Origin of the sequence: Pseudomonas sp. PAMC 25886 (assembly GCF_000242655.1) — a bacterium.
Classification (GTDB): domain Bacteria; phylum Pseudomonadota; class Gammaproteobacteria; order Pseudomonadales; family Pseudomonadaceae; genus Aquipseudomonas.
In genome coordinates this window covers 113059-168488 of the sequence record NZ_AHHC01000007.1, presented here as the reverse complement: position 1 = coordinate 168488, position 55430 = coordinate 113059, and the positions used below count along the sequence as shown (strand labels likewise).

The 55430-nt window shown below is 60.9% G+C and carries 57 protein-coding genes and 1 tRNA gene (2 of these 58 only partly in view); 22 read left to right on the top strand and 36 right to left on the bottom strand.

The window, feature by feature from the left end:
- The 7 genes from flgK to MUM_RS0101045 all read right to left on the bottom strand — a co-directional run.
- On the bottom strand, nt 1-333 hold the beginning of the coding sequence (gene flgK, locus MUM_RS0101075) for a flagellar hook-associated protein FlgK (RefSeq protein ID WP_010166031.1). Its footprint begins 1704 nt before the window's first position; only the first 333 of its 2037 coding nucleotides appear in the window; the start codon lies at nt 331-333; its stop codon lies off the left edge, out of view.
- 10 nt (nt 334-343) lie between these two features.
- A complete protein-coding gene (flgJ, locus tag MUM_RS0101070) occupies nt 344-1603 on the bottom strand; it encodes a flagellar assembly peptidoglycan hydrolase FlgJ (RefSeq protein WP_010166030.1) in 1260 nt (419 codons plus the stop codon).
- A gap of 4 nt (nt 1604-1607) precedes the next feature.
- The gene (locus MUM_RS0101065; RefSeq protein WP_169389231.1) at nt 1608-2696 is read right to left on the bottom strand and encodes a flagellar basal body P-ring protein FlgI; all 1089 of its coding nucleotides are present in this window, start codon (nt 2694-2696) and stop codon (nt 1608-1610) included.
- Nucleotides 2697-2723: 27 nt separating this feature from the next.
- Nucleotides 2724-3419 carry a flagellar basal body L-ring protein FlgH gene (flgH, locus tag MUM_RS0101060; protein WP_010166028.1) on the bottom strand — a complete coding sequence of 232 codons (696 nt, stop codon included), beginning with the start codon at nt 3417-3419 and terminating at the stop codon, nt 2724-2726.
- Between the two features lie 53 nt (nt 3420-3472).
- Nucleotides 3473-4258: a flagellar basal-body rod protein FlgG gene (gene flgG / locus MUM_RS0101055; protein ID WP_003214609.1), complete on the bottom strand. Its 786-nt coding sequence runs from the start codon at nt 4256-4258 to the stop codon at nt 3473-3475.
- A 61-nt stretch (nt 4259-4319) separates the two neighbouring features.
- Nucleotides 4320-5060, bottom strand: a complete 741-nt coding sequence (locus MUM_RS0101050) for a flagellar basal body rod protein FlgF (protein WP_003214611.1) — start codon at nt 5058-5060, stop codon at nt 4320-4322.
- A gap of 306 nt (nt 5061-5366) precedes the next feature.
- Nucleotides 5367-6932 carry a sigma-54-dependent phenylalanine hydroxylase transcriptional regulator PhhR gene (locus MUM_RS0101045; RefSeq protein ID WP_010166027.1) on the bottom strand — a complete coding sequence of 522 codons (1566 nt, stop codon included), beginning with the start codon at nt 6930-6932 and terminating at the stop codon, nt 5367-5369.
- 266 nt (nt 6933-7198) lie between these two features.
- On the opposite strand from MUM_RS0101045, the gene phhA reads away from it, so the two are divergent.
- The 3 genes from phhA (at nt 7199) to MUM_RS0101030 (ending at nt 9648) form a co-directional block, all read left to right on the top strand.
- Nucleotides 7199-7990, top strand: a complete 792-nt coding sequence (gene phhA, locus MUM_RS0101040; RefSeq protein WP_010166024.1) for a phenylalanine 4-monooxygenase — start codon at nt 7199-7201, stop codon at nt 7988-7990.
- Nucleotides 7991-8095: 105 nt separating this feature from the next.
- The gene (locus MUM_RS0101035; RefSeq protein ID WP_010166022.1) at nt 8096-8452 is read left to right on the top strand and encodes a 4a-hydroxytetrahydrobiopterin dehydratase; all 357 of its coding nucleotides are present in this window, start codon (nt 8096-8098) and stop codon (nt 8450-8452) included.
- Nucleotides 8452-9648 (top strand): amino acid aminotransferase, encoded by a 1197-nt coding sequence (locus MUM_RS0101030; protein ID WP_010166020.1) that lies wholly within the window; start codon nt 8452-8454, stop codon nt 9646-9648. Before MUM_RS0101035 ends, MUM_RS0101030 begins: the two co-directional genes overlap by 1 nt.
- A 125-nt stretch (nt 9649-9773) precedes the next feature.
- Here MUM_RS0101030 and MUM_RS0101025 read toward each other — a convergent pair whose 3' ends face one another.
- Nucleotides 9774-10583 (bottom strand): UDP-2,3-diacylglucosamine diphosphatase, encoded by an 810-nt coding sequence (locus tag MUM_RS0101025; protein WP_003214618.1) that lies wholly within the window; start codon nt 10581-10583, stop codon nt 9774-9776.
- A gap of 133 nt (nt 10584-10716) precedes the next feature.
- Here MUM_RS0101025 and MUM_RS0101020 point away from each other — a divergent pair, with 133 nt between their 5' ends.
- The 3 genes from MUM_RS0101020 to MUM_RS0101010 all read left to right on the top strand — a co-directional run bounded on the left by MUM_RS0101020 (nt 10717) and on the right by MUM_RS0101010 (nt 12967).
- Entirely contained in the window at nt 10717-11514 is a 798-nt protein-coding gene (locus MUM_RS0101020; protein ID WP_010166016.1) for a helix-turn-helix transcriptional regulator, read from the top strand.
- Between the two features lie 158 nt (nt 11515-11672).
- Nucleotides 11673-12554, top strand: coding sequence for a DMT family transporter (locus MUM_RS0101015; protein ID WP_010166014.1), 882 nt, complete (start codon nt 11673-11675; stop codon nt 12552-12554).
- Between the two features lie 131 nt (nt 12555-12685).
- Nucleotides 12686-12967, top strand: a complete 282-nt coding sequence (locus tag MUM_RS0101010; protein ID WP_010166012.1) for a hypothetical protein — start codon at nt 12686-12688, stop codon at nt 12965-12967.
- Between the two features lie 35 nt (nt 12968-13002).
- Here MUM_RS0101010 and MUM_RS0101005 read toward each other — a convergent pair whose 3' ends face one another.
- Nucleotides 13003-13290 (bottom strand): SelT/SelW/SelH family protein, encoded by a 288-nt coding sequence (locus tag MUM_RS0101005; RefSeq protein WP_010166010.1) that lies wholly within the window; start codon nt 13288-13290, stop codon nt 13003-13005.
- 83 nt (nt 13291-13373) lie between these two features.
- Between MUM_RS0101005 and MUM_RS0101000 the strand changes: the two genes are divergently transcribed.
- Nucleotides 13374-15563: a patatin-like phospholipase family protein gene (locus tag MUM_RS0101000; RefSeq protein ID WP_010166008.1), complete on the top strand. Its 2190-nt coding sequence runs from the start codon at nt 13374-13376 to the stop codon at nt 15561-15563.
- 166 nt (nt 15564-15729) lie between these two features.
- On the opposite strand, the gene MUM_RS0100995 is transcribed toward MUM_RS0101000, so the two are convergent.
- Both MUM_RS0100995 and recQ read right to left on the bottom strand, forming a co-directional pair.
- Nucleotides 15730-16164: a MarR family transcriptional regulator gene (locus MUM_RS0100995; protein ID WP_010166006.1), complete on the bottom strand. Its 435-nt coding sequence runs from the start codon at nt 16162-16164 to the stop codon at nt 15730-15732.
- 121 nt (nt 16165-16285) lie between these two features.
- Complete coding sequence (recQ, locus tag MUM_RS0100990) at nt 16286-18412, bottom strand: DNA helicase RecQ (protein WP_010166005.1); 2127 nt, start codon at nt 18410-18412, stop codon at nt 16286-16288.
- A 276-nt stretch (nt 18413-18688) separates the two neighbouring features.
- Here recQ and MUM_RS0100985 point away from each other — a divergent pair, with 276 nt between their 5' ends.
- Together MUM_RS0100985 and MUM_RS0100980 are read left to right on the top strand one after the other, a co-directional pair.
- Entirely contained in the window at nt 18689-19276 is a 588-nt protein-coding gene (locus MUM_RS0100985) for a UPF0149 family protein (protein ID WP_010166002.1), read from the top strand.
- 20 nt (nt 19277-19296) lie between these two features.
- On the top strand, nt 19297-19680 hold the full coding sequence (locus MUM_RS0100980; protein ID WP_010165999.1) for a YbaN family protein: 384 nt from the start codon (nt 19297-19299) through the stop codon (nt 19678-19680).
- Nucleotides 19681-19828: 148 nt separating this feature from the next.
- Here MUM_RS0100980 and MUM_RS0100975 read toward each other — a convergent pair whose 3' ends face one another.
- Both MUM_RS0100975 and MUM_RS0100970 read right to left on the bottom strand, forming a co-directional pair.
- Nucleotides 19829-20515: an HAD-IA family hydrolase gene (locus MUM_RS0100975; protein ID WP_004371166.1), complete on the bottom strand. Its 687-nt coding sequence runs from the start codon at nt 20513-20515 to the stop codon at nt 19829-19831.
- 103 nt (nt 20516-20618) lie between these two features.
- Nucleotides 20619-21467 carry an oxidoreductase gene (locus MUM_RS0100970; RefSeq protein ID WP_010165996.1) on the bottom strand — a complete coding sequence of 283 codons (849 nt, stop codon included), beginning with the start codon at nt 21465-21467 and terminating at the stop codon, nt 20619-20621.
- Between the two features lie 97 nt (nt 21468-21564).
- Between MUM_RS0100970 and MUM_RS0100965 the strand changes: the two genes are divergently transcribed.
- Complete coding sequence (locus MUM_RS0100965) at nt 21565-22461, top strand: LysR family transcriptional regulator (RefSeq protein ID WP_010165995.1); 897 nt, start codon at nt 21565-21567, stop codon at nt 22459-22461.
- A 24-nt stretch (nt 22462-22485) separates the two neighbouring features.
- Entirely contained in the window at nt 22486-22842 is a 357-nt protein-coding gene (locus MUM_RS0100960; protein ID WP_010165993.1) for a DUF2784 domain-containing protein, read from the top strand.
- Here the strand turns inward: MUM_RS0100960 and MUM_RS0100955 are convergent.
- A complete protein-coding gene (locus tag MUM_RS0100955; RefSeq protein ID WP_010165991.1) occupies nt 22829-23797 on the bottom strand; it encodes an SDR family oxidoreductase in 969 nt (322 codons plus the stop codon). The two genes, MUM_RS0100960 and MUM_RS0100955, sit on opposite strands and share 14 nt — an antisense overlap.
- Nucleotides 23798-23893: 96 nt before the next feature.
- Here MUM_RS0100955 and MUM_RS0100950 point away from each other — a divergent pair, with 96 nt between their 5' ends.
- The 5 genes from MUM_RS0100950 (at nt 23894) to MUM_RS0100930 (ending at nt 27112) form a co-directional block, all read left to right on the top strand.
- On the top strand, nt 23894-24778 hold the full coding sequence (locus MUM_RS0100950; protein ID WP_029615723.1) for a LysR family transcriptional regulator: 885 nt from the start codon (nt 23894-23896) through the stop codon (nt 24776-24778).
- Between the two features lie 54 nt (nt 24779-24832).
- Nucleotides 24833-25411, top strand: a complete 579-nt coding sequence (locus MUM_RS0100945) for a DUF4337 domain-containing protein (RefSeq protein ID WP_010165986.1) — start codon at nt 24833-24835, stop codon at nt 25409-25411.
- 68 nt (nt 25412-25479) lie between these two features.
- On the top strand, nt 25480-26142 hold the full coding sequence (locus MUM_RS0100940) for a M24 family metallopeptidase (protein ID WP_010165984.1): 663 nt from the start codon (nt 25480-25482) through the stop codon (nt 26140-26142).
- Between the two features lie 17 nt (nt 26143-26159).
- Entirely contained in the window at nt 26160-26513 is a 354-nt protein-coding gene (locus MUM_RS0100935) for a gamma-glutamylcyclotransferase family protein (RefSeq protein WP_010165982.1), read from the top strand.
- Nucleotides 26514-26842: 329 nt separating this feature from the next.
- Entirely contained in the window at nt 26843-27112 is a 270-nt protein-coding gene (locus MUM_RS0100930; RefSeq protein ID WP_004371186.1) for a hypothetical protein, read from the top strand.
- A gap of 103 nt (nt 27113-27215) precedes the next feature.
- Here MUM_RS0100930 and MUM_RS0100925 read toward each other — a convergent pair.
- Nucleotides 27216-27305 (bottom strand) — tRNA-Ser (locus MUM_RS0100925).
- Nucleotides 27306-27638: 333 nt separating this feature from the next.
- Between MUM_RS0100925 and MUM_RS0100920 the strand changes: the two genes are divergently transcribed.
- The 3 genes from MUM_RS0100920 to MUM_RS0100910 all read left to right on the top strand — a co-directional run bounded on the left by MUM_RS0100920 (nt 27639) and on the right by MUM_RS0100910 (nt 30343).
- Nucleotides 27639-28328: a crotonase/enoyl-CoA hydratase family protein gene (locus MUM_RS0100920; RefSeq protein WP_010165978.1), complete on the top strand. Its 690-nt coding sequence runs from the start codon at nt 27639-27641 to the stop codon at nt 28326-28328.
- A 215-nt stretch (nt 28329-28543) separates the two neighbouring features.
- Nucleotides 28544-29299: a lysophospholipid acyltransferase family protein gene (locus tag MUM_RS0100915; protein WP_010165976.1), complete on the top strand. Its 756-nt coding sequence runs from the start codon at nt 28544-28546 to the stop codon at nt 29297-29299.
- A gap of 72 nt (nt 29300-29371) precedes the next feature.
- Nucleotides 29372-30343: a magnesium and cobalt transport protein CorA gene (locus tag MUM_RS0100910; protein ID WP_010165974.1), complete on the top strand. Its 972-nt coding sequence runs from the start codon at nt 29372-29374 to the stop codon at nt 30341-30343.
- A 126-nt stretch (nt 30344-30469) separates the two neighbouring features.
- On the opposite strand, the gene MUM_RS0100905 is transcribed toward MUM_RS0100910, so the two are convergent.
- The 3 genes from MUM_RS0100905 to MUM_RS0100895 all read right to left on the bottom strand — a co-directional run bounded on the left by MUM_RS0100905 (nt 30470) and on the right by MUM_RS0100895 (nt 34660).
- Nucleotides 30470-31198, bottom strand: coding sequence for an amidotransferase (locus MUM_RS0100905; protein WP_010165973.1), 729 nt, complete (start codon nt 31196-31198; stop codon nt 30470-30472).
- A gap of 95 nt (nt 31199-31293) precedes the next feature.
- On the bottom strand, nt 31294-33438 hold the full coding sequence (locus tag MUM_RS0100900; RefSeq protein WP_010165971.1) for a 3-hydroxyacyl-CoA dehydrogenase NAD-binding domain-containing protein: 2145 nt from the start codon (nt 33436-33438) through the stop codon (nt 31294-31296).
- 16 nt (nt 33439-33454) lie between these two features.
- Nucleotides 33455-34660, bottom strand: coding sequence for an acetyl-CoA C-acetyltransferase (locus MUM_RS0100895; RefSeq protein ID WP_010165970.1), 1206 nt, complete (start codon nt 34658-34660; stop codon nt 33455-33457).
- A 681-nt stretch (nt 34661-35341) separates the two neighbouring features.
- Between MUM_RS0100895 and MUM_RS0100885 the strand changes: the two genes are divergently transcribed.
- On the top strand, nt 35342-36145 hold the full coding sequence (locus tag MUM_RS0100885; RefSeq protein ID WP_010165968.1) for a c-type cytochrome: 804 nt from the start codon (nt 35342-35344) through the stop codon (nt 36143-36145).
- Between the two features lie 208 nt (nt 36146-36353).
- On the opposite strand, the gene MUM_RS0100880 is transcribed toward MUM_RS0100885, so the two are convergent.
- The 14 genes from MUM_RS0100880 to MUM_RS0100815 all read right to left on the bottom strand — a co-directional run bounded on the left by MUM_RS0100880 (nt 36354) and on the right by MUM_RS0100815 (nt 47901).
- Nucleotides 36354-37157 (bottom strand): transglutaminase family protein, encoded by an 804-nt coding sequence (locus MUM_RS0100880; RefSeq protein WP_010165966.1) that lies wholly within the window; start codon nt 37155-37157, stop codon nt 36354-36356.
- Nucleotides 37154-38104 carry an alpha-E domain-containing protein gene (locus tag MUM_RS0100875; RefSeq protein ID WP_010165965.1) on the bottom strand — a complete coding sequence of 317 codons (951 nt, stop codon included), beginning with the start codon at nt 38102-38104 and terminating at the stop codon, nt 37154-37156. The genes MUM_RS0100880 and MUM_RS0100875 overlap by 4 nt, the downstream gene beginning before the upstream one ends.
- Before the next feature lie 3 nt (nt 38105-38107).
- Complete coding sequence (locus MUM_RS0100870; RefSeq protein ID WP_010165963.1) at nt 38108-39517, bottom strand: circularly permuted type 2 ATP-grasp protein; 1410 nt, start codon at nt 39515-39517, stop codon at nt 38108-38110.
- Between the two features lie 425 nt (nt 39518-39942).
- Nucleotides 39943-40284: a ribonuclease E inhibitor RraB gene (locus tag MUM_RS0100865; protein ID WP_003193463.1), complete on the bottom strand. Its 342-nt coding sequence runs from the start codon at nt 40282-40284 to the stop codon at nt 39943-39945.
- Nucleotides 40285-40497: 213 nt separating this feature from the next.
- Nucleotides 40498-40734, bottom strand: coding sequence for a hypothetical protein (locus tag MUM_RS0100860; protein ID WP_029615722.1), 237 nt, complete (start codon nt 40732-40734; stop codon nt 40498-40500).
- A 103-nt stretch (nt 40735-40837) separates the two neighbouring features.
- Nucleotides 40838-41443, bottom strand: coding sequence for an START domain-containing protein (locus tag MUM_RS0100855; protein ID WP_010165952.1), 606 nt, complete (start codon nt 41441-41443; stop codon nt 40838-40840).
- Between the two features lie 44 nt (nt 41444-41487).
- Nucleotides 41488-41742 (bottom strand): YkgJ family cysteine cluster protein, encoded by a 255-nt coding sequence (locus MUM_RS0100850; RefSeq protein WP_010165950.1) that lies wholly within the window; start codon nt 41740-41742, stop codon nt 41488-41490.
- 162 nt (nt 41743-41904) lie between these two features.
- A complete protein-coding gene (locus tag MUM_RS0100845) occupies nt 41905-42405 on the bottom strand; it encodes a hypothetical protein (protein ID WP_010165948.1) in 501 nt (166 codons plus the stop codon).
- A 104-nt stretch (nt 42406-42509) separates the two neighbouring features.
- Entirely contained in the window at nt 42510-43949 is a 1440-nt protein-coding gene (locus MUM_RS0100840) for an aminotransferase-like domain-containing protein (RefSeq protein WP_008434911.1), read from the bottom strand.
- A gap of 191 nt (nt 43950-44140) precedes the next feature.
- The gene (locus MUM_RS0100835; RefSeq protein ID WP_010165945.1) at nt 44141-44953 is read right to left on the bottom strand and encodes an OmpA family protein; all 813 of its coding nucleotides are present in this window, start codon (nt 44951-44953) and stop codon (nt 44141-44143) included.
- Nucleotides 44950-45312 carry a DUF4398 domain-containing protein gene (locus MUM_RS0100830; RefSeq protein ID WP_010165943.1) on the bottom strand — a complete coding sequence of 121 codons (363 nt, stop codon included), beginning with the start codon at nt 45310-45312 and terminating at the stop codon, nt 44950-44952. The genes MUM_RS0100835 and MUM_RS0100830 overlap by 4 nt, the downstream gene beginning before the upstream one ends.
- Before the next feature lie 9 nt (nt 45313-45321).
- Nucleotides 45322-46137, bottom strand: a complete 816-nt coding sequence (locus MUM_RS0100825) for a substrate-binding periplasmic protein (protein ID WP_010165941.1) — start codon at nt 46135-46137, stop codon at nt 45322-45324.
- A gap of 82 nt (nt 46138-46219) precedes the next feature.
- Entirely contained in the window at nt 46220-47149 is a 930-nt protein-coding gene (locus tag MUM_RS0100820) for an electron transfer flavoprotein subunit alpha/FixB family protein (protein ID WP_010165940.1), read from the bottom strand.
- 2 nt (nt 47150-47151) lie between these two features.
- Nucleotides 47152-47901 carry an electron transfer flavoprotein subunit beta/FixA family protein gene (locus tag MUM_RS0100815; RefSeq protein WP_004371224.1) on the bottom strand — a complete coding sequence of 250 codons (750 nt, stop codon included), beginning with the start codon at nt 47899-47901 and terminating at the stop codon, nt 47152-47154.
- A gap of 532 nt (nt 47902-48433) precedes the next feature.
- On the opposite strand from MUM_RS0100815, the gene MUM_RS0100810 reads away from it, so the two are divergent.
- A complete protein-coding gene (locus MUM_RS0100810) occupies nt 48434-50098 on the top strand; it encodes an electron transfer flavoprotein-ubiquinone oxidoreductase (protein WP_008434918.1) in 1665 nt (554 codons plus the stop codon).
- Between the two features lie 191 nt (nt 50099-50289).
- Here the strand turns inward: MUM_RS0100810 and MUM_RS0100805 are convergent, their stop codons facing one another.
- Entirely contained in the window at nt 50290-51180 is an 891-nt protein-coding gene (locus MUM_RS0100805) for an AraC family transcriptional regulator (protein ID WP_010165933.1), read from the bottom strand.
- A 181-nt stretch (nt 51181-51361) separates the two neighbouring features.
- On the opposite strand from MUM_RS0100805, the gene MUM_RS0100800 reads away from it, so the two are divergent.
- On the top strand, nt 51362-52414 hold the full coding sequence (locus MUM_RS0100800; RefSeq protein WP_010165931.1) for an NAD(P)-dependent alcohol dehydrogenase: 1053 nt from the start codon (nt 51362-51364) through the stop codon (nt 52412-52414).
- On the opposite strand, the gene MUM_RS0100795 is transcribed toward MUM_RS0100800, so the two are convergent.
- The 3 genes from MUM_RS0100795 to araG form a co-directional block, all read right to left on the bottom strand.
- Nucleotides 52415-53218, bottom strand: a complete 804-nt coding sequence (locus MUM_RS0100795) for an IclR family transcriptional regulator (protein WP_010165930.1) — start codon at nt 53216-53218, stop codon at nt 52415-52417.
- A gap of 257 nt (nt 53219-53475) precedes the next feature.
- Nucleotides 53476-54441, bottom strand: a complete 966-nt coding sequence (gene araH / locus MUM_RS0100790; RefSeq protein ID WP_010165927.1) for an L-arabinose ABC transporter permease AraH — start codon at nt 54439-54441, stop codon at nt 53476-53478.
- A gap of 19 nt (nt 54442-54460) precedes the next feature.
- Nucleotides 54461-55430 carry the 3' portion of an L-arabinose ABC transporter ATP-binding protein AraG gene (gene araG / locus MUM_RS0100785; protein ID WP_010165925.1) on the bottom strand. The gene runs 539 nt beyond the window's last position, so only the last 970 of its 1509 coding nucleotides appear in the window; its start codon lies beyond the right edge, outside the window; it ends in the stop codon at nt 54461-54463.

Genomic DNA, 55430 nt, shown 5'->3' with positions numbered 1-55430 from the left:
AGCACTGAGCACCGAGGACATGCCGGTGTTTGAATCCGACATGGTCTTGTCGATGGCACTGGCTTGGTCCAGGTAGGCATTGGCGTCACTGTCGAGCGCCGTGCTGTTCTGGTAAGCCGACGTGAGGAACTGGTTGTAAACCCTGCGCACGTCCGCCAGGGTCGTTCCGGTACCGATAAATACGCCGCCGTAGGCGTTCGACGCATTCGCGGTCTGAGCGCTCTGCTGACGCGAGTATCCCGGGGTGTTGACGTTGGCGATGTTGTTACTTAAGACCGACAACGATCCCTGGGCGGCATTGAGCCCCGACATCCCGATATTGAGCAAACTCATGATTCAGACCTTATAAATGAGTGGAAGCGCCCGCGGCAGCGTAGTTCTGATAGCTGTTCATCGTTTTTGCAATCTGCGAAATCTTGCTGGCGTAATCCGGGTCGGTTGCATAACCGGCTTTTTGCAACTCGCGCACAAACTGTTCCGGGTTGTCGGCTGATTTCACAACTTCTTTATAGCGATCATTGCTTTGCAGCAACGTCACCAGGTCATGGAAGCTGTCCTGGTAAGAATTGTAGGAACGGAACTGCGCCGTCTCCTTGACCATCGCACCATCACGAAACTCGCTGGTGATCGCACGGGCCTGTTCACCCTGCCAACTCTGGCCGGCCTTGATGCCGAACAGGTTGTGGCTGCTGGTGCCATCCTCGGCACGCATCACCGACTTGCCCCAACCGGTTTCCAGAGCGGCCTGGGCTACCAGGTAGCGTGGGTCGACGCCAATACGCGCGGCAGCCTGCTTGGCCATCGGCAACATGGTGGCGACAAATTCATCCTGCGAGCTGAAGGCTTTTTTCGCCGGTGCCAACGGTGGCTGGGCCACGGCGCGACCGTAAACCTGCATTTGCCCGCGAGGCAGTGCGGCAAGGCTGCGGGCGGTGCTGTTGACCACCCCGTCATCGGCGGCACTGTTACGCAGCGGCGCGGCCTTGGCGGCAGTGGTGGCCTCGGCGCCCGGCACAATGCCGGCCAGCAGGCGATCGGTGAGCTTGCTCGGCAACGAGATGCGGCGCTGGTTCATCAACGCGATGTCGTTGGCGTGGGAGTTGGTGCCCTCGGGCACCGCCACGCGATACGCCCACAATGGCCGCTGACCATTGCTGCGGCCCAACGGGCCATCGGCCTTGGTGCCCGCAGCAATTTCGGTGGGCACATCCACCTTCTTCTCAGCTTTATCCGGGCCTTGCAACGTGGCCGCCTGGGCGTCCACCGGCTTGTTCTTCTGCATCTGGCGCAGCAACACGTCGGCCAGGCCGATACCGCCGCCCTCGCGAGACAGCGAGACCGCCAATTGCTGGTCGTACATTTCCTGATACTGCTTGGCCGCCGGTGTATTCAGCGGGTTGTCCTTGCCCAGGGCTTCTGTGGCCGAACGCATGGACTTGAGCATCTCGCCAAGAAACAGCGACTCGAATTCCTGCGCGACCTTGCGCATGTTGCCGTCGCTGTTCTTGTCGCCGACCTTCAACTGGTTCAGCCGGTTGAGGTCGGAATAGGAACCCGAATCCGCCGTGCTGCTCAGGCCGCTCTTGCGCATGTCCATGGCCATGGCGTCAGATCACAATCAGGTCGGCTTGCAAGGCGCCGGCCTGTTTCAAAGCTTCGAGGATCGCCATCAAGTCGCCGGGCGCTGCGCCCACCTGGTTCACCGCACGGACAATCTCGTCCAGGGTGGTGCCGGGGCCGAACTTGAACATCGGCTTGGCTTCTTGCTGGGCATTCACCCGCGAGCGTGGCACCACGGCGGTCTGGCCGTTGGACAACGGGCCAGGCTGGCTGACGATCGGGTCTTCGGTGATGGTCACGGTCAGGCTGCCGTGGGTCACGGCGGCCGGCGAAACCTTCACGTTCTGGCCGATCACGATGGTACCGGTACGCGAGTTGATGATGACTTTGGCCACCGCCTGGCCCGGGTCGACCTCAAGGTTTTCCAGCAGGGACAGGTAGTCAACGCGCTGACTTGGGTCCAGCGGTGCGGTGACGCGAATCGAGCCGCCGTCAATCGCCTGGGCCACGCCCGGGCCCAGCAGGTCATTGATCTTGTCGACCACACGCTTGGCAGTGGTGAAGTCCGAACGGTTGAGGTTCAGGGTCAGGCTGTTGCCCTGGTTGAAGCCGCTGGGCACGGTGCGCTCCACCGAGGCGCCACCGGGAATCCGGCCGGCCGACGGCACGTTGACGGTGATCTTCGAACCGTCGCGGCCTTCGGCATCAAAACCGCCCACCACCAGGTTGCCCTGGGCAATGGCGTAGACGTTGCCGTCGATACCTTTAAGAGGCGTCATCAGCAAGGTGCCGCCGCGCAGGCTTTTCGAGTTACCCATGGACGAGACGGTGATGTCGACCACTTGCCCCGGCTTGGCGAACGGTGGCAGGTCGGCACTGATGGACACCGCCGCGACGTTCTTCAACTGCACGTTGCCCGAGCCCGGCGGCACCTTGATGCCGAACTGCGAGAGCATGTTGTTGAAGGTCTGCAGGGTGAACGGGGTCTGGGTGGTCTGGTCACCGGTGCCGTTAAGCCCTACCACCAGGCCGTAGCCGATCAATTGGTTGGACCGCACGCCGGAAATGCTCGCGATGTCTTTCAAGCGCTCAGCCTGGGCGCCTGCGCTCAGGGCCAGCAGCAACATCGCAGCCATCAGCTGTTTGAAGTTCAAAGTGATCACCTAGAAAGGGAACAGCGGGCTAAGGAAGAAACGGTCAAACCAGCCCGGCTGACTGGCGTCAGCAAACGAACCCGTACCCGAGTAGGTGATGCGTGCATCGGCAATCCGTGTCGACGGCACGGTGTTGTCGGTGGAGATATCGTCTGCGCGAACCATGCCCGCAATGCGCACCAGCTCGTCACCGGTGTTGAGGGTCATCCACTTCTCGCCGCGTACGGCGATGATGCCGTTGGGCAGCACGTCGGCCACGGTCACGGTGATCGAACCGGTCAGGCTGTTGCCCTGCCCGGCCGCACTCTTGCCGTTGGTGGCGCGGTCGCCGCTGTAGCCGGCGTCCAGGCTCAGGTCACCGCTGCCCAGCGGGTTGTTGGTGTTCGGTACACCGCCAAACAACGAGGTCAGGCCGATGCTGGTCTTGCTGGTCTTGCCGATCTGCGAGTTGGCGTTCTTGCTCGCCTGGGTCTTCTCGTTGAGGGTGATGGTGATGATGTCACCGACCCGGAAGGCCTTGCGGTCGCTGTACAGGTTCTGTTCGAAACCGGCCTGGTAGATCGAGCCATTGTTGGCGGCCGCCGGCAACGGCGTGCGCGGCAACACCGGCGCATAGTACGGATCATTGGGCTTTGGCGTCGGGGCGACACAGCCCGCGAGCGCAGCAATCCCACTCAATGCCAGAACAGAAACATAGCGATTCATGACCCATACCTCACGGTGTTGCAGGCGCCGTCAATGGCGCCCCATAGACTTGATTACAGATTCTGCGTTACGAACGAAAGCATCTGGTCGGCGGTGGAAATCACCTTGGAGTTCATCTCGTAGGCGCGCTGAGTGGTGATCATGTTGACCATCTCTTCAACGGTGCTGACGTTGGACGTTTCCAGGGTGCTTTGCAGGGTGGTACCAAAACCGTTGAGGCCAGGGGTGCCGATTTGCGGCGCGCCGCTGGACGCGGTTTCCAGGAACAGGTTGTTACCGATTGCCTGCAGGCCGGCCGGGTTGATGAAGTCGGCGGTTTGCAGGTTGCCGATCACCTGGGACGCCGGGTTGCCGGCCACGGTGATCGACACGGTGCCGTCGTTGCCGACGGTGAAGGTCTGGGCGTTGTTGGGCACGACAATCGCCGGCTCCAGCGCGAAACCGTTGGCGGTCACGACCTGGCCGTTGGAGTCCAGGTGGAACGTACCGTCACGGGTGTAGGTGGTGGTGCCATCCGGCTGCAGAATCTGGAAGAAACCTTTGCCGTTGACCGCCAAGTCCAATGGCTGGCCGGTTTGCTGCAGGTTACCGGCGCTGAAGTTCTTCTGGGTGCCCACAATCGCCACACCGGTACCCAGTTGCAGGCCCGATGGCAATTCGCTGTCCTGGGTCGACTGCGCGCCCGGCTGCTTCTTGATCTGATAGAGCAAGTCCTGGAACTCGGCGCGGTCACGTTTGAAACCCGTGGTGGACACGTTGGCCAGGTTGTTGGAAATGGTGGTCAGGTTGGTGTCCTGGGCGGACAAACCTGTTTTGGCAACGTATAGAGCCGGAAGCATGTTCTTCTCCTTCGTGCGCCTGTTTTATGGCGCCGCGCTACAAAAATTAGTGTGGCTGCTATCAGCTCATCGCCAGGACGCGGGTCATGGCCTGGTCGTCTTCTTTGGCGCTGTTCATCATCTTGATGTGCAATTCGAACTGCTTGGACAGTGCCAGGACCGCCGTCATTTCTTCGACCGCGTTCACGTTGCTTGCCTGCAGGAAGCCCGACGTCAGCTTGACGTTGGCGTCGGCTTGCGCCGGCTGGCCATCCTTGGTGTGGATGGTGCCGTCGAGGCCCTTGGTCATGTTCTTGAGGTCGGGCTGGACCAGCTTGATCCGGTCCACTTCAGCCATCACCCGCGGGCCTTCACCCATGGCGCGGATGCTGATGGTGCCGTCCTGGCCGACTTCGATCTGCTGCTGGGGCGGTACCGCGATCGGGCCACCGTTGCCCATGATCGGCATACCGTTGCCGGCCCGCAGCACACCCAGTGCATCGACGTTCATGCTGGCGCTGCGCACGTAGGACTCGCCGCCATCCGGGTTTTGCACGGCCATCCAGCCGTCACCGCTGACGGCCACGTCGAGGTCACGGCCGGTTTCAATCATGGCGCCAGGGGAAAAGTCCGTGCCTGGGCGCTCGGTCAAGGCAAAGGCCCGCGCCGGAAAGCTGTCACCGAACACCGGCATCGAGCGCGCCTGCTCCAGGTCACGCTGGAAACCATTGGTGGAAACGTTCGCCAAGTTGTTGGCGTGGGCCTTCTGCGCCAGTGCATTCTGGCTGGCGCCGGTCATTGCCACGTAAAGGTACTTATCCACGCTCTTTCCTCTTTCTGACGGACGCTTGCCGCCCACCGCTGTACTGATGAGGCTTAAGCAATTTGCGAACCAACTTTTTGAAATGAGGGAAAGTCCAGGCGGGGCGGGGGTTTGCGGATTGAGTTGCGGAAATGGAGGCTTGAGGAGAGTCGAAAAAACGGCGGACTTATGCCGCTTACGGCAAGCGCAGGTATCAAGAACGACAAAGATCAAATGTAGGAGCTGGCTTGCCTGCGATGGCGGAGTATCAGCCACTACCTGTTTTGCTGACCCACCGCCATCGCAGGCAAGCCAGCTCCTACAGTTCTAACCGCGTTCGGCTTTGACGACTTCGTAGTCGCGCAATTTGTTGGCGATGGTGGTGTGGGACACGCCCAGCCGCTTGCCCAACAGCCGACTGCTGGGATGTTCGGCGTACAACTGCGCCAGCACGGCCTTTTCAAAGCGCCCGACTATCTCCTCCAACCCGCCTTCCAGGGAAAAATCCCCCAGCGGCTGGCGCACGCCATAGTCCGGCAGGCGAATGTGCTCGGCCTTGACCGTACCGCCCTCGCACAGCGAGACCGCCTGGAACAGCACGTTCTCCAACTGCCGCACATTCCCCGGCCAGTGGTAATGACTGAGCCGCTCCATCGCCCCCGGCGCCAGCTTGGGCAGCGGGCAGCCAATCTGCCGGCTGGCCTGATCCAGAAAGTGCTCCACCAGCGGCGGCAAACCGTCGAGGCATTCGCGCAGTGGCGGGATATGCAGCGAGAGCACGTTGAGACGGTGGTAGAGGTCCTGGCGAAATTCACCCCGGGCGCACAGTTCGGAAAGGTCGACCTGCGTCGCGCAGATCACCCGCACGTCGAGGTACACCTCTTCATCGCTGCCTACCCGGCGAAAGCAGCCGTCCTGCAAAAAGCGCAGCAACTTCACCTGCAACCGCGCGCTCATTTCCCCGACACCGTCGAGAAACAGCGTGCCACCCGCCGTCAGCTCCAGCAGCCCCAACTTGCCTTCCGCCCTCGCCCCTTCAAAGGCGCCCGGGCCATAACCGAACAGCTCGGTCTCGGCCATGGACTCGGGCAAACCGGCGCAGTTGAGGGCCATCAGCGGCGACTGCCCGCGCGGGCTGGCGAGGTGGCAGGCGCGGGCCAGCAGTTCCTTGCCGGTGCCGGTTTCGCCTTCTATTAATAGAGGCGCATCCAGCGGTGCCATGCGCCGGGCTTCACGCACCACGGCGGCCATGACTTTTGAGCTTTGGAAAATGCTGTCGAAGCCGCGCAATTCTTGTTTGCGCACATTGTAGATACGCTCACCGACGCGGTCGGCACGGTGCAGGGTCAGCACAGCGCCGGCCATGGCCTCGCTGTCGTCATGCTCGGAGGATTGCAGCGGCGCGATATCGGCCAGGAACACATCGCCCTTGACCTTGACCCGCAGGCCATTGATCCGCGATTTACTGGCCCGTACCAGTTCCGGCAAATCAAAGTCTTCGGCATAACGCGACAATGGAATGCCGGGCACTTCATCCACTCGCACGCCGAGCAACTGCGCCGCCGCACGGTTGGCAGCGACGATGGAGCCGCCCATGTCGATGGACAGCACCGGAAACTCCAGGGCACCCAGCAGAGCGTTCAGCTCCATATGCCGACGCTCGCTGGGCATCAGCCCTACCCGCTTCACACCAAATACCCCGGCAATTGCTTCGAACTGCGGGCGCAGTGCCTGGAACTGCAGGTTCACCAGATTCGGGCAGTACAGGTAGATGGCGTTGCCATGCTCACCGCCGACCTCACCCTTGGCGACGTTCACGCCGTACTCCACCAGCAGGTTGAGGATGTCCCGCAGGATGCCGATGCGGTTCTGGCAATGCACTTTGATACGCATGAGAAGGCCCGAAGAGGTGGAGGCGCCGCGTCTTTTTGCCGCTGGGCGCAGATAATCGTCAAGATTATGTGACAGCTGCGAGGCGATTCACACTCAGAATACGCCATATACAGAACGATTCGGCCTAAGCGTAACGAAAACTTTACGAAACGCAGTAACTTTTCCTACAGAGCAGTGACCACAGAGGATGGCTTCCTGGCCCAGGCGGCGTATCAATAGGCTCATCGCAGGACATAACAAGAACGAATGCCTAGCAGGAGAGCAGTATGAAGCAGACGCAGTACGTGGCTCGCGAGCCCGACGCGAACGGTTTTATCGACTACCCACCCGAAGAACACGCGGTGTGGAACACCTTGATCACGCGTCAATTGAAAGTGATCGAAGGCCGCGCCTGCCAGGAGTACCTGGACGGCATCGACAAGCTCGGCCTGCCCCACGACCGCATTCCGCAACTGGCGGAAATCAACAAAGTGCTGGCCGAAACCACCGGCTGGCAAGTAGCCCGGGTACCGGCGCTGATTCCCTTCCAGACTTTTTTCGAATTGCTCGCCAGCAAACAGTTTCCCGTGGCGACGTTTATTCGTACCCGTGAAGAGCTGGATTACCTGCAGGAACCGGACATTTTTCACGAGATCTTCGGCCACTGCCCACTGCTGACCAACCCCTGGTTCGCGGAATTTACCCACACCTACGGCAAGCTCGGCCTGGCCGCCAGCAAGGAACAGCGCGTGTACCTGGCGCGCCTGTACTGGATGACCATCGAGTTCGGCCTGGTGGACACGCCCGAAGGCCGGCGCATCTACGGCGGCGGCATTCTGTCTTCGCCCAAGGAGACGGTGTACAGCCTCTCGGACGAGCCCGAGCACCAAGCCTTCGACCCGCTGGAAGCGATGCGCACGCCGTATCGCATCGACATCCTGCAACCGCTGTACTTCGCCCTGCCCAACCTCAAGCGCCTGTTCGAAGTGGCGCAGGAAGACATCATGGGCATGGTCGAGCGCGGAATGCAGCTGGGCCTGCACGCGCCGAAATTCCCGCCCAAGCCCAAGGCGGCGTGAACCGCGGCTTTTAAGGCCAGGTGAGTCTGTTCCCTGGCCGCGCGTTGCTTTAGGGTGACGCCACTGACGACCGTTTTCCAAACACTCGATTTCAGGAATACCCACATGACCACGTTGAACCAAGCCCACTGCGAAGCCTGCCGCGCCGACGCCCCGCAAGTCAGCGACGAAGAGTTGCCGGTGCTGATCAAGCAGATCCCCGACTGGAACATCGAAGTACGCGACGGCGTGATGCAGCTGGAAAAGGTCTTCCTGTTCAAGAATTTCAAATTTGCCCTGGCCTTCACCAACGCCGTGGGCGCGATCTCCGAAGCTGAAGGCCACCACCCGGGCCTGCTCACCGAATGGGGCAAAGTCACCGTGACCTGGTGGAGCCACTCCATCAAGGGCCTGCACCGTAACGACTTCATCATGGCCGCGCGCACCGACGAAGTGGCGAAGGATGCCGAGGGCCGCAAGTAATGCATTTTGACGCAATTGGCCGGGTGCCCGGGGACCCGATCCTCGGGCTGATGGAGCTGTATGCCCAGGACCCGAACCCGAACAAGTTCGACCTCGGCGTAGGCGTGTACAAGGACGATCAGGGCCTGACGCCGATCCCGCATTCGGTGAAGCTGGCCGAACAGCGCCTGGTGGAGCAACAGACCACCAAGACCTACATCGGCGGCCACGGCAATGCCGCGTTCGGCACGTTGATCAGTGAGCTGGTGCTGGGCGCCGGTTCGCCGCTGCTGAGCGAACGTCGTGCCGGCGCTACCCAGACGCCTGGCGGCACCGGCGCGCTGCGCCTGAGCGCCGACTTTATCGCCCACAGCCTGCCTGGCCGTGGCATCTGGCTGAGCAACCCGACCTGGCCGATCCACGAAACCATCTTCGCCAAGGCCGGGCTCAAGGTCAGCCATTACCCGTATGTGGGCAGTGACAACCGACTGGATGTGGCGGCGATGCTGGCCACGCTGTCCACGGTGCCAAAAGGCGATGTGGTGCTGCTGCACGCCTGCTGCCACAACCCGACCGGCTTCGACCTGTCCCGGGACGATTGGCGCCAGGTGCTGAAAATCGTCCGCGAACGCGAACTGCTGCCGCTGATCGACTTTGCGTACCAGGGTTTTGGTGACGGCCTGGAGCAGGATGCGTGGGCGGTGAGGTTGTTTGCGACCGAGCTGCCTGAAGTGCTGATCACCAGTTCCTGCTCGAAGAACTTCGGCTTGTACAGCGACCGTGTCGGCGCGTTGATCGTGTGCGCGACGAATGCCGAGAAGCTGACGGATGTACGCAGCCAGCTGGCGTTTATTGCGCGTAACTTGTGGTCGACGCCGCCGGATCATGGTGCCGCTGTGGTGGCGACCATTCTCGGTGATGCCGGGCTGAAAAAGCAGTGGGCCGAAGAAGTTGAAGCGATGCGCGCACGGATTGCACAGTTGCGTTCCGGGTTGGTGGAAGCGTTGGCGCCCCATGGTTTGTCGGAGCGGTTTGCGCACATCGCGGCGCAACGCGGGATGTTTTCCTATACCGGGCTGAGTGCCTCGCAGGTGCAACGACTGCGGGAGAAGCACAGCGTGTATATGGTCAACTCCGGGCGTGCGAACGTGGCGGGGATTGATGCGACGCGGTTGACGCTGCTCGCGGCAGCAATCGCGGATGTTTCCCACACCTAACTGAAGAAACCGGATCCAAGTGTGGGAGCTGGCTTGCCTGCGATGCAGACGACTCGGTCTGTCTATAAAACCGAGTTGATGCTATCGCAGGCAAGCCAGCTCCCACACTTGGACCGAGCCAATCTTTAACCAGCCACCATCTCGGCCTTGAGCTGCGCCTCTTTGGCCTGGGCATCCGCCAACCGATACAACTCGATATGCCCGTCCCAGTGCTCGATCAGCGCCGTGCACGACTCCACCCAATCCCCGCAATTGAGGTAATCCACCTCGCCCACCTTGCGAATCTCCGCGTGGTGAATATGCCCACACACCACGCCGTGCAATTCGCGCTTGGTCACTTCGTGGGCAATCGCTTCTTCAAAATCACTGATAAAGCTGACCGCCGTCTTGACCTTGTGCTTGAGGTACGCCGACAACGACCAGTAGCCGTAGCCATAACGCGCCCGCCAGTGGTTCAGCCAGCGGTTGAGGGTCAGGGTGAACTCGTAGGCCGAGTCGCCGAGGAACGCCAGCCAGCGGTGATAGCGGGTGATCACGTCGAACTGGTCGCCATGGATCACCAGCAAATGCCGGCCATCGGCAGTCACGTGCACCGCTTCGTCCACCAGTTGGATATTGCCGAGGATCAGCTTGGAATAGCGCCGCAGAAACTCATCATGGTTGCCGGTGACATAGATCACCTCGGTGCCGCGCTTGCTCATGGTCAGCAGGCGGCGGATCACGTTGGTGTGGGCCTGTGGCCAATACATGCCGCTGCGCAGTTTCCAGCCGTCAATGATATCGCCCACCAGGTAGACCTTGTCGGCGTGGTAGCCCTTGAGAAAATGCGAAAGGTGTTCGGCCTGGCAATCCCGGGTGCCCAAATGCACGTCGGAAATCCACAGGGTACGCACGCGTTGCTTACGGCTGGGCTTGGCGAGTTCGGCGCTGGTCATGGGCATGCCTCACGGTGTTTTCGCGAGCTTGCGCCCATGGGATTAATAGCCCATGACAGTGTTGCGTCAGTCTGATGACAGCGCCCAATACGGCTGAAGCGATGTAAACTGCGCGCCTGCCCAGGAGACTGCGATGAGACCCAACCTCACGCTACGCCACTATGTCGAAGAGCCCATCGCCCACAGCCACGACCACGCGCAGCTGGTGTTTGGCCTGTCCGGGCATCTGGACTTCGAGGTGGATGGCCGAGGCAGCCAGGTGCAGCACAGCAGCGTAATGGTGCTGCCCTACGCCGCGCACCACGCGTGCATCAGTCGCGATGGCAGCCGCTGCCTGGTGCTGGATGTGCCCGATGAACACTGGTTGGCGCAGTCCCTGGGCGAGCATGCCGACGCCAGCCGCCGCTTGCTCGACCAGTCCGCACACCTGACCCTCGACAACCGCCAAAGCCAACTGGTGCAGTGGCTGGCGAGCAGTCCGGTGGACGATCCGCTGATCGTCCAGCAAGGCGCCGTATTGCTGCTGGCCAGCCTCAATCTCACACAGCTGCCGACGGGCAAGCGCCTGCCGTACGCCGCATTTAATGCGCATATCCAGCGACACGCTGCGCGCCCGCTGCAAGTCGCGGACCTGGCAAAGCTCGCCGACCTGTCCGTGGCCCGCCTGCATGCGCGGTTTATGGCGGAATGCGGACAGACGCCGATGGACTACATCCGCGCCCGCCGCCTGCAGATGGCCCGCGACCTGTTGCGCGACAGCCCGTTGCCCATCGGCGAGATTGCCGCGCGGGTCGGTTATGGTTCGCAAAGTGCGTTTGCCGCAGCGATGTTGCGGGAGTTTGGCGCATCGCCCGGCGCCATTAGACGAGCGCGGTCTCCCGTGGGAGCTGGCTTGCCTGCGATAGCAGTGGATCAGCTAATAATTGATTGACTGGCCCTCCGCTATCGCAGGCAAGCCAGCTCCTACATTTGATCTCCTCTGCTTTTGAAACAAGAGCCCTGCGACAAAATCCGCGAGCCCGACGACAGACGCAAACGCGTACAACCCTCTAGACTGCGATCCTGTAAACCCGTTGTTTAAGGATCGCAATGACTCCCCGCACAGCCCTCGGCGCCCTGCATATCGGCGCATTGATGTTTGGCCTCACTGGCGTGTTCGGCAAACTGGCGGCCGCTTCGCCGGCGATTATCGTGTTTGGCCGCGCGGCGTTCGCGGTGATTGCATTGGCGATCTTCGCGCGCTTCGCCAGCAACACCACCTGGCAAACGCTGCAAGCCCGGGACTGGCGCCGCCTGCTGGTCAGCGGCCTGCTGCTGGCCGGGCACTGGGTGAGCTTCTTTATTGCGGTGAAAATCGCCGGCGTGGCCATCGCCACCCTGGGCTTCACCACGTTCCCGGCGTTCACGGTGATTCTGGAAGGCCTGATTTTCCGTGAGCGGATCCGCGCCAATGAAATCCTGCTGGTGGTACTGGTGAGCATCGGCCTGGTGCTGGTCACACCGGATTTCAACCTCGCCAGCCAAGCCACCAGCGGCCTGTTGTGGGCGGTCGGTTCCGGCTTGTTGTTCTCGCTGCTGTCACTGAACAACCGCGCCAGCGGGCGCATTCCGCCGGTGCAGGCTGCCTTGTGCCAGAACGTGGTGGTAGCGCTGTGCCTGTTGCCGGTTGCCGCGCCCGGGCTGGCCGAGGTGCGTGCGCTGGACTGGCTGTGGATCGGCCTGCTCGGGGTGTTCTGCACCGGCCTCGCCCACAGCCTGTTTGTCGCCAGCCTCGCGGTGCTCAAGGCGCGTACCGCGGCGGTGGTGTTTGCGATGGAGCCGGTATACGGCATCACGGTGGCCTGGTTGCTGTTTGCGGAAACGCCGACCTTGCGCATGCTGATGGGCGGCGCGCTGATCATCGTCGCCATCGTGGTGTCGGGGTTGATGGGCAGCGCCAAGCCGGCCAAACGACCCGCCGCCACGGCCTGATCTATACTTTGGGTGTCCGTGACAGTGTGTGGTCGTTCAACGGATCCAGACTTCTCGACGACAGCCCGGGTGCTTTTTGAAGTTGCTGCAAGCGAGTGGTCATTCCATCAACGCTATGCAGGGGTTGCAACATGGAAATGCTCATCAGCCTGGTCCTTCAAATCATCAGCGGCGCCATCGGCGGGCAGATCGCGGGCCTGGGCAAACAAAGCCTGGGTACCGGCCTCAATACGCTGGTCGGCGGGGTTGGCGGCCTGGTCTTGGGCCAGATCGTCTCCCTCATCACCGGCACTGAAACCGCCAGTGACCTGACCCTTGCCGCCCTGGCCAGCAACGTTATCGGCGGCGGTGTCGGCGGCCTGGTCCTGACGCTGGTGGTCGGCTGGCTCAAACAGCGGATGGCCACCAAGTAGGCACGCCGCAAGGTCACCGCCAGCGGCAGTGGCCTTTATTGCACGCGGTCGTTATGCCCCAGGTCCCGTTGCGGGTCGATCTGGTCGCGCACCCGTTGCTTGAGCACCTTGGCTTCCGGGAAACCACCGTCAGCCTTGCGCTCCCAGATCTGCACGCCGTCGCAGGTAATCCGAAACGCACCGCCCGTAGCCGGTTCCAGGGACACTTTGCCGAGGTCATCGGCGAACGTGCTCAACAGCTCCTGGGCCAGCCAGGCGGCGCGCAGCAGCCACTGACACTGGGTGCAATAGGTGATGACAATCTCGGGTTTGGCCGCAGACATGAATTGACAGGCTCCTGCTTGGCGGGTTGAAAGGATCGAGTGGCTATAATACCGGCCTTTATCGTCCAGCCTTGAGATTGATGATGCGCCGCCTGTTGTCCTGCCTGTTGCTGTGCCTGTTCCCCGTCCTCGTCCAAGCCGTCGAAAACCCGCGCCCGAAGATCGGCCTGGTGCTCTCCGGCGGCGCCGCCCGTGGCCTGGCGCACATTGGCGTGCTCAAGGCCCTGGAAGAGCAAGGCATCCACATCGACGCGATTGCCGGCACCAGCATGGGCGCGGTGATTGGCGGGTTGTACGCTTCGGGCTACAAGATCGACGAGCTGGAAAAGCTCGCGCTGAACATCGACTGGAAGCTCGCCCTGTCCGATGCGCCGCCGCGGGAAGACGTGCCGTTCCGGCGCAAGCAGGATGACCGGGATTTCCTGGTCAAACAGAAACTCAGCTTTCGCGATGACGGCAGCCTCGGCCTGCCACTGGGCGTGATCCAGGGCCAGAACCTGGCCCTGCTGCTGGAAAGCATGTTCGCCCACACCAGTAACGTCCGGGATTTCGACAAGCTGCCGATCCCCTTCCGCGCCGTGGCCACCGACATTACCAGCGGCGAAAAGGTGGTGTTCCGCAAAGGCCACTTGCCCCAGGTGATCCGCGCCAGCATGTCGATCCCGGCGGTGTTTGCCCCGGTGGAACTGGATGGCCGGCTGCTGGTGGACGGCGGCATGACCGATAACATCCCGCTGGATGTGGCGCGGGAAATGGGGGTCGACATCGCCATCGTCGTCGACATCGGCACCCCGCTGCGCTCACGCAAGCAACTCAACACCGTGGTGGACGTGCTCAACCAGTCCATCACCCTGATGACCCGGCGCAACTCCGAAGAACAACTCAAGGCCCTGGCCCCGCGGGACGTGCTGATCCAGCCGCCGTTGGCCGCCTACGGGGTGACGGATTTCGGCCGTGCCAAGGACATGATCGACGCCGGCTACCGCGCCACTCGCGCCCTCGACGTGCGCCTGGCGCACCTGCGCCCGGCCGAGCCGGTGGACCCTTCACTGGTAGCGGCCCGCACGCCCGGCGAGCGCAACCCGGTGATCACCGCGATCAAGGTAGAGAACGACTCCAAGGTGGGCGACGAGGTTATCCGCTACTACATCCGCCAGAACCTCGGCGAGCCTCTGGACCTGGCCCGCCTGCAAACCGACATGGGCACCCTGTACGGCCTGGATTATTTCGAACAGGTGCAATACCGCGTGGTGAAAAAGGGCAAGGACAACACCCTGGTCATCAGCGCCCGGGGCAAACGCAGCGGCACCGACTACCTGCGCCTGGGCCTCAACCTGTCGGATGACATGCGCGGCGACAGCGCCTTCAACCTCGGCGCCAGCTACCGCATGAACGGCATCAACCGCCTCGGTGCCGAATGGCTGACGCGGGTGCAGATCGGTGACAAGCAAGAGCTGTACAGCGAGTTCTATCAGCCGATGGACACCGGCTCGCGCTACTTCGTCGCGCCCTATATCAGTGCCCAGGCGCAGAACGTTGAACTGATTGAAGACAACAACCCAATCTCCGAGTACCGGCTGGAGCGCTACGGCTTCGGCCTGAACGTGGGCCGGCAGATCGGCAACAGCGGCGAGATTCGTTTCGGCGTCGGCGAGGCCTGGGGCAAGGCAGATGTGCGCATTGGCGACCGCAACTCGCCGAGCATCAACTTCAGCGAAGGCTTTTACGAGCTGAAGTACTCCTTTGACTCGTTCGACAACGTGTACTTCCCCCACACCGGCGAAGACATCGGCCTGGCCTTCCGTGAGTTCGAACCGGGGCTGGGTTCTGACCAGCGCTATCGCCAGTGGGAGTTCAAACTGGACAAGGCCATGAGCAGCGGCCCGGACACATTGATCCTCGGCGGGCGCTATGGGCGCACGCTGGATCAGTCGGACGTGGTGATTTCCAGCTTCCTGCTGGGGGGCGCGCGGCAGTTGTCGGGGTTCCGCGAGGATGCGATTGCCGGGCAGAACATCAGCCTGATGCGCGCGGTTTACTATCGCCGGCTGACGCCACGGTCTTATTTGCCGCTGGATTTCCCGTTGTACCTGGGCGCGTCACTGGAACGTGGGCGGGCGTGGAACAACGACAATGAGTACGACAGCGGATACATCAACGCCGCCAGTATTTTCCTGGGGTTTGATACGCCGCTGGGGCCGTTGAATTTCAGTTATGGGTTTAACGATGACAGTCAGCAGGCGGTGTATCTGAACCTGGGGCAGACGTTCTAATTACACCGCAAAACCAATGTGGGAGCGGGCTTGTTGTGGTGAGGGGGCTTGTCCCCCGTCGGGTTCACCGCAGATTGATGGGGCTGCTTCGCAGCCCAACGCGGGGCAAGCCCGCTCACCACAACAAGCCCGCTCCCACATTTTTTGATCATCGGTGTACTGGGGATCAGGACTTCTCGAGGTTTCCGAGGATGTGCTCATGAACCCGCATGCACACCCGCAGATCCTCTTCATCGACGCCCACAAACAGCTCATGGCGCAAGGCCGTGGCGATGGTTTCGATCTGTTCGATCAAGGGCTTCGCGGTGTCGCACAGCACGATGCGCTTGGCGCGGCGGTCTTCCACCACGGCCTGGCGCTCCACCAGGCCCTGCCCTTCCAGGCTGTCGAGCAAACGGGCCAGGGTGGGGCCCTCGACTCCGACGCTCTGCGCCAGCTCACGTTGGGTAGGCGGCTCGGTAAAACGCGCCAGGTGCAGCAGCACCAGCCAGCGTGCCTGGGACAGGCCCAAACCTGCCAGGCGACGATCCAGTTCGGCACGCCACCCTCGGGACATCTGCGCCAACTGCATGCCAAAACGGTGTTGATCGGTTAACGGCATAAAAAACTCATGGATTAGACTGAAAATAAAGTATGGCTAATTATTAGTCAGCTAAGCATGACCCATGCCAGTAGGCAAGACCCGGTATGTACTGATTCGTTACATTGTCGTAATTGGCACATCAAATCTCGAATTCCGACTGCAAAGCAGCCCTCACGCAGTACAAAACGCCTTCGGGAACCCGACCGGTAAACAGTGGTGAGATCTCGGAAACAGGTGGCAATTCGCCTTCTCCGTCGAGAAATGCATCCTGGATTTCTCCGAGCAAATCTTCCGGCAAATCAAGGGCCTGCTCCAACGACAACTGCTGCTTGCCGATGGACTCGGCGAGCAAGGTGTAGACGTTCTTTTCCGAGCATTGCAGTTGCCCGGCGATCTGGATCGGGGTCATGCCGGCGCGGGCCAGGCTGATCAGCTCGTGGCGAATGTCGGCGACCTCTTTTGGCGCCTCGACCTGCCCGCCGAGCACCTCGAGGAAGGCCTGGCCATAACGCTCCAGCTTGCGCGCGCCGACGCCGCTGACCCTGGCCATTTCGCCCAGGGTGGTGGGATGCTCGCGGAGCATTTCCAGCAAGGTGGAGTCGGGAAAGATGACGTAAGGCGGAACGCTGTGTTCCTGCGCGAGCTTCTTACGCAGCGCGCGCAAGGCTTCCCACTGTTCGCGCTCTTCGAAGCGCACCAGTTGGCTGGCCTGGCTGGTGCTGCTCTTGGCGGTGGTTTGCGGCTTGAGGTCGCGGCGCAGCTCCAGGCTGACTTCGCCCTTGAGCAACGGCCGGCAACTGTCGTTCAGGCGCAGGCCGCCGTAGCCGTCCAGGTCGATATCCACCAGCCCACGGGCGACCATCTGCCGGAACAGCGAGCGCCACTCGCCTTCGGCGCGGGCCTTGCCGACGCCGTAGACCGAGAGTTTTTCATGGCCGAAGCTGCGGATCTTTTCGTTGTCCTTGCCCAGCAACACATCCACCAGATGGCCGACGCCATAGCGCTGGCCGGTGCGGTAGATCGCCGACAACGCCTGGCGCGCAGGCTCGGTGGCGTCCCAGGTCTGTACGCCGTCCACGCAGTTGTCGCAGTGGCCGCAAGGCTCGGGCATGTCTTCGTCGAAGTACGCGAGCAGGGTCTGGCGACGGCAGCGGGTTTCTTCGCACAACGACAACATCGCGTCGAGCTTGTGCTGTTCCAGGCGCTTGTGGCGCTCGTCGCCTTCGGAGTTCTGCAGCATCTGCTTGAGCATCACCACGTCCTGCAGGCCGTAGACCATCCAGGCATCCGCCGGCAGGCCGTCACGGCCGGCACGCCCGGTTTCCTGGTAGTACGCCTCGAGGGATTTGGGCAGGTCCATGTGGGCCACGAAGCGCACGTTGGATTTGTCGATGCCCATGCCGAACGCGATGGTGGCGACCATGATCAGGCCTTCCTCGTTGAGGAAGCGCTTCTGGTGGAACGCACGCAGTTCATTGGGCAGCCCGGCGTGATACGGCAGCGCCGGGTAGCCTTGTTCACTGAGGAACGCGGCGACCTCGTCGACCTTCTTGCGCGACAGGCAATAGACAATGCCGGCATCGCTGCGTCGATCGGAGAGGAACGCCAGCAACTGCTTGCGCGGCTGTTCCTTGGGCACGATGCGGTAAAAAATATTGGGACGGTCGAAGCTCGACAGAAAACGCTCGGCGTCGTGCAGGTGCAGGCGCTCGACGATTTCTTCGCGGGTGCGTTTGTCGGCCGTGGCCGTCAGGGCAATACGCGGGACGTTGGGGAACAACTCCGCCAGTTGGCCGAGCTGCAGGTATTCGCGACGGAAATCGTGGCCCCATTGGGACACGCAGTGGGCTTCGTCGATGGCGAACAGGGCGATTTCCAGGCTCTGCAGGAACGCCAGCATCCGCGGCTGCACCAGGCGCTCGGGCGCCAGGTAAAGCATCTTCACTTCGCCGCGCTTGATCCGGGCGGCGAGGTCGCGCTGCTGTTCGGCGCTGAGGGTGGAGTTCAGCGAAGCGGCAGCCACACCGAGTTCTTCCAGGGTGGCCACCTGATCGTCCATCAGGGCGATCAACGGCGATACCACCACCGCGAGCCCGTCACGCAGCAAGGCCGGCACCTGGAAACACAGCGACTTGCCGCCGCCGGTAGGCATCAGTACCAGGGCGTCGCCACCGTTGGCCACGCGCTCAATGATCGCACCCTGGCGGCCACGAAAACTGTCGTAGCCGAAGATGTCCTTGAGGACGCGTTGAGCCTGCTCGAGCATGAAAAACTCCAAATATCGCCGAAATCCCTCTGTACAGGCTGGTCGAAAAAGCACGCTTGGTCGGGAAATAATCCGTAAGCGAACTTTTCCCGCGCCAGGCGCTTGGCCTGCAGGGGCATCACAAAACGCGGCAGTATACCCGAGCGTTACCCGGCAAAGGGTGCCGTTGGTGAATTGCCGCCGGGCTCAAATACCTCTCAAATCTGTGCTGCGGCTGGCCTGGGCGCTCAAGAAAGCCTAGAATTGCCCATCGTTTATTCCCAAGGTAGTCCGTCAATGTCCTTCGCTGAGCAACTAACCCGCCTGCAAGCCTTCCTCGATGCCGATGAGCTGCACGACGAGGCGCTGGACTACGTGGCCGCCCACGGCTATCTGACCGCGCTGTCGATCTGCTCCGACGTCGTGCCCGACCGTGAATGGATCGACGCACTGTTCTCCGAAGAGCCTCACTACCGTGATGCCGCCGAGCGCGAAGAAATCGAATCCACCCTGCTCGCCCTCAAGGCTCACATTGGCCGCCAACTGGCGTCCGATGAAGAGTTTGAACTGCCTTGCGACCTGGACCTGGGCGAAGAGCCGGACGACTCCGAACTGCGCGGCTGGTGCATCGGCTTCATGGAAGGCGTATTCCTGCGGGAAGAGGCCTGGTTCGAGACGGCTGAAGAAGAAGTCAGCGAAATGCTGCTGCCGATCATGGTCGGTTCGGGCCTGTTCGACGAGCAACCCGAGTTCTCCGACATCGCCGCCGACGCCAACCTGATGGACGACATGATCGTTCAGATCCCGGAAGCGCTGACCGCGCTGTACCTGCTGTGCAACGCACCTGACGAAAAGCCGGCGATTCTCAAGCCTCGCCACCACTAAGACCGTTGCCCGTGGCGCCCATGGGCAACCGTTCTGTGATCACGCGCTACGTTCTGCTGGCCATCGGCTGGTTGAGCGTGGCGCTCGGGGTCATCGGCATCTTCCTGCCGGTACTGCCCACTACACCCTTCCTTCTGCTGGCTGCCGCCTGCTTCGCCCGTAGCTCCCCGCGCTTCTACCAATGGCTGGTGGAACACCCGCGCCTGGGGCCGTGGATCCGTGACTATCTGGATGGCAACGGGATTCCGCTCAAGGCCAAGGTGTATGCCATTGGGTTGATGTGGGTGAGTATCGGGTTTTCCTGCTACCTGGTGCCGCTGGTCTGGGCTCGGGGGTTCATGCTGACCAGTGCGGTGCTGGTGACGGTTTATATTTTGCGGCAGAAGACGTTGCCCAAGCGTTGAAGGTGTGGTGAAGGGCTTGTCTGTGGCGAGGGGGCTTGTCCCCCGTTGGAGTGCGCAGCGCTCCCGTTATTCTTGGGGCCGCTGCGCAGCCCAACGGGGGGACAAGCCCCCTCACCACAAAAGCCCTACCCAGCCAACAATCTCGGAGTTAGCGCATTGGCGGCAAGCCATACGCCGCCAGGTCAAAATCCGCCAACTTGCGAATAATCTGGTCGGCATGGTGATACTTGCTGTCCGCCATCGCCTCATCCGGCACCGCAATCGCGGTCATGTGCGCCGCCTTGGCGGCCGTCACGCCAAACGGCGAGTCCTCAAACACCAGGCAATCCTCGGGTGCCACACCCAACCGGCGCGCCGCCGTGAGGAAGATATCCGGCGCAGGCTTGGCGGCCCCCACTTCCGGGTCATCCGCCGTCACGATGGTGTCGAACAGCCCAAACCACTCGCGGTGCAACGTGGTCTTGTGGCCAAACGAGTTGCGCGACGAGCTGGTGCCCACGGCGATCGGAATGTTATGCGCCTTCAAGTGCCGCACCAGCGCCTCAGCGCCCGGCATGCCCAGGGCCTTGGGGAAACGCTCGCTCATCAGCGGCTCGCGGATCACCAGAAATTCTGCGGGCGTAATCGGCAGGTCGAGCGCCTTGACCACGTAGTCGGCCAGGTCCTGGGCGCCGCGACCAATGATGTGCTGCTTGATCCCCCAGTCATAGGTGCGCCCGTAACGTTCGGCGATGATCTGTGTGACTTCGGTGTAGATGCCTTCTGTGTCCAGCAACAACCCGTCCATATCGAAAATCACAGCCTTGATCGGGACAGCGGTACGCGGTGCATTCATCACTACAGATCCGTGGGCAAAGAACTAAAAGGATTCAGCACAATAACGGCCCGCCTTGCCTGCAAGCAACCGTTACGAACTTGTGCCGAACCCTGTCAGCGCTTCACTCAGGAAAATCAGCGCCCTCGGTCACATCCGCCCACGCGTCAAAATCCGCACTCAACGCCTTCACCTTGATCCGCGCAAAGTTCAGCGCAGCCTTGCCCAACAACAGGCGCAATGGCGGCTGCTCAGCCTCCACCGCCTTGACGATGGCAATCGCCGCGCGCACCGGGTCACCCGGCTGCTTGCCGCTGTAGCTGCGAACCATGTTGGCCCGGGCCACGGCCGTTTCCTTATAGTCGGCAATCCCGTGGGCCGCCTCGTTGGCCGAACGCCCGGCCCAGTCGGTACGGAACGGGCCCGGCTCGACCAGCAACACCTTGATGCCCAACGGCGCGACTTCCTGGGACAACGCCTCGGAAAGCCCCTCGACCGCAAACTTGGTAGCGTTGTAGAAACTCAACGACGGGAACGCCGCTACACCGCCCACCGAGGAGATGTTCACGATGCTGCCCGAACGCCGGGCACGCATGCCCGGCAAAGCCGCGCGGGTCATGGCGCTCAAGCCCCACACGTTGATTTCGAACATGTTGCGCACATCATCCAGGTCGCTTTCTTCGAAGGAGCCGAAATAGCCGACACCGGCGTTGTTGACCAGCACGTCGATATGCCCGAAGCGCGCTTCAGCCGCTTTCACGGCGGCGTCGACCTGGGCCTGGTCGGTCACGTCCAGCGTCAGCACCAAGGCGTTGTCTTCGTGACCGGCGACGATGTCCTGCACCTGTTGCGGATTACGCGCGGTGACCACGGTCGGGTAGCCGAGGCTCAAGGTATGCAACGCCAACTGGCGGCCGAAACCGGTGGAGCAGCCAGTGATGAACCAGACAGGTTTTGCGGTGGAAGTCGTCATGAAGGGCCAATCCTCGTGTGTGTAGGAAAAGTATGCGCGCCGCTGTTCTTGCTAAAAAGATGCATAATCCGCAAGGCCCTTTCGGAAATACCACACAATGGACACGCCCGATTTCCAGCAATTACGCCTGTTTTTGCAGGTCGCCCGCTCGAAAAGCTTCACCCAGGCGGCCGACGCCAACAGCCTCTCGGTGTCGACCGTCAGCCATCGCGTGCGTGCCCTGGAAAAACAACTGGGCGTGCAACTGCTCAACCGCACCACCCGCAGTGTCAGCGTGACCGAGGCAGGCGAACAGTTGATCCAGAAGATCACCCCGCTGCTGGAAGAACTGCAAACCAGCCTGCACAGCGTAGCGGCGGCCACCGTCGACGCTGCCGGCACCTTGCGCCTGAACATTCCCTCCACCGCCAGCCGAATGGTCCTGCAACCATTGCTCCAGCGCTTCCTGCGCAAATACCCGGGCATCAACCTGGAAGTGGCGGTGGACAACAGCCTGGTGGACATCGTCGCCCAGGGCTTTGACGCGGGCATCCGCTACGACCACGTGCTGGCCGAAGACATGGTGGTGGTGCCGGTGGCGACGCAACTGCGATTCGTCATCGTCGCCACGCCGGAGTATTTGCAGGGGCGCAAGCTGCCGACTCATCCCCACGATTTGCTGGAGCATGAGTGCGTCAACTACCGCAGCGCGCAGACCGGCTCACTGCACCGCTGGGACTTTGAAAAAGCCGGCAAGCAAATGCGGGTGACGGTAAAAGGCCGGCTGGCGACCAATGACGTGGAGTTGATGGTGCGCGGTGCGCTGGACGGGTTTGGCTTCGCCTACGTGGCGCGCTCCAGCGTCGAGCAGTACCTGCAACGCGGTGAGTTGGTGGAGGTATTGGACGACTGGATTGCCCACAGCGCGCTGTATTTGTATTACTTCAACCGTACGAACACACCGAAGAAACTGCGGGTGTTCATTGAGTTCCTGAAGGAAGAATTCGGGACCTGATCCATTCAAAAAGCGAACCCCATCATGCTCTACCGTTTTGCCGCCGACGGCCTGGTGCTGTTTCACCTGTTGTTCATTCTGTTCGTGCTGTTCGGCGGCTTGCTCGCCCTCAAATGGCGACCGGTCATGTGGCTGCATTTGCCTGCCGCCGCGTGGGGCGTTGCCGTTGAAGTGTTCCATCTGCCCTGCCCGCTGACTCGCTGGGAAAATCTGTTTCGTCATTTGGCCGGGCAAGACGGTTATGGCGGCGGCTTTATCGAGCATTACATCCTGACCCTGATCTACCCGGCCGGGCTGACGCCGCAGATCCAGCTGGGGCTGGGCGCGCTGGTGCTGCTGATCAATATCGCGGTGTATGTGCGGCTGATCAGGCGCGCCTAGGCAAGCAGCCCATACCCACCAATGTCGCCTCAACCGCCTCGTCCAAAGGCGTGTGCGGTTCGCTGCCCAATATCTGTACGAGGCGGCGGTTGTCCATGCGCACCTCGGTTTGCCACAGGTAGCGCATTTCCTGCATCTCGCGGAAGGTGGTGACAAAGGGCGCGGCCAGTTTCAGCAGCCACCACGGGAAAGTACGTACAGAAGGCTGCTGGCCGGTCCTGCGTGACACCACCCGCTGAATCGCCTGGCTCATCTGCCGGCCATCGGCGTCAATATGCCCCGCCATATGAAAACGGGCGAAGGCCTCCAGGGTGTCGCGGCGTGCGATCAGCTCGACCACGGTGCTCGCCACGTCAGGCAGGTAGGCCCACTGATGCCCCACGCCTGGCGCGCCTGGATAACTCACGCTGGCCACCGGTTTTGCGGGTTTGATCAACCCTTGGGAGAACCAGCTGCTGCCGGCCTTGGCACCGAAGAAATCGCCGGCGCGCACGATCAATACCCGGGCGCCACGCTCGGTGGCCTCCCGCAAACGCTGTTCCATCTCCACCCGGATCGCGCCCTTGCGGGTGAGTGGATGCTGGGGTGAATCCTCCTCCAGCCGCGCAAATGCGTCGGGGCCGTAGTTATAAACCGTGCCTGGCAAAACAATCATTGCCCCTTCAGCGATTGCCGCGGCGATGCTGTTGTCGATCATCGGCAACACCAGCTCCGCCCAACGCTGGTAGCCGGGCGGGTTGACGGCATGCACGATCACCGAACAGCCCTTCGCCGCCGCAACCACTTCCTCACGGTTCAGGGCATCACCTTTTATCCAGGTGAAATCGGCGTTCTGGGTGTGGGCCTTATCCACATCCCTCGTCAGCGCACATACCTGCCAGCCGGCAGCAAACAACTGCCGCGCCACTTCGCCACCAATCCCGCCTGTCGCACCCAACACCAGAACCTTGTTCATGCTTTTTCCCCTTGGGGTTGTTTGATGAGGCGATTCTGTTCGCCGGCGGGCTATAGAGGAATTGCCGAAGATCATCCAGACGCTATACATTTATGCATGGCATCGACTATTGGTTGGGAGCTTTACCGGTCATTCCTCGGGGTACTCAAGGAAGGATCGCTGTCGGGGGCCGCACGGCAGCTCGGCATTACGCAGCCCACCGTTGGGCGGCACATCGCTGCGCTGGAGAAATCCCTGAACGCGGTGCTGTTCACCCGCTCCGCCAGCGGCCTGCTGCCCACCGCCGTCGCCCTCACCCTGCGCACCCACGCCGAAACCATGGAAACCACGGCCGCCGCCCTCGAGCGCGCCGCCTCGCCCCAAGGCCCCGAAGTGCGTGGCGTGGTGCGGGTGTCGGCCAGCGAAGTGATCGGCGTGGAAGTGCTGCCGCCGATCATCACCCGCCTGCGTCAACAGCACCCGCACCTCAAGGTCGAACTGGTGCTGAGCAACCGCCTGCTGGACCTGCTGCAACTGGAAGCCGACATCGCCGTGCGAATGGTCCGACCCAGCCAGGAACAACTGCTGGCGAAACGCATCGGCGTGATCGAAGTCGGCCTGCACGCACGTAACGACTACCTGCAACAACACGGCACGCCCCAGAGCCTGAACGACCTCACCACCCATTCAGTCATCGGCTACGACCAGGAAAGCGCTTTCATCCGCAGCCTGGCCGTCAAAGGGTTCGAGCGCAGCGCGTTTTCACTCAGCAGCGACAGCGACCTCGCACAACTGGCCCTGATCCGCGCCGGCGCCGGCATCGGCGGCTGCCAGGTCAAACTGGCCCGGCAAGACGCCCGCCTGAGCCGGGTCCTGCCGGACGCATTCGCCCTCCAGCTCGACACCTGGGTCACCATGCACGAAGACCTGCGCAACAGCCCGCGCTGCCGCGTCACCTTTGATGCCCTGGTGGCCGGTTTGCAGCATTACGTACAGGATTGAGACAGCTTCGCTGGTGAAGAATCAGAGTCCCTCAAACCCTTCATAGACGCCCCCATGTCCGAAGCCTTCGAAGTCCCCAGCCCCCACGAAAAACACGTCGAACACGCCACCGAACATGCCCACAGGCAGGGCGACAATTTCGCCAGCCGCATCGCCGTGATGACCGCCATCATGGCCACCGTCGGCGCCATGCTCAGCTACCAGGCCGGCTCCACCGAAAGCGAAGCGGCGATGGACAAAAACAACGCCGCCATCTTCAAGACCGAAGCCGCCAACCAATGGAACTACTACCAGGCCAAATCCAGCCGGCAGAACCTTGCGGAGCTGGCGACGCATATCCCAGGCGTCGACGCCAAGCACTACACCGACGAGATCGAGCGTTATAAAACCCAGAAGGAAGACGTGCGCAAAAAAGCCGAAAAGCTTGAAGCCACCTCGAAAGAATGGGATGAAAAGTCAGAGCAGGCGCTGCATCAGCATCACCGCTGGGCGCAGGCAATGACCGCGATTCAGATCGCGATTTCGCTGGCGGCGATTACCTTGCTGACAAGGAAGGAATGGTTGAAGCGCATGGCGTATACCGCCGGTGGTGTGAGTGTGGTGTTGGGTGGGATGGCCTGGCTGCATATTTAAGTTCCATCATGCCATCGCTATATAGTAAAACGCATAACGCCTGACACTATAAAGCCGAGGAAAAGCCGGTGACCGCACAATCATCCAAGGAAGCTGTGGGCGTCGCCTACAGCATCGACTCAATGCGCTACGCCCAGGCCATGACCTGGCGCGCCATCGAAGCGCTGTCCAAACTCATCCGCCCCGGCATGCTCGAATCCGAAGCCCGCGAACTCGGCAAAAAAGTCCTCGCCGACCTCGACATGCAGCGCATCTGGCACCCGCTGCTGGTGCGCTTTGGCGCCAACACCCTCAAAACGTTCAAGGAACGCTCCGACGGCGACCCGGCGCTGGGGGAAAACGACATCTACTTCATCGACATGGGCGCCGTGTGGCAAGGCCATGAAGGTGATGCCGGGGCGACCTTCAGCACCGGCAACAACCCCGAGATGGCCGCGTGCGCGAGCGCGGCGAAAGAGTTGTTCGACCGGGTTGAGCAGCGCTGGAAGAACGACAAAGTCGTCGGCCTGGAGCTGTATCGTTTTGCCGAAGAGCAAGCAAAGGAAATGGGTTGGGTGCTGAACCTGGACATCAAAGGGCATCGCGTCAGCGATTTCCCCCATGCGATTTACCGTGGCGGTGATCTTGGGGATTTTGACCAGTATCCGAATGAAGGGCTGTGGATTCTTGAGATACAGATTGCGCACCCGAGCGGAGCTTATGGTGCGTTTTACGAAGATTTGCTGGCTTAACTTTTCAAGGAATAAAGATGGAACGCTCGACCGAATTTCCCGTGCTGTTGTTTTCCTACGGCACGTTGCAGGACAAGGCCGTTCAACTGTCCAACTTTGGGCGGGAGCTGGCGGGTCAGCAGGATGCGATGCTGGGGTACTCGAAAAGCTGGGTGGAGATTACGGATCCTGAGGTGTTGGCGGCCAGTGGCAAGTCCCATCATCCGATCGTTGCGCCGAGCGGGCGGAATGAGGACAGTGTTGAGGGGATGGTGTTTCAGATCACCGAGCAGGAACTGGCGGCGGCGGATGCGTATGAGGTGTCGGACTATAAGCGGGTTTCGGTGGGGTTGGCTTCGGGGTTGACGGCTTGGGTGTATGTGCAGGCTTAAGGGGGTGCAGCTCGTCAACCGGAGTGATTTCCTACAGATCAATCGGAAGGCATGCCCTGCCGGGCTTGTGAGGTGAGGCATATAGTTCGCCGGTCGCTCTCATAGCGACTCGGGTTTGGCGACTCGACTACAAATTGGCAGAGGCCACCCGGCTAAGTTTGCGGGATGCCCCTACGCGCAATAAGCTGCTCGATGGTAGCTGTGCGTGGGAGACCTTCGGGTCTGCCGGTTTTCCGATTTGTCCGGTTCGCCAACCTGCGTACAGCTGCCACCCTTTTGTTTGGTAACAAATGCGTGGCAGCTCTCCTTAAGCAAACGGAGATTCACGCATGAACCAGTACATGGCCCTCACCAGCAACGATTGCGAGACACCTGCCCTTTTTGTAGATACCACTGCGCCGCTGGACGTTTTGCTGGACGCTGCTGGATATCGAATTCGTGCTGTTACTCAAGTTCTCGAAAATCTGGCACTGCGTGCGGAAATCAGCAGCGATACGGTTGTGCTTAGTGACTTTTCGCTGCTGTGTTCGATTCCGTTGCGCGATGGTTGTGATTTGCTCGATGTTATAGGGCGACGTATGGCTACGCAGTGCTCCTAAACCCATTGGCTTAATTTTCCCTGGCACAACCACCTATTCAAACCCCAGAAACCACAAAACCCCTGATTTCTCTCGAAACCAGGGGTTTTATTTACATCGAATTTGGCGGTGAAGGAGAGATTCGAACTCTCGATACAATTTCTTGTATACACACTTTCCAGGCGTGCTCCTTAAGCCACTCGGACACTTCACCGTATCTCGTCAAACTGATTCAGTCTGTCGAGGCGCGCTAATGTAGTCGAAAGCTTTTCCGATGGCAAAGGTTTTTTTCAGAATTTTCATGCGCTTAGGCGGTTATGCCGTTCCAGCCCTCTGCGGCGCCATGCACACCACGGCGATTCTGCCATTCTCGGGCACTCGCGGCGCTTGTCTATAGTAGCTGCTGCGCCCTGCCGAAGGCTGCCTGCGGGTGGGCATGCGGGAAAAGTCTGACTGGGTAGTCAGTCACGGCGCTTTACCAGGGCGGGCGCGGTGGGTAACGTCTGCCGTCTGTCCTTCTATTACAAGCATTACAAGGAATCGCGTCATGAGTGAGTTGATTGCCTACCACCTCGAAGACGGTATCGCGACCCTGACCCTGAGCAACGGCAAGGTGAATGCCATTTCGCCGGCAGTGGTCAGTGCGTTTAATCAAGCGCTGGATCAGGCCGAGAAGGATCGGGCGGTGGTGATCATCACGGGCACGCCGGGGATTTTGTCCGGTGGCTATGATTTGAAGGTGATGACCGCCGGCCCTAAAGAAGCGGTGAGTCTGGTAACGTCGGGTTCCACCCTCGCCCGCCGCCTGTTGTCGCACCCGTTCCCGGTGATCGTGGCGTGCCCAGGGCACGCGGTGGCCAAGGGTGCGTTCCTGTTGCTGTCGGCGGATTACCGGATTGGTGTGGACGGGCCGTTCAGCATTGGCCTGAATGAAGTGATGATCGGCATGACCATGCACCACGCCGGGATCGAGCTGGCGCGGGATCGTCTGCGCAAGTCGGCGTTCCACCGTTCGGTGATCAATGCCGAGATGTTTAACCCGCAGGACGCATTGGGCGCCGGGTTCCTGGACAAGGTGGTCGCACCGGAAGACTTGCAGGCCGCAGCGCTGGAGGCAGCTCGCCAGTTGAAGAAGATCAATATGAACGCCCACAAGCACACCAAACTGAAGGTGCGTAAGGCGCTGCTGGAAGCCCTGGATGACGCGATCATTCAGGATCAGGGTCACTTGGGTTAATCAAACCTGCGCCGCCTGAATCGAAGCCCGACCTTGAGTCGGGCTTTTTCTTACAAAGAATTCCGGATTGCCTACAACCGCTCTAGACAGTGTCTGTCACGTCTTGTTGAAACATGCGCTTAAACATCGCCTATCTCCTGACTCTATAGGGGCAATTGCCGAATACAGTGCACATCCGTACACTGCGCCACCTTTTGTCCCGATGGGCTGTGTCGATGCTTTTTTTGTTACGCATGTTGTTGATGGGCCTGCATTTTATGATTGCGGGCGTGCTGGGCGTGCTGCTGGGGATCTGTCGGCCGTTCAATCCGGACAACAGCCGTTACTGTGCGCGCCTGTATGCCGTGCCGGCGATGTGGCTGTTGCGCCTGCGGGTGAAGGCTGATGTCGACTCGCTGCGCAACAAACCCAGCAGTTGCGTGATCATTGCCAACCATCAGTCCAACTATGACCTGTTTGTGTTCGGCACCGTGGTGCCGTACCGCACGGTGTGTATCGGCAAGAAGAGCCTGAAGTGGGTGCCGTTGTTCGGCCAGTTGTTCTGGCTGGCGGGCAATGTGTTGATCGACCGGGGCAACGCGCACAAGGCCCGGCGCTCGATGCTGACCACCACCCACACGTTGCAACACGCAGACACCTCGATCTGGGTGTTCCCCGAAGGCACGCGTAACTTCGGTGAGACGTTGCTGCCGTTCAAGAAGGGCGCGTTCCAGATGGCAATCGCCGCAGGCGTGCCGATTGTGCAGGTGTGTGTCAGCACCTATGTGAAGCAGATGAAGCTCAACCGCTGGAACAGTGGCGATATTCTGATTCGCTCGTTGCCGCCGATTCCTACGAAGGGGCTGACGATGGATGACATGCCGCTGTTAATGCAGACCTGCCGCGAGCAAATGCGCGACTGCATCGAGGCGATGGATCGCGAGTTGCAAACCACACCTGCAATCACGGCTGAACCCCGCCGAATTTGCTGACTCTGATTGGGCAGGGCAGGCTAAGCTGCCTGACAGTTGTCATCTGCCATTCAAGAAGAAGCGATCAGCACTATGGGTAGAGTTGTTGCGGCCGTCGTCTATAGCGCCGGAAAGAAAGTCACCGATATCACCCTCGACGAAGGCGCCGCCTGGGCCGCCAAGCCCGACCACTTTGTATGGATCGGCCTGGAAGAGCCCAGCGCCCTGGAACTGGCCAACCTGCAGCGCCAGTTCAACCTGCACGAACTGGCCATCGAAGATGCCCTGGAAAAACACAGCCGGCCCAAGCTTGAAACCTTCGGCGATGCGCTGTTTATCGTGACCTATTCGCCGGTGCGCGATAACGGCAAGCTGGAGTTTATCGAGACCCATATCTTTGCCGGCAACGGCTACATCATCACTGCCCGCAACGGCCATTCGGCGTCCTACGGCTATGTGCGCCAGCGCTGTGAGGCGCGGCCACTGCTGCTGGAGCATGGGGAAGATTTCGTACTCTATGCACTGCTGGATTTCGTCACCGAGAACTACCAGCCCGTGAGCGAGGCGATTCATGCCGAGGTCGATGAGTTGGAGCGCAATGTGCTGTGCAACTCCCTGAATGAACATGACATCCAAAAACTCCACGGCCTGCGCCGCGATGTGCTGCGGCTGAAGCGTTATGTAGCGCCGATGGTGGAAATCAGTCAGGAGCTGCAGAAGCTGAGTTTTCCGTTTATTGACAAGAACATGCGTCCGTACTTTCGCGACGTGCAGATTCACGTCACCCGGCAGATGGAAGACCTGACCACCCTGCGGGATATCGCCAGCCAGACCATCGAGATTGGGGTGTTGCTGGAAGCCCAGCGCCAAAGCGTGGTGCAGCGCAAGTTTGCCGCGTGGGCGGCGATTCTGGCGTTCCCGACGGCGGTGGCCGGGATTTACGGGATGAACTTCCAGAACATGCCGGAGCTGCAATGGCACTACGGCTATTTTGCGGTGCTGGGGTTTATTGCGGTGGGGTGTTCGGGGTTGTGGGCCAGTTTCAAGCGCTCAGGCTGGCTGTAAAACTCTCTTCAATGTGCAGAAGATCAAACGGTGGGAGCTGGCTTGCCTGCGATCGCATCACCTGGGTTTTACTGAAAAACCGAGGTGTCTGCATCGCAGGCAAGCCAGCTCCTACATTATTGTGCGTCAAGCCGCGCCGGCTTCTGGTTTGTGCGCCACAAACCGCATCATCCATTCCGCCACGGTGACGCCGTGGTGGTCTCGTTCCAGGCTGGCCACGCCATTGGTGTAGACCTTTTCCCCCAGGGTTGTCTGAAGAATCTCCAGCAACTCGCGGGAATAGTCGTGGATAAATTCCGGGTGGCCCTGGAAGCACAGCACCTGGTCTTCGATGTGGTACGCCGCAAACGGGCAGAACTCGCTGGAAGCGATCACCGTGGCGTTTTCCGGCAAGGTGGTGACCTGATCCTGATGGCTGATCAACAGCGTCAGTTCTTCCACCACCGGGCTCATCCACGGGGCCTTGGCGTTCAGTTTGTAGTCATGGATGCCCATGCCCCAGCCTTTGGTCGCCCGCTCGGTCTTGCCGCCCAGCAGCAGTGCCAGCAACTGATGGCCGAAGCAGATGCCGATCAGCTTGTCGCCGCGTGCATGGCGGTCCAGCAGGTAGGTCTTGAGGGTCTGGATCCATGGATCGGTGCCAAAGGAGTCGGCCTTGCTGCCCGTCACCAGGTAGGCGTCGAACACTTCGTCATCCGCCGGGTATTCACCCTGCACCACGTTATAGACGACGAACTCGGCGGCAATCGGCTGCTTGGAGAACAGGCGCTTGAACATCTGCCCGTACCCTTGGTACTGATCGATCAGCCCGGGACGCAGGATATCGGTTTCCAGGATGCACACGCGTAACGACATAAAAAATACCTGACACGGCGATGGGAATAATGAACACCCCCAGAGCCTGCCTTGAAATACCCTTCCAAGGCAAGCCCCGCACATGCCCAAACCCGTCAGAAGGTCGCGTTCTGTGCAGCGTTCTCCAACAACAGCGCCGGAGGCGTGAAGCGCTCACCGTATTGCTCGGCCAGGTAACGCGCCCGGGCGATGAAATCGTTCAGGCCGTACTGGTTGATGAACTGCAGCGCCCCGCCGCTCCAGGCGGCAAAGCCGATACCGAAGATCGAGCCGACGTTGGCATCGGCCGTCGACATCAATACGCCCTCCTCCACACAACGCACGGTTTCGATGGCCTGAATAAACAGTAGACGGTCGCGCACGTCCTGCGCCGAGATCCGTTGGCCGGGCTTTTCAAAGCGGCTTTTCAGCTCCGGCCACAGGTGTTTCTGCCCGCCCGCCGGATAATCGTAGAAGCCACCCCCCGCCGCCTTGCCCGGACGCTTGTATTCGTTGAGCAACAGGTCGATTACGGCAAACGCCGGATGCTGAGGTAACGGCTTGCCCTCGGCCTGAAGGTCCTTGGCCGTCTGCTGGCGGATATGGCTCATCAGGCTGAGGGAAACTTCGTCAGAGACCGCCAGCGGCCCCACCGGCATGCCGGCCTTGCGCGCCTCGGTCTCGATCATCGGCGCGGCCACGCCTTCGCCGAGCATGGCGATGCCTTCGTTGGTGAAGGTGCCGAACACCCGCGAGGTGAAGAAGCCGCGGCTGTCGTTGACCACGATCGGGGTTTTCTTGATTTGCAGTACGAAATCAAAACCCCGAGCCAGGGTTTCGTCGCTGGTGCGGGCGCCCTTGATGATTTCCACCAGGGGCATCTTGTCCACCGGGCTGAAGAAGTGCAGGCCGATAAACTTGCCCTGGTCGGGTACCGCCGTGGCCAGGCCGCTGATGGGCAAGGTGGAGGTGTTGGAGGCGATCACCGCTTCGGCACCCACCACACTGTGTGCGGCAGCCGAAACCCTGGCCTTGAGCTCACGGTCTTCGAACACGGCTTCGATGATCAGGTCGCAGCCAGCAAGATCGGCATCGGATTCGGTAGGAACAATCCGCGCGAGGATGGTCTCCCGCTGCTCAGCGGTCAATTGCCCACGGCCGACCTTCTTGTCCAGTAACCCTGCCGAGTGGGCCTTGCCCTTCTCCGCCGCCGCCAGGTTGACGTCCTTGAGCACCACCTCAACGCCTGCCGAGGCGCTGACGTAGGCAATGCCGGCGCCCATCATCCCGGCGCCGAGCACGCCGACCTTGCGTGTCACATACGGTGCAAAGCCCTTGGGCCGTGAGCTGCCGGCGTTGATTTCATTGAGTTGGAACCAGAAGGTGCCGATCATGTTTTTCGCCACTTGCCCGGTGACCAGCTCGGTGAAGTAGCGGGTCTCGATCAGGTGCGCGGTGTCGAAATCCACCTGGGCGCCTTCCACGGCGGCACACAGGATTTTCTCCGGGGCCGGGAAGCAGCCGTTGGTTTTGGCGCGCAGTATCGAGGGTGCAATGGCGAGCATTTGCGCGACTTTCGGGTTGGACGGTGTGCCGCCAGGGATCTGATAACCCTTGATGTCCCAACGCTGTTTCGCCTCCGGATTGGCCAGGATCCACGCCCGGGACTTGGCCAGCAGCTCGTCGCGGTCGGCCGCCAGCTCGTCAATCAACCCGGCTTGCAGCGCCTGCTGCGGCGTAATCTTTTTACCTTCCAGCAAGTAGGGCAAGGCCTTTTCCAGCCCCAGCATACGCACCATGCGCACCACACCGCCGCCGCCCGGCAACAGGCCAAGGGTGACTTCCGGCAGGCCGATTTGTACCGATTTATGATCCAGCGCCACGCGGTGCTGGCACGCCAGGCAAATCTCCCACCCACCGCCCAGCGCCGCACCATTGATGGCGGCCACCACCGGTTTGCCGAGGGTTTCCAGGGTGCGCAGTTGCGCCTTGAGCAGCAACACGCTGTCGTAGAAATCCTTGGCGTGGGGCTTGTCGACCTTGATCAATTCATTGAGGTCACCGCCGGCAAAGAAGGTCTTTTTTGCCGAGGTGATGATCACACCGGCAATCGAATCCTTCTCGGCGGCCAGCCGGGCGACGGTGGCCGCCATGGCCTCGCGGTACACCCCGTTCATGGTGTTGGCGCTCTGGCCGGGCATGTCGATGGTCAGCACCACAATCTGGTCCTGGCCTTTTTCGTAACGAATGGCGTCGGTCATGATGGGTTCCTTAGGCTCAGAGGCGTTCGATGATGGTGGCGATACCCATGCCGCCGCCGACACACAGGGTGGCCAGGCCATACCGCTGCTGGCGCACCTCCAGTTCGTCGAGCAACGTGCCGAGAATCGCGCAACCCGTGGCGCCCAGCGGGTGGCCCATGGCGATGGAGCCGCCGTTGACGTTGACCCGGGTGGCGTCAATGCCCATGTCCTTGATGAACTTGAGCACCACCGAGGCAAACGCTTCGTTGACCTCGAACAGGTCGATGTCTTCCACTCGCAGGCCCGCCTTGGCCAGGGCCTTGCGGGTGGCCGGCGCCGGGCCGGTGAGCATGATGGTGGGTTCGGTGCTGGTGACCGCCGTGGCGACGATCCGCGCCCGGGGTTGCAGGCCGAGCTCACGGCCCTTGGCTTCGGAGCCGATCAGCATCAACGCCGCACCGTCGACGATCCCGGAACTGTTGCCCGGTGTGTGCACATGGTTGATGCGCTCGACGTGGCTGTAGACCCGCAAGGCCGTGGCGTCGAAGCCCATCTGGCCCATCATTTCGAAGCTGGGCTTGAGTTTGCCGAGGCCTTCCAGGGTGGAGTCGGCGCGGATGAACTCATCCTGATCCAGCAGCACGATGCCGTTCTGGTCCTGCACCGCGATCAGCGACTTGTTGAAGGAACCGTCTGATCTGGCCCGTGCCGCTTTCTGCTGGGAGTGCAGGGCAAAGGCATCGACGTCGTGACGGGTGAAGCCTTCCAGCGTCGCGATCAGGTCGGCGCCGATGCCCTGCGGCGTGAAGTGGCTGTGCATATTGGTTTGCGGGTCAAGCACCCAGGCGCCGCCGTCGCTGCCCATGGGCACACGGGACATGGATTCGACACCGCCCACCACGACGAGGTCTTCAAACCCGGAACGCACTTTCATCGCGCCGAGGTTCACGGCCTCCAGGCCCGAGGCGCAAAAACGGTTGATCTGCACACCGGCGACGCTGACGTCCCAGTCCGCCACCAGGGCGGCGGTCTTGGCGATGTCAGCGCCCTGGTCGCCAATCGGTGTGACGCAGCCGAGGACGATGTCATCCACTTGCCGCGTGTCGAGGCCGGTGCGCTGTTGCAGCGCCGTCAGCAACCCGGCCACCAGGTTTACTGGTTTGACGCTGTGCAAGGCGCCATCAGCCTTGCCTTTGCCCCGGGGCGTGCGTATCGCATCAAAGATCAAAGCTTGGGTCATGATGTCCTCGAATGACTGCGCAACGAATCGTGCCCTTACCTTAGGCGCCGGGGCGCCGGATTCAATGACCGAACCGCTCATTGACCTTGACGCTCACGCTCAGACGAACGGTAGGAAGCTACGGGAATCGGTTGATTAATCGTTTTAGCTGTCTAGCCGGAGGGCTGGCGTCTGGCTGGCAATTGGCCTCATGCGTTTTTAATAAGTTTTTCGCATTGAATGAGATGAAATGGATCTAAGCCATGTAGAACGAGGGCTCTAAGGTTGAATCTGTAGGAGAGGTAAAGGGTTGCTGCCGGGTTTTGCTGGAGCACCTGTAGGAACTGTAAGAAAAGAGTCATGCAGCACCGTCATAGTTAAATCGACCGGCACGCATTTGACGCTCAGGAATAACAACAAAAGGCAGTCAGCCATGTTCAAGCATTCGAAAGTACGGCAGGCGGGACTTATTCTTTTCGCCACCACCCTGATTCTGATCTTGCCCAATCTAACCAAGGTTATTGGGTGACCACTCGCACTCCACATTCTGCGCATACACAGCGCCAGGATCGCAGCCTTTGGCAGCGCCTTTCGGGATATTGCGCATAGCGATCCCGTCAGGAGCTGCCGTTTTGCGCGCCGAAATTTTGTGATTTTACGGTATCGTGAGCTCCACCGCCTTTCCCGATATGTGGTCCTTCCTTGAAACAGATCATCGCCCTCCTGACCCTGCTGCTGGCCCTGCCGACGAACGCCGCGCAATTGACCGTCGAGCTGGATCACGCCAGCAAAACCTGGGAAACAACCGAACTGCTCAAGCGCCCGGATGTGCAGACGGTGCAGGTCGTTGATGACGTTTCCTACAAGCGCAACATGACCTATCGCGCGGTGCCGCTGGCGGCGCTGTTGCCGGGCATCAAGCCGGAAAATCATCTGCAGGCGGTGGCCCTCGACGGCTTTGCCGCTGAACTGACGGCGGCGCCGCTGCTGTCAAAAAGCGGTGCACGGGCATGGTTGGCCGTGGAAGATCCGGCGCATCCATGGCCGCCGCTGGCAGACGGCAAACCCAGCGCCGGGCCTTTTTATCTGGTGTGGACGGACCCGCAGGCGGGAAATATCAGCCCTGAGCAATGGCCGTTTCAGATCTCCGGGATCAAGCAGTTGAAGACAGTTGCGGAGCGCTTTCCAGCGTTACTGCCGGACCCGAAGCTGGCGGCGAATGACCCGGTAAATCAAGGTTTCGCGCTGTTCCAGAAGAACTGCCTGGCGTGTCATCGCCTGAACGGTGCCGGCGATGCGCAAGTGGGGCCGGACCTGAATATTCCTTACAACCCCACCGAATATTTCGCCGGGGATTTCCTCAAGCGCTACATCCGCGACCCGCAAAGCATGCGGCATTGGCCGCAGGCGAAGATGCCGGCGTTTGCTGCCAGTGTGCTGCCGGATGCGGACCTGGACCTGCTGGTGGGGTATTTGAAGCATATGGCAGGCAGAAAGCAGCCTTAAGGCTCCGGCAAACCTGTGGCGAGGGAGCTTGCTCCCGCTGGGCTGCGCAGCAGCCCCCCATCAGACGATCGCATTTCTCCAGATAGAACTCGGGGGCAGGTTTGGGGGCCGCTTCGCAGCCCAGCGGGAGCAAGCTCCCTCACCACAAAAAGCTTTCCTGCCACAGGGAGCTCTCCGGCCAAGAAAAGCTCCTCTCTCCCCCGGAATCCTACTGCTGCTGCACCGAAATCACCGGTGTCGGCGCCACAAATACCTTGGCATGCATCTGCTCATGGCCTCCCCCACGGCGCATGCCCCGCACCGGGCAGGCGTCGAGGTAATCCAGGCCTACCGCCAATTTCAAATGCCGCTCCGGCCGGGCCAGTTGGTTCGTCACGTCAAAGCTGTACCAGGCGTCATCCAGCCAGGCTTCGGCCCAGGCGTGACTGGCCAGGTGCTCGCAATCTTCGCTGTACAAATACCCCGACACATAACGCGCCGGAATGCCCAGGCTGCGGGCGCAGGCGAGGAAGGCGTGGGTGTGGTCCTGGCACACCCCGGCGCGCCCGGCAAAGGCCTTGGCGGCGCAGGTGTCGACTTCAGTGGAGCCCGGCGAATAGGTCATGTACTGGTTCAGCGCGTGCATCAGGTCGATCAACGCACTGCGGTCGCGACGCTGGTGGCAGTGTTTTTCGGCAAAGCTGCGCAGGGCGTCGTCCGGTTCGGTCAACCGGGTGCAGCGCAGGAACGGGAAGGCCGACTGGCTTTCATGCTCGGCCTCGCGCAATTCGTCGATATCCACCTGGCCGCGGGCGCCAATGATGATGGCTTCATGGGGCTCGTCCAGGGTCAACACGTGCAGGATATTGCCGAACGGGTCCAGTTGCGCCCGCACCGGCCGAGGCAGGTCCAACTGCCAGCTGAGAACGTGCTGGCGCTCGCTGTCATGGGGCGTGAGGCGCAGGTACTGGATGCTGGCACGCACCTGGTCTTCGTAGTGGTAGGTGGTTTCGTGGCTGATGGAAAGTCTCATGCCGCCTCCAGGTAGGAACTGTAAATAGCGTCACCCAGCTCGCGCACGAGTGGGATGAAGTCGGTCAGCCAAGCGTGCAGGCCTTCCTTGAGAATTTCGTCGATGGCGGTATAGCGCAGGCGCGCGTCCATCTCGGCCGCCAGGCGCTGGGCCGGGCGACCGTTGATGCCGGGCAGGCTGCCAAGGATCTGGTCGATCTCTTCACTGCACGCCCGCAGCGAACGCGGGACATCGGCGCGCAGCAGCAACAGCTCGGCGACTTGGCGGGCGCCGGGGGCGTCGCGGTAGATCTCGGTGTAGGCCTCGAACGACGACAAGGCCCGCAGCAATGCACTCCACTGATAGTAGGCGTGGGCGGTGCCATCGGTGACCGCTTCGGCCTGGTCGCCGGCCATCTCGTAGCGGGCATCCAAGAGGCGCAAGGTGTTGTCGGCCCTTTCGATAAACGTGCCCAGACGAATGAAGCGAAACGCGTCGTTACGCATGATGGTGCCGTAGGTGGCACCCCGAAACAGGTGGGACCGCTCCTTGACCCATTCGCAGAACCGGCTCATGCCGTAGCGGCTCAGGCCTTGCTGGGCGATGTCGCGAATTTCCAGCCAGGTGGCGTTGATGTTTTCCCACATGTCGGCGGTGATTCGCCCACGCACGGCATGGGCACTGGCGCGTGCAGCGCCGAGGCAACTGTAGATGCTGGCCGGGTTGGCAGCATCCAGGGCGAAGAAGTGCAGCAGGCGTTCCGCATGCAGTTCACCGTGGCGCTCGCGGTAATCGTCGAGGGTGCCGGTGATCAGCAGGGGCATCGCCAGTTCATGCAGGCCATCACCGCGCCCGTCCTGGGGCATCAGCGACAGCGAATAACTGACATCGAGCATGCGCGCGAGGTTTTCCGCGCGCTCCAGGTAGCGCGACATCCAATACAAATCCGAGGCAGTTCTACTCAACATATTTCAATCCTCGACCACCCAGGTGTCTTTGGTGCCGCCGCCCTGGGACGAGTTGACCACCAACGAGCCTTCCCGCAGCGCCACACGAGTCAGGCCGCCGGGGACCACACGGGTTTCCTTGCCTTGCAGCACAAACGGGCGCAGGTCGATATGGCGTGGGGCGATGCCGTTTTCGACAAAGGTCGGGCAGGTCGACAGGCACAGCGTTGGCTGCGCGATGTAGGCATGGGGCTTGGCCTTGATGCGTGCACGGAAGGCTTCGATTTCCGCCGCCGAGGCTGCCGGGCCGACCAACATGCCATAGCCACCGGAACCCTGGGTTTCCTTCACCACCAGTTCCGGAAGGTTGGCCAGCACGTGGGACAGTTCGCTGGGATTACGGCACTGGAACGTCGGAACGTTCTTCAGGATCGGCTCTTCATCCAGGTAAAAACGGATCATCTCGGTGACGAAGGGGTACACCGATTTGTCATCCGCTACCCCGGTGCCGATGGCATTCGCCAGTACCACATTGCCCGAGCGATACGCCGCCAGAAGGCCCGGCACGCCGAGCATGGAATCCGGGTTGAAGGCCAGCGGGTCGAGGAACGCGTCGTCGAGGCGACGGTAAATCACGTCGACCGCCTTGGGGCCGTCGGTGGTGCGCATGAACACACGGTCATCGCGCACGAACAGGTCGGCGCCTTCCACCAGTTCCACACCCATTTCCCGAGCCAGGAACGCATGCTCGAAGAACGCACTGTTGAAACGCCCAGGCGTCAGCACCACCACACTGGGGTTATCCAGCGGGCTGGAGCTTTTCAGGGTGTCGAGCAACAGGTTGGGGTAGTGATCGATCGGCGCGATGCGCTGGGCGGCAAACAGTTCGGGGAACAGGCGCATCATCATCTTGCGGTCTTCGAGCATGTAGCTGACGCCGCTGGGGGTGCGCAGGTTGTCTTCGAGGACGTAGTAAGTGCCGTCGCCATCGCGTACGAGATCGACGCCGGAGATGTGGGAATAGATGTCGCGGTGCAGGTCCAGGCCCTGCATTGCCAACTGGTACTGCTCGTTGGCCAGGACTTGCTCGGCGGGGATGATCCCGGCCTTGATGATGCGTTGTTCGTGGTACAGGTCGGCGAGGAACATGTTCAGCGCCTTGACCCGCTGGATGCAGCCGCGCTCGACGATCCGCCATTCACTGGCCGGGATGCTGCGGGGGATCGTGTCGAAGGGGATCAGGCGCTCGGTGCCTTGCTCGTCGCCATACAGAGTGAACGTGATGCCGGCCCGGTGAAACAGCAAATCGGCTTCGCGCCGGCGCTGGGCCAGTAATTCAGGGGGCGTCTCGGCCAACCAGCGGGCGAACTCGCGGTAATGGGGGCGCACCTGCCCTGCCCCGTCGTACATCTCATCATAATAAGTGCGGATCATGCCGTACTCCTTGTCACCCGGACGCAAGAACCATCGCAAGGCCCGTGCCAGCGGCATAAACACTTAAGTATCAATCAGTTGGATATAGGCCCAGGCCATACCGCACCGTCCCGGTGCAGCAAATGCCCGCTGTCATGGGCGGCGCCTCATTGCAATGCAGGCCCTGACTATCAACAGCATAGTCAGAGTTGATTTCACTGCCCGGCAAACCCTGGGGATAATCACCCCCATCAGCTGAACAGGACGCGTCCTACAGCTTCATCCATTGCGCACTACCGCTTGTACCGAATCGCTCTCCTCCTTTGCGATCTTCCCTTTGGCCACCCTGCTCGGGTGGCTTTTTTTTGCGCAGGATTTTTCCCGCGCCAGAAACAAAAACGGCCGACCCAAAGGTCAGCCGATACGCTGTGTTGTTGCTCATGTCGCTACATGGGTAACCCACGCACCTCCTGTTTCACGCCCCATCCCTCAATGATCCCGCCCAAGGGCTCGACCACCGCCTCAAAGTCCTGCTCGAAGTCTCCTATGCCGTCGTAGGTGGCGAACATGATTTTGCTCAGTTCCAGGTACCAGGCGCCGTCATCCCGCGCGCTGACCTGGGCATTCAGGGATTCCCCACGAAACCGACCCGCAGCCCGCCGCGCACGTTCCTCATCCGGGAAAATGGCGTAGAACTCGATGGGGTGGAAACGCGAGAAGTCAAAGCCGCCCTCTTTCATGCGGCGCAACACATTGGTGCTGATGTCTTCTTGATAGGCTGTGCTCATGAAACGTCCTCCTCAAACCGATGGATAGACTTTCCGTGCTTCCCAAGGCCCGCGCTGCAAGGGCGCGGGTGTTACGGCAATGACGTCGCCGCCGGGAGACAAGCATGTAGCTGACAAGACCAGACCTTAGCGATTCATTCGCTGATCTCCCTTGCAGAGTAGCGCGAAGCTATCAGCTCCACCAGAGGCTGTTTAAAGACGTACAGGGAATGTTCAGGCGGCGGGAGAAATGTCGAGGATTTGAATACTGTTCTGGTCTTTCAGGCTTTTTACCGTGGGCTCGGCCGTGCGGCCTTCCAGGTCGTTGAGGTCCAGTTCAGCGGCCACTGGGAGCAACTTTGCACGGATCATATGGGCAGCCTCTTCCAGGCTGGGTCTTTCGCCGCAGACGAACTGCTCCACGGACTGCACGCCATGATCATCAACGAAGGTAATTTTCCACGTTTGCATCAGTGCCTCCTCGATAAAACCCATGGGTGGGCTTACCTCTATCTGGACCTTGAGGGCTCGGAATTCGTTCCACTCAAGGCCGGAGGCACCTGATCAGCTGCAGTTACTTCTCAGCGTGTTCTTTCAGGGCTTTCAAGGTGTTGAACGGTGCGTCCACCACGAACTTGTTGGCCAACCACGACGGTACGCTGCCACCTGGCTCGGTGTGCACCTGGTAGGTCACTTCGGTCAGGTTGTCGCCTTTAGGCACCAGTTTCCAGTAGCCGTCGACCTGGGCCACACGCACATAGCCTTTGACTTCGGGCTGGTAGGTCGGCACTTCCAACAGCTTGCGGGTCACCGTGCCGTCGGCGGCCTTGGTGGTGGTGATTTCCAGGATCGAGTCACGATCGGTCACCGGGAACGGTGCCTTGAACTGGGTGTAGGTCCAGCTCTTGTCGCCTTCCTGCTTGAGGAGTTTTTGCGACTTGCATTCGTGGATCCAGGAACAGGCCCCCGCCACGTCTTCCTGCAATGCCTGGATCTTGGCCAGCGGTGCCTTGATGGTGGTCACACCGCGATAAGCCTTGTACTTGGAGCCGGCGATTTCACTCAAGGAGACTTTGATACCGTCTTCATCCTTGGCGGTCTGCCAATCTTCAGCGTGTGCAGCAGCAGCAAACAAAACGCTAAAACCGCACAACACCGCAACTCGTTTCAGTGAACCCATGGTCTTATTCCTTATTGTTGAAGTTCAGTACTTTGAACAGCCCACTAAGCCGCCGTCATCTGTTCCCACCAGCCGATCAACTTGATCGCTTCTTCCTGGCTGTTGCCACAGACCTCGAGATCCGCCTGGAACGAACTGCACACCGCCGGCCGCTCAGGCTGGCCAAACAACTGGCACAGTTGTTCGACCGACAGATGCAGGCAGCGTTCGCCCGCTGGTTTACCGGCAGGCATTCCCGGCAACGGCGAGCTGATGGATGGGGCAATGCAGCAAGCGCCACAGCCTTCACGGCATTTCATGACGAACAGATCCTCGACAACTCAGTGTTGATGGCCACGTAAGACTACGCCCTTAAACAGACGTTTTAAATTGGCTTAACAGGGGTTTTTAACCGAAAACAAAAGTGACTGACCAGTCTGCGACAGAAGGTCAGGGGTACGCGTCACTTTTACTCGTCGGGTTTATTGCTTGAACTGGAAATCCAGCGCCGCGCCTTCCACTTCGCGCCGTTCTTCGTTGCGCAGTTGCAGCTGCATTTCATTGCTGAGCAGGCGCCCGTTGATCTGGAACGCGCTGTTATCGGTGGGCTTTTCGGCAAACATCGGCGGCAACAGCGGCACATTCTTCGGTTGCGGCATGGTGCCGAGGGGCTGCAGATGGCGAACCATGTTCGACGGCAGGCTCAAATCCAGCTCTGCAGGCGGTAACTGAGTCTTGGCGACTTCGTGGGCTGATTTTGATTTGCTGGCGATAGGCGCACGCTTTTTGGTCGGTGCGGCTTTCTTTGCCGGTGCTTTCTTCGCCACCGGCGCCTTCTTGGCCGGGGCGGCTTTTTTCGCCGGCGCCTTTTGCTGGGTGCTGGCAGCAGGCGCTGTTTCACTGGCAGGCGCCGCCAGGACGGCGCCAGCGTTACACAGGCTTAACACGCAAATCAGCAGTGCAGCAGGAAAGGTATAAGTCATATCGCCAGCAGCATTAACGGCAGAAGGCCATATGCTCGCCTGTTGGGGCCAGCATGACAAGCATGCTAAATAGCCAGCTACCCTTTATGTCCCCTTTCCACGCCTCAAAAGCCTGCCGCAGTCTCCTGACATAACTGGCTCGCCAGCATGCCGAGGGTCATCAATGCGCGCTCGGCCTCGCGGTTCCACGGTGTACCACAGTTCAGGCGAATACAGTGGTTGAACTGTTCCGTATTACTGAAGATCAGCCCCGGTGCAATGCTGATGCCCTGCTGCAAGGCGCGCACGTGCAGTTCCTGGGTATTGACCCGCCCGGGCAAACTGACCCACAGGATAAAACCGCCGGTCGGACGGGTCATCTGCGTGCCTTCGGGAAAGTACTGCTGCACCGCCAACTGGAAGGCGCTGAGATTTTTGCGGTATTCCTGGCGGATATAGCGCAAATGCCGGTCATAACCGCCGTTTTCCAGGTAGGCCGCCGTGCCCATCTGGGTCACGCTGCAAGCCGAATGGGTGCTGAACATTTGCAGGCGCTGGATTTCCTGCTGGTACTTGCCGGCGATCATCCAGCCGATGCGGATGCCCGGTGACAAGGTCTTGGAGAAGCTGGAGCAGTAGATGACCCGGTCCAGGCGGTCGTAGGCTTTCAGGGCCTTGGTGCGGCCCAGCTCGAACATCAGCTCGCCATAGATATCATCTTCAACCACCTGGATATCGAAATCCGACGCCAGGCGCAGCAGCTGTTTCTGCCGCTCTTCGGGCATGGTGCCGCCCAACGGGTTGCTCAGGCGTGTGGTCAGCACCAAGGCCTTGATCGACCATTGGTTGGCCGCCAGTTGCAGGGCTTCCAGGCTCATGCCGGTGGCCGGGTCGCTGGGGATTTCGATAACTTTGAGGCCGAGCAGATCCGCCAGTTGCAGCAGGCCGTAATACGTTGGCGATTCGGCGGCGATCAAGTCGCCCGGCCGCGTCAGCACCCGCAACGACATCTGCAACGCGTCCACGCACCCGTGGGTGATCACCACTTCGGACGGGTCGACCACCACGCCGGCATCGCGCATGCGGATTGCCACCTGGCGCCGCAGCGGTTCAAAACCGGGGCTGAACATGTAGCTGAACGCCCGCGGGCTCTGGAAGCGTGTGACCTTGGCCAGTTGCTGGTGCAGCGCCCGTACGGGCAAATAGTCGACACTGGGCACGGCGGCGCCCAGCGGGAACACACCTTCGCGGCGGGATTCCACCAACACCTGCTGAATGATGCTGCTGCGGGTGACCAACCCTGGACGCTCGACCCGGGCGATGTCCGGCGTGGGCGCGGTAAGCGCCGGCGTCTGGTGCACGTAATACCCGGACTGCGGCCGCGCGCGAATCAAGCCCTGGTCTTCCAGGTTCGCGTAGGCCTGCAACACGGTGGCGTGGCTGACGTTGAGCTGGGAGCTCATTTTGCGCACCGAAGGCACGCGCTCGCCCGGTTGATAGACACCGCGGCGAATATCCTCAGCCAGTTGCTGGGCGATACGTTGGTAAAGCAACAGATTGGTCATGACGCAGCACTCGATTTCACGGGTATTTTATTTTTGTGTGAAACATACCGGCACAGTTTAGAAGTGTACGGGGACAGTTGCCACAATAGTCGAGCGCGGGCGGCAGTGATAGAAAAAACTGTAAGGGTGGCGAACTGAATCGCAGGCACAAAAAACCCGGGAGATTCCCGGGTTCCTGTGACACTGGGTGTTCAGCGGGCGGCGCCCAGCTGGCCTTTCTCATCGGAGAACACAATCTCCACCCGGCGGTTCTGTGCCCGGCCACGCTCAGAAGCGTTGGCTTCAACCGGGTACTGATCGCCGTAGCCTTCGACCTGGATGCGTTTTTCATCGATGCCCAGGTCGTTCAGCACATCCGCCACGGCCTGCGCGCGGTCCCGGGACAGTTTGAGGTTTTCCGGCTGGCCACCGGTATTGTCGGTGTAACCCTCGATGCGCACTCTGCGCTTGGGGTTCAATTGCAGGAACTGCACGACTTTCAGCACCGTGCGGTTGGCCGAGTTTTGCAGCTCTGCCTCGCCGGTGTCGAACAGCACGTCACCCAGGGTCATTACCAGGCCACGATCGGTCTGGACGGTGGTCAGGCTGGCGATCTGTGCCTCCAGCCATTTGCCCTGTTGCTGCACGCTGCTCAGCTTGGCTTCCCGCAGGGCCAGTTGCAGGCGCTGGCGTTCCAGCTCCAGCTTGACCCCGCGTTCCTGGTTCAGCGCCTGCTCGGTGTGTTCCCGGGCAATCGCGCTGTAGCGCTGGCTCAGGTAAGCGTAATGGGCCACATCGGCGCCGCTGCCCCAGAAGCTGGAAAAACGCTCGGCACGGGCCAGGGACTCACCGGCGCGGATCACGTCCTTGGGCGCGATACGCAGCACATTCGAATCTTCCTTGACCTTCTGGAAGTCACTGCTCGCCTGTTGCAACGCGACGTTACTATCAGGATGGGTCGCGCAACCGCCGAGCGCGCTGCCCAGCAACAGCACACAGCTCAACCCTCGGATCAACGGGCTCATTGGGCATCTCCCAACTGCAGTTGCTTGCGCAGGCGGGTGATACGGGTGTTGAGCACGTTCAGTTGCTCCTGGCTTTTGCGGGTCAGCACCCGCGCTTCTGCCAGGCGGGCGTCCAGCTCGGCTTCTTCAGCCTGCATGCGGGCGTCCTTGTAGGATTGATCGGCCATGTCGGCCTGGGCCTGGGTGAACTTGTCTTCAGCCAGCTTCAGCTCGGGCGAGTCATCGGCGACGGCGCCCACGGCGTTGGCTTGTTCCAGCGCTTGCTGGGTCAGGCGTATTTGTTCATTCGGCGCAGGATCGGCTGCACATCCCGCCAGAGCTACAACGGCGAGGGCCGCGAAAAGAGGTCGAATAGTCACTGAAAATCCCTACTTTGTTGGGGTGCCGACGGGTTGCTGCAACTGCGCTTTCCAGCGCGCAAGATTGCTCTGCAGCGCGGTTTCCGCCAGACCGGACGCGGGCAATTCTGTCATCTTTTTGGCGAGCTGTCCGCGCAACCACGGATCGTTGCAGGCCGAGTTGTGGGAAATGGCCAGGTACAGGCCCGGCTGGTCGATGGGTATTTCGCGCGCCACCAGGTCGTTACTCATGCCCAGCGTCTGGGCCATGGCCATGCCGGAATAACGTCCGGCGAGCACGTAGTCCACTTCCCCCAGCAGCAGTTTCTGGAACGCCGGGGTCAGGCTGGGCAGGCGTTGCAGGGTCAGTTGCTCACCGGCGAAGGTTTCGAAGTCGCGGCTCAGGCGCGCCCGCTCCGACACCGCGCCCTTGTGACCCTGCAGGTCGCTCGCCTGGTGGTAGGCCAGGGCCGAATCCTTGCGGGTCCAGACCAGGTAATCGGTTTGCACCAGCGCCGGGTGGATGTAGTCGAGGGCGCCCAGGGCGTCGAGGGTCAATGGCGCGTCGGCGAGGATATCCATGCGCCCGCTGCGCACCTCTTCCAGTGCCAGGGAGCGCTTGCCGCCGTACAGCAGGTCGATTTTCACCCCGAGGTCCTTGGCCACTTGCTGCAACATGTCGGCGGTGGCGCCGATCAGGTGCGTGGGGTCCTGGGGATCACGCCACAGGTAGGGCGGTGCGTCCGGGCTGCCGGTGATCACCAGGCGATCACACTTGCCGGCCGCCAGCGACACGGTCGGCAGCAGTGACAGGGCCAGCAGTACAGTCCAGGGGCGCAACTCCATGGCTTGGTTCTCCCATTCAAAAATTGCCGGGCAAAAAAAACCCGGTCAAAAGACCGGGCTCTTTATAAGTGAAGCGGCTGGATTAGACCAGCTTCTCCAACTCGGGTACGGCTTCGAACAAGTCCGCCACCAGGCCGTAATCAGCCACCTGGAAGATCGGTGCTTCTTCGTCCTTGTTGATCGCAACGATCACTTTGGAGTCTTTCATACCGGCCAAGTGCTGGATCGCGCCGGAGATACCGACCGCGATGTACAGCTGTGGCGCAACGATCTTGCCGGTCTGGCCGACCTGCATGTCGTTCGGTACAAAACCTGCGTCGACGGCAGCGCGGGAAGCGCCGACCGCAGCGCCCAGCTTGTCGGCCAGGGCGTACAGGTGCTTGAAGTTGTCGCCGTTCTGCATGCCACGGCCGCCGGAAACGACGATCTTGGCAGCGGTCAGTTCCGGACGATCGGACTTGGCCAGTTCTTCGCCAACAAAGCTGGAAGTGCCAGCGTCGTGAGCAGCCGCAACCGCCTCAACCGAAGCCGAACCACCTTCAGCAGCCACCGGGTCGAAACCGGTGGCACGCACGGTGATGACTTTTACCGAGGCAGTGGACTGCACGGTAGCGATGGCGTTACCGGCGTAGATCGGACGCTTGAAGGTGTCGGCGCTTTCTACCGAAACGATCTCGGAGATCTGGTCAACGTCCAGCTGCGCAGCAACGCGCGGCAGGATGTTTTTGCCGTTGGAAGTGGCGGCAGCCAGGATGTGGCTGTAGCCAGCGCCCAGCTCTGCCACCAGCGGGGCAACGTTTTCCGGCAACTGGTGAGCGTAGGCCGCGTTGTCGGCGACCAGGACTTTGCTCACGCCAGCGATTTTTGCAGCGGCTTCAGCCACGGCGCCAACGTTTTGGCCGGCGACCAGGACGTGGACATCACCACCGATTTTGGCGGCAGCGGCCACGGTGTTCAGGGTGGCCGGGGCCACAACCTTGTTGTCGTGTTCTGCGATTACCAAGATAGTCATGATTAGATTACCTTCGCTTCGTTTTTCAGTTTCTCGACCAGTTCAGCCACCGACTTGACCTTGATGCCCGCGCTGCGTGCAGCCGGCGCTTCGACTTTTACGGTCTTGTTGGTGGAGGCGGTGGAAACGCCCAAAGCATCCGGAGTCAGCACTTCGAGAGGCTTCTTCTTGGCTTTCATGATGTTTGGCAGGGACGCGTAGCGCGGCTCGTTCAAACGCAGGTCGGTGGTGACGATGGCTGGCAGTTTCAGGGAAACTGTTTGCGCGCCGCCGTCGATTTCGCGGGTCACGGCAACCTTGTCGCCGCTCACTTCGACTTTCGAAGCGAAGGTGCCCTGGCCGTAACCGGTCAGTGCAGCCAGCATCTGGCCTGTCTGGTTGTTGTCGCTGTCGATGGCTTGTTTGCCGAGGATCACCAGCGATGGCTGTTCCTTGTCGACAACAGCTTTCAACAACTTGGCAACGGCCAGGGAAGTCAGCTCTTCAGCGGATTCGACGAGGATGGCGCGATCGGCACCCAGCGCCAGGGCGGTACGCAACTGCTCTTGAGCAGTGGTCGGACCGATGGAAACGACGACGATTTCAGTCGCAACGCCTTTCTCTTTCAGGCGTACGGCTTCTTCCACGGCGATTTCGCAGAACGGGTTCATCGACATCTTGACGTTAGCGAGGTCGACGCCGGAATTGTCCGCCTTGACGCGAACTTTCACGTTGTAATCGACAACGCGTTTGACAGCTACAAGAACCTTCATGGATTCCTCGTTACTCTCCGGTGAAAAGAAAGTCGCCTAGGCGAACCTGGCGGTTGATGCTCATCGGCACACAAGGGCACCTCCAAAAACGTCACGGACTCACACAACAATGGGATAGCGATGACCGTTCGTCAGTGGTGACCAAGAAGTCATTCTTTATCGCAGCGTGTAAACTGCGCGCCATCGTTTGGGCGCGCGTCACCTGTCTTGCTTTTGGACGTGCTCTTGAAACCTGCTGTCTGCCTACGGTAAGCGCAAAACCGACCGTATATTGACCGGAACACCTATTCTGGTCAATACGGCAAAATAGCCAGTCATAAGCCGCGCCTCTTTGATTTACCTAGCCTGCGGGCAATTCAAACAAACGTTTGTATTGGACGCTGAGAGTGGTGTAGATATAATGCGCCACCTAGAGAGAAAGGTGGGTCGTCCCCTGCCCCTTGCATGAGATTTCTGCAGGCATTGTGGGACGAATTACCGAACCTCCACCCATTAGAAAAAAAGCCGTTGAGCCTTGAGTAGGAGATAGCCTGTGGAACGCGAATACATGGAATTCGACGTGGTCATCGTCGGCGCTGGCCCGGCAGGCCTGTCTGCCGCCTGCCGATTGAAGCAGAAGGCCGCCGAAGCCGGTAAGGAAATCAGCGTCTGCGTGGTCGAAAAAGGCTCCGAAGTCGGCGCTCACATCCTGTCCGGTGCGGTGTTTGAACCCCGTGCCCTGAACGAATTGTTCCCGGACTGGAAAGAACTCGGCGCCCCGCTCAACACACCTGTTGTGCGTGATGACATTTATGTACTGCGCTCCAGCGAAGCTTCCACCAAGGTGCCTGATTTCTTTGTGCCCAAGACCATGCACAACGAAGGCAACTACATTATCTCCCTGGGCAATCTGTGCCGCTGGCTCGCCCAGCAGGCCGAGAACCTGGGCGTGGAAGTCTACCCGGGCTTCGCCGCCCAGGAGGCGCTGTTCGACGAGAACGGCGTGGTGCGCGGGATCATCACCGGCGACCTCGGTGTCGACCGTGAAGGCAACCCGAAAGAAGGCGTCTACACCCCAGGCATGGAGCTGCGTGGTAAGTACACGCTGTTCGCCGAAGGTTGCCGCGGGCACATCGGCAAGCAACTGATCCAGCGTTTCAACCTGGACAGCGACGCCGACGCCCAGCACTACGGCATCGGCCTGAAAGAAATCTGGGAAATCGACCCGGCCAAGCATCAGCCAGGCCTGGTGGTACACACCGCCGGCTGGCCGCTGGACATCATGAGTGCCGAAAACACCGGTGGCTCGTTCCTCTATCACCTGGAAAACAACCAGGTGGTCGTCGGCCTGATCGTCGACCTGTCCTACAGCAACACCTTCCTGTCGCCGTTCGACGAGTTCCAGCGCCTCAAGCATCACCCGGTGCTGGCCCAGTACCTGGAAGGCGGCAAGCGCATCAGCTACGGCGCCCGCGCTATCTGCAAAGGCGGCCTGAACTCGCTGCCGAAAATGGTCTTCAAGGGCGGCGCGCTGATCGGTTGCGACCTCGGCACCCTGAACTTCGCCAAGATCAAGGGCAGCCACACCGCCATGAAGTCCGGCATGCTCGCCGCTGACGCCGTGGCCGACCGCCTGTTCGCCGAATCCGAAGGCGGCGATGAACTGACCGCGTACGTCGACAGCTTCAAGAACAGCTGGCTCTACGAAGAACTGTTCGCCAGCCGTAACTTCGGCCCGGCGATGCACAAGTTCGGCCCGATCATCGGTGCCGGCTTCAACTGGTTCGACCAGAACATCCTCGGCGGCAAAATGCCGTTCACCCTGCACGACACCAAGCCTGACTACGCCTGCCTGAAGCTGGCCAAAGACAGCAAGAAAATCGACTACCCGAAACCCGACGGCAAGCTGAGCTTCGACAAGCTGAGCTCGGTGTTCATCTCCGGCACCAACCACGAAGAAGAACAGCCGTGCCACCTGAAGCTGAAAGACCCGAGCATCCCGATCGGCACAAACTTGCCGCTCTACGATGAACCGGCGCAGCGCTACTGCCCGGCCGGCGTGTATGAAGTGATCACCAAGGAAGACGGCGAGAAGCGCTTCCAGATCAACGCCCAGAACTGCGTGCACTGCAAGACCTGTGACATCAAGGACCCTTCGCAGAACATCACCTGGGTGACACCGGAAGGCGCGGGCGGGCCGACTTACCCGAACATGTAAGTCACTGGCTTGAACAAAAGGCTCCCGAATGGGGGCCTTTTTTGTAGCCAGGAAAAGACCCATCGACTCGGTCAAATGTGGGAGCTGGCTTGCCTGCGATAGCGGTGGGTCAGCAATACATCTGTGGCTGACACACCACTATCGCAGGCAAGCCAGCTCCCACATTTTTAACCGAGTTGCGCCTGGGAGAGTTAGGCCGCCCGCTCCTCGCCGGGGCTGCGCTCGAAGTAGCGCTTGTATTCCCGGCTGAACTGCGACGTACTCTGATACCCCACGCTATGCGCCGCCTGTGCCACGCCCATGCCTTCCACCAACAGCAACTGCTGCGCCTTGAGCAACCGCAGGCGCTTGAGGTACTGCACCGGCGACAACAGCGTGCAACGCTTGAAGTGCTCATGAAAAGTCGACGCACTCATGTGCGCATAACCCGCCAGCGTCTCGATATTCAGCGGCTCGGCGTAATGCGCATGCAGGTGGTTCAACGAGGTCGCCACCCGGGAAAACTGCCCCTGCTGCTCCACCAGCGCCCGCAGCACATCGGCCTGTGGCCCGCGCAACGCCGTGAACAATAATTCCCGCACCCGCGCCGGGCCCATGATCCGGCTCTCCAGCGGATCGTGCAGGCACTGCAGCAGCCGTTCGACACAGCCACGCATGGCGTCATCCAGCACCACCGAGCTCATGGACTCCAACGTCTGCGCCGCCGGCGGTGGCCCGCTCTGGATGCCCATCGCCATCACCAACTCACCCAGCACCACCCGGTCAATGCCGACCGTCACGCCTAAAAGCGGCGCATTGGGCATGGCAAAGGTCTCGCATTCGAACGGCACCGGCATTGCCTGAATCAGGTAATGCCCGGCGCCATATTCCAGGGTACGCGGGCCCAGGTAGGCGACCTTGCTGCCCTGGGCGACGATCATCAGGCTCGGCTCGTAAATCTGCGGGCCCCGCGCCACGTCGCAACTGGCGCGCAATACCTGCACGCCGGCCAGGTTCGTGGGCGAGAAACCATCGCGGGGCGTCAACGGTTCGATCAGGGCAACCAACGCGGCATTGGCGTCGACATGGCGGGTCAACAACATGGCAAAAACTTCGCGAAAAAGGGGATGTGACCATCATCGCAGGTCTGGCGCCACAGTGATCCAATCCAGGGGCACTCCCGGACGAATAGGCATGAGACTCGGAGCAATCGCCATGGCCGCCCCCAGGCACGGCGCGGAGAATGCGCCACCTCACCTGTCACTGCTCCTGCGAGGTTTCTCCATGTACACCGCTATCGGTTACGCCGCTCAATCGGCCACCACTCCCCTCGCCCCCATGTCCTTCGAACGCCGCAGCCCGCGCGCCGATGACGTGGCGATCGAAATCCTCTACTGCGGCGTCTGCCACTCCGACATCCACCAGGCCCGCAACGAATGGGGCATCGCCGTGTACCCGCTGATGCCGGGCCACGAGATCGTCGGCAAAGTCACTGCCGTCGGCGCCAATGTCACCGCGCATAAAATCGGCGACCTGGTCGGCGTTGGCTGCATGGTCGACTCGTGCCGTCATTGCGACGCCTGCCACGCGGACCTCGAGCAATACTGCCTCGAAGGCCCGACCATGACCTACGCCACCCCGGACCGGATCGACGGTAGCAACACCATGGGCGGCTACTCCGACAGCATCGTGGTCAGCGAGCACTTCGTGGTGAAGATCCCGGCCACGCTCGACCTGGCCAGCGCCGCGCCGATCCTCTGTGCCGGCATCACCACCTACTCGCCGCTCAAGCACTACGGCGTGAAGGCTGGCGACAAGGTTGGGGTGCTGGGCATGGGCGGCTTGGGCCACATGGGCATCAAGTTTGCCAAGGCCATGGGCGCGGAAGTGACGCTGTTCACCCGCTCCGCCAGCAAGGCTGAAGAAGGCCGTCGCCAGGGCGCCGATCACGTGATCGTGTCCACCGATGCTGAACAGATGAAAGCCGCTGCCGGCCACTTCGATTTCCTGCTGGACACCATTCCGGTGCAGCACGATTTGAACCCCTACCTCGACGTGCTGCGCTTTGATGGCGTGCACATCCTCGTGGGCTTGATCGAGCCGGTCGACCCGCCCGTGAATGCCGCCAAGCTGGTGCTGGGCCGCAAGGTGCTGGCCGGTTCGCTGATCGGTGGCATTGCCGAAACCCAGGAAGTCCTGGATTTCTGCGCCGAGCACGGCATCACCTGCGACATCGAAATGCTCGACATCCGCCAGATCAACGAAGCCTACACCCGCATGATTGCCGGTGACGTGAAGTACCGCTTCGTGATCGACATGGCAACCCTGAAGGCCTGATCAGGCCTTCGCGCCCAACTCCGCTGACAGCCGTGCTGCGACCTGTTTGATCACAGGGATCAGCTCGGCCATTTTTTCCAGCGGCATGTAGGGCACGGTACTGGCGATGCTGATGCCGGCGACGATTCGCCGGCTGGCATCGCGCACCGGTGCCGCGACACAACGGATCGACGGTTCGTTGTCTTCCAGATCGAACGCATAACCGCCCGCCACATACTCCTGCATGCGCTGTTCAAACTGCGCCCAGGACTGCTCGGGGTGCTGCGGCCACTGCAGGTTTTTCCCGCCCGCAGGCAGGCTGACCTCATACAGGCGCTGCCACTCTTGCACGCTGTCATCCAGCAGCAACGCCTTGCCGATCCCGGTGCGCGCCAACGGCATGCGATGGCCCACACGCGAGCGCATTTCCGGGCCGTTGCGACCAGGATTTTTGTGCAGGTACAGCACGTCGTCGTATTCGCGAATGGCCAGGTGGATGGTGTCGCCGGTCAACGCCGACAACTCATCCAGATACGGCACCGCCAGGCTCACCAGCGGCAATTCTTCCCGTGCCTGGAAACCCAGCTCGATCAGTTTGGGGCCCAGCAGGTAGCCGACTTGCGGCACCACGCGCAGGTAGCGCTCTTCCACCAGGCAACTGGCCAGGCGGTGGGTGGTGCTGCGGGTGGTGCCGATGCGCCTGGCGATTTCCTTGAGATCCCGCGCGCCGGCTGCCACGGCCTGCACCACGCCCAGGCCACGCAGCAGGGTCTGGGTGCCGGTGGGCGCGGCTTCTTTGACGGGAGTGTGGGCGTTTTCCTGCATATCGGGCCTATTGGGAAGTACGAAAACGGCGCCATTATGGGCGGTCACGGTAACTGTGGCGAGTGGACTTCTGTGGTGAGGGGGCTTCTGTGGTGAGGGGGCTTGCCCCCCGTTGGGCTGCGTAGCAGCCCCAAGAGAGTCACCCCATTTTTCCAGACAGATCAGAGTTGCATGGCTTTGGGGCCGCTTCGCAGCCCAACGGGGGACAAGCCCCCTCGCCACAAAAAGCCCGCTCACCACAAAGTACCCGCTGCCCCTTAACGCTGTTTCATGCGGTCGATAATGACCGCCAACAACAGGATCGACCCACGAATCACGTACTGGTAGAAGGTGTCGATGTTCTTCAGGTTCATCGCGTTCTCGATGATCGCCAGAATCAGCACCCCGGCAATCACATGCCGGATCATCCCGATCCCGCCGCTCAACGACACCCCGCCCAGCACGCACGCCGAGATCACCGTCAGCTCGAACCCCTGGCCAATCATCGGTTGCCCCGAGGTCATGCGCGACGCCAGGATCACCCCGGCCAACGCCCCGATCACCCCGTGCACGGCAAAGATGATGATCTTGGTCCGGTCAACATTCACCCCGGCCAACAGCGCCGCTTCCTGGTTGCCCCCGATGGCCATGGTGTTGCGCCCGTAGGTGGTGTAGTTCAGCAGCCAGCCAAAAAACACAAAGCACAGCACGGTGATCACGATCGGCACCGGCACGCCAAACAGCTGGCCGTTGCCGAAGACGAAGAAACCTTCGTCCATCACGCCCACCGCCTTGCCGTTGGAAAAGATATACGCCAGCCCGCGCACGATCTGCATCGTCGCCAGCGTCGCAATCAACGCGTTGATCCGCAGCTTGGCGATCACGATGCCGTTGATCAGCCCCACCACCAGGCCCATGGCCAACGCCGCCGACACGCCGAAGAACACGCTGTCGGTGTCGCGAATCACGATCCCCGCCACCACGCCCGAACAGGCGATCACCGAGCCCACCGACAAGTCGAAGTGCCCCGACGCCAGGCAGAACAGCATGGTGCAGGCTGCAATCCCGACCGTTGAAATCGCCAGCCCGAGGCCGCGCATGTTCAGCGGTGAAAGGAAGTTGTCGATGAAAATGGCACTGAGCACAAAGATGCTCAAGGCCGCCAGCAGCATGACCCAATCATCGAGAAACTTGCGCTGGTTGAAACCCGGCCAGAAGCTTCTCGCGGTTTTTACCTGTGACATACCCTACCCCTCGTATTCTTCAATCCCGCGTACGCGGAAGAGCCAGTTGCAGCAGCCGTGCTTCGTCCGCTTGATCGCGGGTCAATTCGCCGGTCAGGGCGCCTTCGCTCATCACCAGGATGCGGTCGGAGATGCCCATCACTTCCATCAGGTCGCTGGACACCACGATCACCGCAATGCCGCTGGCCGCCAGGTTGTGGATGATCTGGTAGATCTCCGACTTGGCACCGATATCGATGCCGCGGGTCGGCTCGTCCAGCAGCAAGACTTTCATCGGCATCGACAACCAACGACCCAGGATCGCCTTCTGCTGATTGCCGCCCGACAGGAACAGAATCGGTTGGTCGGCCGACGGTGTGCGCACGTTCAGCGCGCTGATTTGCCGCTGGGCGTTGGTGCGTTCCCAGCCGCCCTGGATCAGCCAACCGAAGCGCGCATGGTCACGGCGCGCACTGATGTTGATGTTCTCCGCGACACTGGCGCGGGGCACGATGCCTTCCTTCTTGCGGTCCTCGGGGCACAGCAGCACACCGGCCGCAATCGCATCCCGCGGGGTCTTGAACGTCTGCGCCTCACCGTGCAACACCAGCGCACCCTGGGTGCTGCGCGACAGCCCGGCCAGCAGGCGCAACAGCTCCGTGCGCCCTGCCCCGACCAAACCGAACAGCCCGAGAATCTCGCCTTTGTTCACCTGCAAACTCACCGGTTCCTGCAACCCCGGCCCAAGCAAACCTTCTACCCGCAACGCTTCACCGGAGTGTTCGCGCGGCCGGTAGTTATAGATGTCCTGGATGTCGCGCCCGACCATGCAGTTAACCAACTGGTCGACGTTCAACTGCGCCATGTCTTCAAACGTGCGCACGAAACGCCCGTCCTTGAACACCGTCACCGCATCGCAAATCCGGAACACTTCTTCCATGCGGTGCGACACGTAGAGGATCACCCGGCCTTCATCCCGCAGCCGGGCGATGATCACCATCAGCCGCTCG

What these genes read in the sequence shown, in the direction of transcription:
- MUM_RS0100855 (WP_010165952.1), bottom strand. Translation starts at nt 41,443, where the DNA reads ATGGGTTCACTGAAACGAGTTGCGGTGTTGTGCGGTTTTAGCGTTTTG.
- MUM_RS0101010 (WP_010166012.1), top strand. Translation starts at nt 12,686, where the DNA reads ATGGAAATGCTCATCAGCCTGGTCCTTCAAATCATCAGCGGCGCCATC.
- MUM_RS0100840 (WP_008434911.1), bottom strand. Translation starts at nt 43,949, where the DNA reads ATGACCAATCTGTTGCTTTACCAACGTATCGCCCAGCAACTGGCTGAG.
- MUM_RS0100910 (WP_010165974.1), top strand. Translation starts at nt 29,372, where the DNA reads ATGGGTAGAGTTGTTGCGGCCGTCGTCTATAGCGCCGGAAAGAAAGTC.
- MUM_RS0101020 (WP_010166016.1), top strand. Translation starts at nt 10,717, where the DNA reads ATGAGACCCAACCTCACGCTACGCCACTATGTCGAAGAGCCCATCGCC.
- MUM_RS0100900 (WP_010165971.1), bottom strand. Translation starts at nt 33,438, where the DNA reads ATGACCGACGCCATTCGTTACGAAAAAGGCCAGGACCAGATTGTGGTG.
- MUM_RS0101000 (WP_010166008.1), top strand. Translation starts at nt 13,374, where the DNA reads ATGCGCCGCCTGTTGTCCTGCCTGTTGCTGTGCCTGTTCCCCGTCCTC.
- MUM_RS0100870 (WP_010165963.1), bottom strand. Translation starts at nt 39,517, where the DNA reads ATGATCCGCACTTATTATGATGAGATGTACGACGGGGCAGGGCAGGTG.
- MUM_RS0100835 (WP_010165945.1), bottom strand. Translation starts at nt 44,953, where the DNA reads ATGAGCCCGTTGATCCGAGGGTTGAGCTGTGTGCTGTTGCTGGGCAGC.
- MUM_RS0100965 (WP_010165995.1), top strand. Translation starts at nt 21,565, where the DNA reads ATGGACACGCCCGATTTCCAGCAATTACGCCTGTTTTTGCAGGTCGCC.
- phhA (WP_010166024.1), top strand. Translation starts at nt 7,199, where the DNA reads ATGAAGCAGACGCAGTACGTGGCTCGCGAGCCCGACGCGAACGGTTTT.
- MUM_RS0100945 (WP_010165986.1), top strand. Translation starts at nt 24,833, where the DNA reads ATGTCCGAAGCCTTCGAAGTCCCCAGCCCCCACGAAAAACACGTCGAA.
- MUM_RS0100875 (WP_010165965.1), bottom strand. Translation starts at nt 38,104, where the DNA reads ATGTTGAGTAGAACTGCCTCGGATTTGTATTGGATGTCGCGCTACCTG.
- recQ (WP_010166005.1), bottom strand. Translation starts at nt 18,412, where the DNA reads ATGCTCGAGCAGGCTCAACGCGTCCTCAAGGACATCTTCGGCTACGAC.
- MUM_RS0101065 (WP_169389231.1), bottom strand. Translation starts at nt 2,696, where the DNA reads ATGGCTGCGATGTTGCTGCTGGCCCTGAGCGCAGGCGCCCAGGCTGAG.
- MUM_RS0100805 (WP_010165933.1), bottom strand. Translation starts at nt 51,180, where the DNA reads ATGTTGTTGACCCGCCATGTCGACGCCAATGCCGCGTTGGTTGCCCTG.
- araH (WP_010165927.1), bottom strand. Translation starts at nt 54,441, where the DNA reads ATGTCACAGGTAAAAACCGCGAGAAGCTTCTGGCCGGGTTTCAACCAG.
- MUM_RS0100975 (WP_004371166.1), bottom strand. Translation starts at nt 20,515, where the DNA reads ATGAATGCACCGCGTACCGCTGTCCCGATCAAGGCTGTGATTTTCGAT.
- MUM_RS0100970 (WP_010165996.1), bottom strand. Translation starts at nt 21,467, where the DNA reads ATGACGACTTCCACCGCAAAACCTGTCTGGTTCATCACTGGCTGCTCC.
- MUM_RS0100935 (WP_010165982.1), top strand. Translation starts at nt 26,160, where the DNA reads ATGGAACGCTCGACCGAATTTCCCGTGCTGTTGTTTTCCTACGGCACG.
- MUM_RS0100920 (WP_010165978.1), top strand. Translation starts at nt 27,639, where the DNA reads ATGAGTGAGTTGATTGCCTACCACCTCGAAGACGGTATCGCGACCCTG.
- MUM_RS0100825 (WP_010165941.1), bottom strand. Translation starts at nt 46,137, where the DNA reads ATGGAGTTGCGCCCCTGGACTGTACTGCTGGCCCTGTCACTGCTGCCG.
- MUM_RS0100895 (WP_010165970.1), bottom strand. Translation starts at nt 34,660, where the DNA reads ATGACCCAAGCTTTGATCTTTGATGCGATACGCACGCCCCGGGGCAAA.
- flgJ (WP_010166030.1), bottom strand. Translation starts at nt 1,603, where the DNA reads ATGGCCATGGACATGCGCAAGAGCGGCCTGAGCAGCACGGCGGATTCG.
- MUM_RS0100800 (WP_010165931.1), top strand. Translation starts at nt 51,362, where the DNA reads ATGTACACCGCTATCGGTTACGCCGCTCAATCGGCCACCACTCCCCTC.
- MUM_RS0100960 (WP_010165993.1), top strand. Translation starts at nt 22,486, where the DNA reads ATGCTCTACCGTTTTGCCGCCGACGGCCTGGTGCTGTTTCACCTGTTG.
- flgG (WP_003214609.1), bottom strand. Translation starts at nt 4,258, where the DNA reads ATGCTTCCGGCTCTATACGTTGCCAAAACAGGTTTGTCCGCCCAGGAC.
- MUM_RS0100880 (WP_010165966.1), bottom strand. Translation starts at nt 37,157, where the DNA reads ATGAGACTTTCCATCAGCCACGAAACCACCTACCACTACGAAGACCAG.
- MUM_RS0100955 (WP_010165991.1), bottom strand. Translation starts at nt 23,797, where the DNA reads ATGAACAAGGTTCTGGTGTTGGGTGCGACAGGCGGGATTGGTGGCGAA.
- MUM_RS0100865 (WP_003193463.1), bottom strand. Translation starts at nt 40,284, where the DNA reads ATGAGCACAGCCTATCAAGAAGACATCAGCACCAATGTGTTGCGCCGC.
- MUM_RS0100995 (WP_010166006.1), bottom strand. Translation starts at nt 16,164, where the DNA reads ATGCCGTTAACCGATCAACACCGTTTTGGCATGCAGTTGGCGCAGATG.
- MUM_RS0101035 (WP_010166022.1), top strand. Translation starts at nt 8,096, where the DNA reads ATGACCACGTTGAACCAAGCCCACTGCGAAGCCTGCCGCGCCGACGCC.
- MUM_RS0100850 (WP_010165950.1), bottom strand. Translation starts at nt 41,742, where the DNA reads ATGAAATGCCGTGAAGGCTGTGGCGCTTGCTGCATTGCCCCATCCATC.
- MUM_RS0100820 (WP_010165940.1), bottom strand. Translation starts at nt 47,149, where the DNA reads ATGACTATCTTGGTAATCGCAGAACACGACAACAAGGTTGTGGCCCCG.
- MUM_RS0101015 (WP_010166014.1), top strand. Translation starts at nt 11,673, where the DNA reads ATGACTCCCCGCACAGCCCTCGGCGCCCTGCATATCGGCGCATTGATG.
- MUM_RS0100950 (WP_029615723.1), top strand. Translation starts at nt 23,894, where the DNA reads ATGGCATCGACTATTGGTTGGGAGCTTTACCGGTCATTCCTCGGGGTA.
- MUM_RS0100815 (WP_004371224.1), bottom strand. Translation starts at nt 47,901, where the DNA reads ATGAAGGTTCTTGTAGCTGTCAAACGCGTTGTCGATTACAACGTGAAA.
- MUM_RS0100915 (WP_010165976.1), top strand. Translation starts at nt 28,544, where the DNA reads ATGCTTTTTTTGTTACGCATGTTGTTGATGGGCCTGCATTTTATGATT.
- MUM_RS0101030 (WP_010166020.1), top strand. Translation starts at nt 8,452, where the DNA reads ATGCATTTTGACGCAATTGGCCGGGTGCCCGGGGACCCGATCCTCGGG.
- flgH (WP_010166028.1), bottom strand. Translation starts at nt 3,419, where the DNA reads ATGAATCGCTATGTTTCTGTTCTGGCATTGAGTGGGATTGCTGCGCTC.
- MUM_RS0100930 (WP_004371186.1), top strand. Translation starts at nt 26,843, where the DNA reads ATGAACCAGTACATGGCCCTCACCAGCAACGATTGCGAGACACCTGCC.
- MUM_RS0100980 (WP_010165999.1), top strand. Translation starts at nt 19,297, where the DNA reads ATGGGCAACCGTTCTGTGATCACGCGCTACGTTCTGCTGGCCATCGGC.
- MUM_RS0101005 (WP_010166010.1), bottom strand. Translation starts at nt 13,290, where the DNA reads ATGTCTGCGGCCAAACCCGAGATTGTCATCACCTATTGCACCCAGTGT.
- MUM_RS0100845 (WP_010165948.1), bottom strand. Translation starts at nt 42,405, where the DNA reads ATGACTTATACCTTTCCTGCTGCACTGCTGATTTGCGTGTTAAGCCTG.
- MUM_RS0100860 (WP_029615722.1), bottom strand. Translation starts at nt 40,734, where the DNA reads ATGCAAACGTGGAAAATTACCTTCGTTGATGATCATGGCGTGCAGTCC.
- MUM_RS0100905 (WP_010165973.1), bottom strand. Translation starts at nt 31,198, where the DNA reads ATGTCGTTACGCGTGTGCATCCTGGAAACCGATATCCTGCGTCCCGGG.
- MUM_RS0100985 (WP_010166002.1), top strand. Translation starts at nt 18,689, where the DNA reads ATGTCCTTCGCTGAGCAACTAACCCGCCTGCAAGCCTTCCTCGATGCC.
- MUM_RS0101045 (WP_010166027.1), bottom strand. Translation starts at nt 6,932, where the DNA reads ATGCGTATCAAAGTGCATTGCCAGAACCGCATCGGCATCCTGCGGGAC.
- MUM_RS0100795 (WP_010165930.1), bottom strand. Translation starts at nt 53,218, where the DNA reads ATGCAGGAAAACGCCCACACTCCCGTCAAAGAAGCCGCGCCCACCGGC.
- MUM_RS0101025 (WP_003214618.1), bottom strand. Translation starts at nt 10,583, where the DNA reads ATGACCAGCGCCGAACTCGCCAAGCCCAGCCGTAAGCAACGCGTGCGT.